Source organism: Pseudooceanicola nanhaiensis, assembly GCF_020171315.1.
Taxonomy (GTDB): domain Bacteria; phylum Pseudomonadota; class Alphaproteobacteria; order Rhodobacterales; family Rhodobacteraceae; genus Pseudooceanicola; species Pseudooceanicola nanhaiensis_A.
In genome coordinates, this window is sequence record NZ_JAIUZP010000020.1 from 1 (window position 1) to 44,279 (window position 44,279).

A 44,279-nucleotide genomic window follows, 5' to 3' on the forward strand; every position below is an offset into this window, starting at 1 on the left:
GGACGTAAGAGCTGGGTACTATAGCTTTGATTCGCGCGAAACCGCCCCCGTGCGCTTTTGGCTGCTCGCGCCGCACGGCGCCGGTCATCCCTGGAGTTCCCGCGCGCGTGCAGCACCCTACCAAGGCCAACCGACAGGGCCACTTGATCAGCGGTCAGACCGAAAGCTGTTCTCTTAGATACGCGGTTTCCAGTTGGATTTCAGGGCAAGGCGCCTCCCAGACGGTCTGGCCCGAACCTATGCGCCCATCCACGCGGCGCCGGGGCGCAGACGACACCACCACAGCAGCGCGAGGCAGCCCCCCTGCACGACAAAGAAAGTCGCCATGGCCGGCACAAGGCCCAGGCTGTCCGCCAAGGCCCCGGCGGCGATCACAGGCACCGAGAAGCCGCAGTAGGCATAGACGAAAAGACCCGCCGTCGCCCTTGCACGGTTGTCTGCCGCTCGCAGGGCCACTTCGCTGAGCGCGGCGAGATAGGTGAACCCGTAGCTCGAGGCGCTCGTCAGGGCCGTTCCCAACAGGATCAGCGGGATCGAGCCAAGGACCGCCCCTGCAAGCAACCCGGAGCAGCCAAGCGGGATCAGCGTGGCCCCGACCGCCAGCGCCCGCCCCGTACTGAGGCGTCGCGCCAGAGGCTGGCACAGGAAGCCCACGAAGAGCGCAAGGAAGATCACCGCCCCCGACCAGCCACCACGCCCCTGCCCTGCCAGCAGGAGTGGCACCACGGCGATCGTCAGCCCCGTCGAGGCCCAGCTGAGCGCCATTGCGATCCCGAAGGCGCCGGTGCCGGGGACGAAGACCGGCAGGCGCAGCAGCGAGAGACCGCCCTGCCCCGCTCGTGATCCCCGGCTGCGCGGCAGGGCCCAACAGGCAAGGATCAGGACCGGCGCCGCCAGCACCATGGCCCAGAAGCTCGCCGGGGCCATGGTGGGGCCCTGTGCGCTCAGGCTCAGCCCCGTGGCAAGGGCCCCGCCCCCGAACCCCAGCGTCGTGACCGATGTCACCACCAGCGCCGCCTGCTTCACCCGCGCCTCGCCCATGAGGTCGGCCATGTAGGCCGTGCCCGAAGTGGTGGCGAGGCCGGTCCCTGCCCCGAGCAGCACCCGCGCCATCACCAGCTGCGGCCAGCCCGGCGACAGGGCCAGCAGCAGCGTCGCACCACCGCTCAGCCCAAGGGCCAGCGCCAGCGGCCCCCGGCGCCCGACACGATCCGACAGACCGCCGAGGCAGATCAGCGTCGGCATCAGCCCCGCCACATAGGCCGCGAAGGCCACCGTTGCCGCCGTCGCCCCCAAACCGCTCGCCGCGGTATAGGCCGGGTAGAGCGGTGCCTGAAGGTTGACGGCGAAGGTGACGCTGAACAGGCAGAGCGCAAGAAGCGGCACGGCGAGACGGGGGATGAACGGACGGGACGGGCGCAAACGGGGCATGGCATCCTCTTGGGGTGAAAGCCCCCTACCCTCTCGCCGATGGGCTGGCCCGGACAGGCACACTCCGGTACAGTTCGGGCAAACTGTACTGAACACATGGGCAGAACACATGGCCACCTCTCCCCTTGCGCCCAAGGCCGATACCACGCTCGTCGCGCAGGTCATGGCGCATCTCCAGACCCGTATCGCCGGGCGGCAGGCCGCGCCGGGCACCCGCCTGCCCTCGATCCGTCTGCTGGCGGACCAGCTGGGCGTCTCGCGCTCGACCGTGGTCGAGGCCTATGACCGCCTCGTTGCGGAGGGCACGGTGCAAGCGCGCCGCGGCTCGGGCTTCTATGTCGCGAGCCCCCTGCCGCCCTTCTCGATCCGGGACAACGGCCCGGCCCTCGCCCGCGAGATCGACCCGTTGCGCATCACCCGGCAGGCGCTGGACGCCGGGCGCATCCGCGCCAATCCCGGCTGTGGCTGGCTGCCGCAATCATGGATGCCGCAGGAGGAGATCCGCCGTGCCCTGCGCAGCCTCGCCCGGACGGCGGAGGCCGGTCTGACCGACTACGGAACGCCCCTCGGCCTGCCGGAGCTGCGCGCGCTGCTGGCCGTCAGCATGGCCGATACCGGGGTCGAGGCGCATCCCGATCAGGTGCTGCTGACCGAAAGCGGGACGCAGGCGCTGGACCTTGTCTGCCGGTTCCTGCTGGAGCCCGGCGACAGCGTGCTGATCGACGATCCCTGCTACTTCAACTTCCTCGCGCTCTTCCGGGCGCATCGGGTGCAGCCGGTGGGCGTGCCGCGCACCGCCTCCGGCCCGGACCTTGAGGCCTTCGAGGCCGCGCTGAAGACGCACCGGCCACGGCTCTACATCACCAATTCGGGTCCGCATAATCCGACCGGGACCGCGCTATCGCCGGTCAATTGTCATCGCATCCTGCGGATGGCGGAGGCGCATGATCTTCTCATCGTCGAGGATGACATCTTTGCCGATTTCGAGGACAGGCCGTCCCCCCGGCTGACGGCCTTCGACGGGTTGGATCGCGTGATCCAGATCGGCAGTTTTTCGAAGACGCTCTCGGCCTCGATCCGCTGCGGCTATATCGCCGCCCGGCCGGACTGGATCGATGCGCTGGTGGACCTCAAGCTGGCCACCTCCTTTGGCGGCGTTGCCCTGTCGGCGGAGGTGCTGCTGTTCCTGCTGAAGGAAGGCAGCTACCGCCGCCATGTTCAAGGCGTGCGCACCCGGCTGGCCAATGCGATGACCACGCTTGCGCCGCAACTCGCCGCTCTGGGGCTGCGCCCCGCCCACGTGCCCGAGGCGGGGCTCTTCCTGTGGTGTCACCTGCCCGAGGGGCTGGACGGGGCCGCGCTGACCCGCAGGGCCTGGGACGAAGGGATCGTGCTTGCGCCGGGTGATGCCTTCAGCGTCTCGGGGAGCTGCGGCGGGTTCATGCGGTTCAACGTGGCGCAGATGGTCGAGACGCCGGTGATCGAAGCCTTGGAAGGGTTGCTGGCCGCGCGGTAGAGACGGGACTGTGGCGATCCGAGGGAGCGGGCGGGCGGCCTCGATGGTGGCAGAACTGACCGTGCCGTGTCGGCCGGGGAGAAAATTGTCAGCTGACAATTTAGTCTCCCGGGGCGCTGCACGGGTCCTGATCTCAGGCCGGTTGCCGGGTGTGTCCTTCATCCTGCCCGGCCCGAAATTGTCAGCTGACAATAATCGCCGCCGAGGCCAGAAGCCGCCTGAGATCGACACTCCCTGCCCGTCCTTGTCGCGCCAGATGGCGCAGGAAACCGCCCGGATTCGTGAGCGTCTCGAAGCGTTCGAGCATGCAGAGCACCGCGATTGGCGCGATCTGTCGGCCCAGATACCGCTCTGCCTCGTCATAGACTTGCAGGTCCACACCCATCATCGGGATGATCTGCCGGGCTTGCTCTCTCAGCGTCGTCCAACTGTGCGCCCCCTCCGGGAACAGCCGCCGGTATTCTTGGAACTGCGCAGAGAGATCCTCCGGGCGGGCGCTCTCGGTGAGAGGAGCATTGCTCTCGTCAGACGTCGTCGCCTCGCAGGTCTCTTCAGAAGTGTTATTGGTTTCTCTATGTTGGTGCCGCTCATTTTCGCTGTTGCTGGCGGTCATTTCGATTGTCGAGGCCGCTGTCTCGTATTCGGCCAGCAGGGCGCGCAGCTCGTCGTGATTGTCCTTCCGGCGCAGCATCAGCCGTGTGCGGGCGAGGAGGGGAGAGACGCTGGCATCCTCCGGATCGATGCCAAGCATTGCCAGCCGGTCGAAAAGGGCGTGCCGTGCCGCGAGGACTGCACAGCGCAGCGTGGCGTGCTCTTCCGCACGCGCGCGCGCCGCACCAGCATTCCGGGCGATTTCACCGGCCCGGGCGGCCAGCGGGGCAAGATCGAAGCCGAAGGCGAGGGCAAGGCTGTCGCCACGACGGCGGGCAAAACGCTTGCGGTTCGGGCTGTCCTGTCGGGCGATCACACCGGACGCGACGAGGGCGGCCAAGTGCCGCCGGAGCGTGCTTTCCGGCATCCCGCCGAGGCGTTCTGACAGCGTGGCGTTGGAGGCGAAGACGATCGCGCGACCGGGCAGGGGAGAGAGGCTCCGCTCGGGGATGAAGCTGAGCATGCTGCGCAGCACGGTGATGGCGCGATGCGACAGCCCATAGGCCTCGGCGGCCCGGGTCAGGTCGTCGAGCAGGCGCCACTTGTCATGGGACGTCACGGCACCGTCGGAGGCAGCCACAACGGGCTGACCGACGAAACGGGTCGAATGTTGGGTCATGATGATTCACGCAGGCCGTAAAAAATCATCCCCTGTCCAAGCGACGGAGTTGACTGATTCGAGGAGGCGAGGTATCCCGTAGGTGCTAACGACGAGAAGGGCCTTCCATATTGCTTGGGGGGCTTTTCTTATTTCAGGGTCCGGCGTTTTGCCTCCTTGTTGCTGCTCGGTTTGTTAGGCGTCGTTCTCGGTGGCCTGCTCGGATTGCCAGCGGGCAAACCATTCGTTCAGCAGGTCTTCGGCATTTTCCTCGATCCACCGATTGAACCCGGCCTCGGGTTTTCCTGGCTTCACGGTCAGGCTCACGCTGCGGTCGGTGGCCTTCATCTCGGCCAGGGGCGCGCCTGCGGGCGTACTCAGGCTGCTCTTGCGGGCCGTGGGTTTGGGGGCAGGGGCCGCGGTCTTCTGCGCGGCTCGCAGCACGGCCTCGAACCGTTCGTTCGTGGACAGCTGGACGAATTCAGGGCGTCTGAGGAAGTTCGACGCGCGGGCATGGGCCGCGGGGTCCTGAAACAGGGTGACCAGTGTCATCCAGCGTTCGCGCCCGATCGCAGGGGCCCGGCCGACCTGACGGAGGAAGTCCAGATCGAAGGCCTGGCCGACCTTCAGCAGGCGGCTGACCATGGGCAGGTCGATGGAGAGCGCCGCGGCGATCGTCGGGCGATCGTAGCCTGCGTCCTGCAACTGTGCGGCAAAGCTCGCCTTCTCGATGAAGGAAAGATCGGTGCGGGCGTTGTTTTCCTGCCCCTGCGCCATGACCAGCGCGTGATCGTCGAGCTGGCGCACCATGGCCTTGACCGGCAGGCCCAGTTTCCGCAGCGCGGCCAGCCTCCGGCGACCATAGACGATCTCGTACCGGCCGCGGACCTTGGGATGAGGCCGCAGCAGCACCGGCACCTGTTGTCCGTAGGTCTGCAGGCTCTCGATCAGCCGCGCCTGGTCGGCGGCGTCCAGCCCCAGCCGGTCTTCCATCCCGGCGTTGTCGATGAGCGCGGTGTCGATATCCTGCACCGCGCTTTCCTGGAGCTTCGTCAGGCTGCTTTGCAGCGCCCCGACCGCTCCCTGAGGGGCCGTGCGTTGCCGTGACGGCGCCTCGGACGGCGGTGTGATGTTGGAGGTCAGGATACCCTTGCGTGCCATGTCAACGTCCCCATGCTGATTGGATCAGGGATTCAATTTCGTCATTGACGCCATTGAGTGAATCCACCGCACGGTCGTAGGTGTTGCGGTTGAACTGGCCGCGTTCCACCTCGTAGATCGTCTGGTGGGTCAGCCCCGCGTCCGAGATCGCGGTGGATTTCAGCATGGCGTTGGTCATGACCTCTTTGCCGAAGAGGTTGCGCAGGAAGGCCACGACCTGCTGTTGCGGGCCGTCGTTCGGCTCCAGCCGGTTGATGAGGAAGCGCAGGAAGTCATAGTCCATCTCCGCCCCCGCCTGGCTGACCACGTCGAGCAGGTCTGCGCTCATCTGCAGGAACTGCGACATGGAGGCGACGTCGAGCATGTTCGGCACGACGGTGATGAAGAGACCGGTCGAGGCGCAGAGCGCCGACATCGTCAGGTAGCCCAGTTGCGGCGGGCAATCGAAGAGGATCAGGTCATAATCGGCTTCGACCTCGGAGAGGGCGGTGGCCATCCGGGAATAGAACGGCGGCTGGATGTTGTTCATCAGCGCGCGCGGGGTCTCGTGCTCGAACTCCTGCAGGATCAGCCCGGCCGGGGCCAGGTCGATCCCGTGGAAGAAGGTCTTCTGGATGACCTGCGACAGCGGCACCGGGTCGGAATAGCTGATCGCGTCGTAGATCGTGCCGGTATCGAGGAAATCCACCTCGGGGCGATAGCCGAAGAGCGTGGTCAGCGAGGCCTGCGGGTCGATGTCGACGCAGAGGATGCGGTAGCCCTTGAGCGCCAGCCGCTGCGCGGCGTGGATCGTGCTGGTGGTCTTGCCGGATCCGCCCTTGAAGTTGAGGAACGACAGGACCTGCACCTTGTCCCCGGGACGGCGGCCCCGGCGGTAGGTGCCGGGCTGCTTGGCCGCACGGTCGAGGTGATCCCGGATCGCGGCGAGATCGGCCGCGCTGTAGTAGCGGCGCCCGCCCGACGAGGTGTGCACGTCGTCGATCTTGTTCTCGAAATGCAGCTTTCTGAGGAAGGACGCCGATATGCCGAGGATCTCCGCTGCTTCGCCGGCAGAGAACATGCGCAGTTCCTTGCGGGCGTCGGGGGCGAAGGCGGACAGCATGTGGTTTTCGAGAGCCGTGGCGATATGTTCGGCATTGAGACGAATCCGCTCGTTGATCCGAATGCTGCCACCGGCCACACTGTCACTCATGGGTCACCTGTCCTCGGTCCGGCCCGGGTCTTGGGCGGGCTGGCCGGGTCCTTGCTCTGTCCTCTCAGGCGGGGTGTCCTTGCGGAGCCTGCCTTGGTAACGCTCTTTTGCGCCATGCTCATTTTTATCGTTTCTATAGCGGAGATCCGGAGCGTCGCGCAAATCTTTTCTCGGCGCGCCATCTGCCTGCAAACTACCACATCTTGTGGGTGACTTTGCGTCAGGCAAAAGGTTTCTCTTAAGGCGCTGAAAAATATCGGTTTCCGAGGCCGGCGTGTTGCGATGCGCGAGAGTTCGGCCAGAACCGGCGGGGCAGGGGAGAGGGCAGTCGATAAATTTGCCATATGGCATATTGCACACTATAATGTGCAATATGGCAGATACGCCGGAGGACCCATGGCACTGCAACGTGTGGAATCACCCAGATTTGACTCGGGCCCGCGCCCGCTGCCCCATGACGCGTCGGCCCTGACCGAGGAAGAGGGCGGGGCGATGCTCCGTGCGCTGATCAATCTCTTTGACCGCTGGGGGCTGGAGGATCGCGAGGCGGCGACCCTGCTGGGCCAGCTGCCGCGCACCTATGTGCGCTGGAAACAGGGGTCCACCGGCCGGTTCGGCCCTGACGTGCTGGCGCGGATGTCGAACCTGCTGGGCATCCACAAGGCCCTGCGGCTGATCTTCGTCGAGCCGTCGCGCGGCTATGCCTGGATCAAGGCCCCGAACGAGGCCTTCGGGGGCCGGTCGGCGCTGGAGGTCATGATGGGCGGCGCCCTGACGGACCTGATGCGGGTGCGCCGTTACCTCGATGCGGAACGGGGCGGCTGGTAACCCGTCCCGATGACCGAGTTTCAGACAGACCCGGCGGCAATCCCCGTGACTCGCACCGACTGGCCTGCGGCGCGGCGCATCATCCGCAGCCTCTACCCGCCGATCGACCTGTTCGAGGACATCGCGGATCCGGAGGACTGGCCGCTGCTGATGTCGGCCGAGCAGAAGACCAATCCGCGCCTCGCCCAGACCATCGGCAACCTCGACCTCGTGCCGCCGGCGCGCCGCGTGGGCGGGGAGGGGGCCAGCTATCTCATGGCGCCCTTCACCCACACCAGCACGGACCGGCCCAGCCGGTTTTCCGATGGCCGCCTCGGGGTTCTCTACATCGCGGAAGATTTCGAGACGGCGGTGCAAGAGACTGCCCACCACCACGCGCGGTTCATGGCGGCGACTGACGAGGTGCCGGGCTGGACCAGCCAGTTCCGGGAACTGGTGCTGAGGGTTGGCGCCGATCTACACGACATCCGCGGATCCGGCGACACGGCGCTGCTGGGGGAGGACTATGCCGCGCCGCAGGCCCTTGCGGCGGTGCTGCGGGGGCACGGGGCCGATGGCATCCTCTATCCATCCGTCCGGGGGGAGGGGGCCTGTGTCGGGCTCTTCTACCCCGACCTCGCCCATGATCCGCGGCAGGGGCGCCATCTGGACTACCACTGGAACGGCGACCGGGTGGACATGATCCGGGACACGGCCAGTGGCGATATCTTCCGTCTGATCCCGCCCGAGCGGTGAGCAAACCGCCCGAGGGTGACGCCGGGCGGCGGGGCGGCTGGCTGATGGGCGATTTGTGCGGGCTGGCCTCCACAGAGAGGTGACGGGGCGAGAGGCGCGCACGTCACCTTCCTGCGGCATGAGACCCCGGCGCGAGGGGGCGCCGGAGGCGCTCGGGCCCGCGCGGGACAGGCGTCAGCGCCTGTGACCCCGATAGCGCTGCGGGGTTTTGCCAGAGAAATCGCCTCAAATTTTTCTTCATATTGAAAATGAGATCAGGGCAGCGCGTGCCGCTCACTTTTCTTAAGGTCTCTTATCCTGCTGGTTGACTGAATTCCGGCATCGTGTGCGTAATCTCTTATCAACAGGGAATGTAGTTCCATAATATGAAAAATGAGAGGAAATCTTGTGAAGCGCACCTTACTCACCCTCGCCGCCGCGGCGTTCTCGCTGCAGGCTCCGACGCTCCACGCAGGACCGGATGACGACAGCCTCGTCTGGGTCACCAACCGCGAGGCCAACGTGCCCCTCGTCTGGTGGGAAAACCTCGTCGACATCGCGGCGATGCAGCACCATTTCTTCGACACGCTGGTCTATCGGAACCCCGAGACGATGGAATACGAGCCGCTGCTGGCCACCAGCTGGGAGCGGATCGATGACCTGACGCTGGAATTCAAGTTGCGCGAGGGCGTCACCTTCCACGACGGATCCGCCTTCGATGCCGATGACGTGGTGGTGAGCTATTCCAAGCTGATCGATCCGGCGACGCAGGTGATGAACGCCAGCCTCGTGAAGTGGATCTCCTCGGTCGAGAAGATCGACGACATGACCGTGCGCCTTCACACTGCCAAGCCCTTCCCGGCGGCGTTCGAATTCCTCTCGGGCACCCGCATGGGGATCATGCCCTCCGAGGTCTGGGAAAACCCGCCCAAGGCTGCTGATGGCTCGCCCGATTATGCCAACATGCCGGTGATCGGGACCGGCCCCTACAAGATGATCAGCTTCGAGCCGGGCGGCGACATGGTGCTGGAGCGGAACGACGCGTACTTCGACGGGCCGAAGGGGCACCCGGCGATCAAGACCGTGACCATGAAGACCGTGTTGGACAGCGAGACGGCGATTGCCGAGCTGATGGTGGGGCAGGTGGACTGGGTCACCTCGCTGACGCAGGATGCCGTGGACAGCCTGCGCGGCATGCCGGGGATCGAGGTGCTGGACGGGCCGGACATGCGGATTTCCTACCTCATGCTCGACGCCACGGGCCGGTCGGGCGAGACGCCGGTGGCCGATATCCGGGTGCGCAAGGCCATTGCCCACGCCATCGACAAGCCCAGCATCGCCAAGAACCTCGTCGGCCCGGCCGCGCAGGTGCTGAACGCGGGCTGTTACCCGACGCAGGTGGGCTGTTCGCAGGAGGTGGAACCCTATGCCTATGATCCGGCCCTCTCCAAGGAGCTGCTGGCCGAAGCGGGCTATGGCGAGGGGCTGCACATCACCATCGACGCCTACCGCGACCGCTATTTGCTGGAGGCCATCCTCGGCAACCTCGCGGAAGTCGGCATCGATGCCGATATCAACATGCTGCAATGGGCCGGCCTGCGTTCCAAGATGAACGACAGCAAGGTCGAGGTTGCGCAGACCGGCTGGGCGTCTTCGGGGCTCAACGATATCTCGGGCATCGCCTCGGTGCTGCTGAAGATGACGCCTGATGACTATTGCCAGAACCCGGAGGTGAAGGCGCTGCTCGACACGGCCGATACGACCATCGACGTGGCCGAGCGCGCGGCGACCTACAAGCAGGCGCTGGAGAAGGTGAACGAGGAGCTGTGCTGGATCCCGCTCTACAGTCACTCGAAACCCTATGCCTACAATGAACAGCTGGATTTCCACGCCACGGCCGACGGCTTCCCGCTGTTCTTCCTCGCAAGCTGGAAGTGACACCGCGCGTTGCGGACCTGACGGGGTGCCCGGGCGGGCGCCCCGTTCTGTGATGAAGAAAGGAATGACATGACGAAGACGCTTGTGAAGGGCGGAGAGATCCTCTCGATGGATGACGAGATCGGGCGGATCACGGGCGATGTGCTGATCGAGGGAGACCGGATCATCGCCGTCGGCCCCGATCTGGAGGCCGAGGGCGCGGAGGTCATCGACGCCGCGGGCTCCATCGTGATGCCGGGCTTCGTGAATGCGCATCTGCACACCTGGCAGGGGTCGATCCGGGCGATCGCGGCGGACTGGCCCTCGGGCGGGTATTTCCAGCATGTGCATGCGGGCATCTCGCCCATGTACACGCCGGAGGATACGCGCATCGGCACGCTCATGGGGGCACTCGCGCAGATCGAGGCCGGGACCACGACGCTCTTCGACTGGTGCCACAACAACGCGACGCCCGCCCATACCGATGCGGCCATCGACGCGTTGCAGGAAAGCGGCCTTCGGGCGGTCTTCGGCCATGGCACCGTCAAGCCGCGCCCCAAGGAGGGGGAGCCGCATTTCTCGACCGTGCCGCACCCGGTGGGAGAGATCGACCGGCTCCGCAAGGGGCGGCTTTCGTCCGATACGGCGCTGGTGACGCTGGCGGCCTGCATCCTCGGGCCGGACTATTCCGGGATCGAGGTCTGTCGCCATGATTTCCGCATGGCGCGGGAGTACGATCTGCTGTCGAGCGCCCATATCTGGGGGCTGAACCGGCTGGTGCCCGATGGCTACATCACCATCGCCAAGGAGGGCCTGCTGGGGCCGGATCACAACATCGTCCACGCGAACTACATCGGGGACGAGGAACTGAAGGTGATCCTCGACCACGGCGCCACGATCACCTCCACCCCGCCGGTGGAACTGGGCGGACACCCGGTGGAGCCAATGGTGTCCCGCGTGCTGCGCATGGGCGGGCGGCCCTCCATCGGGCCCGACATCGAAGTGGACGTGACCGGTGGCATGCTCGAGACGATCCGTGCCTCGCTGATGGGCGCGCGGCTCTGGAACACTGTCCATGCCGACAGCCTGCTGGGGGACGAGGACACCACGGTGCGCGAGGTGGCCGTGCCGACCGCGCGGGTCAGGACGCCCCCGGTGCCCTCGCTGGATGCGCTGAAATGGGCCACCATCGACAATGCCCGGGCGCTGCGGCTGGATCATCGGATCGGCTCGCTGACCCCCGGCAAGCAGGCAGACCTTCTGGTGATCCGGCGTGACTCGCTGTGCATGATGGGCACGGTCGATCCGGCGCAGGCGGTGGTGCATTTCGCGCAGAACGCGGACATCGACATCGTGATGATCGCGGGCGAGGTGAAGAAGCGCGGCGGCAAGGTGCTGGGGCTCGACCTGCCGAAGCTGGCGGCGGAGCAGGCGGCCTCGAAGGAGCGGCTCTTCGCGGCCTATCCTGTCGAGATCTGATCGCGCCACTGGTCCTGTCCGGGCACGGACGCGAAACCCCCGCCGGAACGCATTCGGCGGGGGTTTCGTTTGGCGCGCCGGGGCGCGGGCGTCAGCCCTTCAGCTCGACCTCGATGAAGGACAGAGGGCCGGGGCCGGGGTTCCGGACGTCGTGCTGCACGCCCTTGGGGCGCTGATAGGTGTCGCCCAGCTTCACCTCGGTCTCGATCACCTCGTCGCCCGAGGTAAAGGCCATGTGTCCGTCGCACATCATGATGACAACGAAATCCATCTCGTGTTCATGCCAGCCGGTGGTGGTGCCGGGGGCGAAATCCCAGCGGGTGACCTTGGTCTTGTCGTCCTCGGCCAACAGCGTGGCGGTGGCGGAACCGGTGGAGGGCAGGCACATGGCGGCGTCCTTTGTGATGGGTCGGGCGCAGCCTAGCGGCTGGTGCGGGCGGTGCCAGAGGTCAGGGCGCCGGCGCTGCGTTGCGCAGTGCGCATGGGGGGCGCGTGCAGCATTGTTGTGCGTGTCGGGCGGACGGTTGAGGGCTCAGGAGCTAACGAGTACGGCGTGCCGCGGTTTCCGGCAAAGCGCGAAGGGCAGAATAGACCCGCGGGGTGGCGCGACAGCGCCGCCCCATGGGGGCGGGTCGGCGCTGCCCGGCCTGCGACCGGGCGGGACTTGCCGTGAGGCCGGGCGCTGTTGATGCGGTGAGGGTCGCAGGTGCCGCCCAAGCGTATCACAGGCCGGATCAGCCAAGTCCCAAACGAAAAGGGGCGCCCGAAGGCGCCCCCGTTAAGTCCATGAGCAGGATCACTCAGCCCATTTGGCGAGGTAGAACAGCGGGAAGCCGTCGGCGGTGGGGAAGAACTCCAGCGCCTCGTTCACGCCGTAGGTCTTGGAGTAGGAGAAGAGCGGGATCCAGCAGACCTCCTCCGCGACCATGGTCAGGGCCTCCTTGTAGGCGGCCTTGCGCGCTTCCGGGTCCACCGTCGTGTCGCCCTTGGCGAGCGCGGCCTGGATCTCCGGCGACTGGCAGATGTCATCCGGCGCGCCCGAGAGTTGCACCGAGGCGATGGCCGAGATGTCGTTGAGCCCCGAAGACGCCCATGTCCGCACCGCCATGTCGATGTCGCCCGCCGTCAGCCGCTCGCGCAGACCGGACCACTGCAGGTAGGTCAGCTTGGTGTCGATGCCCGCCTGCGCGAGGTAGCCCATGATCGCCTCGGAATGGGGGCGTTCGCGGTAGGCGCCCATCTCGACGGTGATCCCCTCCGGGTAGCCGGCCTCGGCCAGCAGGGCCTTGGCCTTCTCGGGGTCGTAGTCGTAATGCGGGATGTCATCGGTGCAGCCAACCTGCGTGGGATAGCAGGCGGCGTTCACCACCTCTGCCGCCGGGCCGACGATCTGCTTGGCGATGGCCTCGCGGTCGATGGCATGGGCGATGGCCTTGCGCACCCGGACGTCGGCCACCGGTGTGTCACCGGATTTGCCCAGCCGGTCGAGCACGAGGTAGGCAATCCGCATGTCGGGGCCGTTGATCACCTTCACGCCGGGCATGGCGCCCAGCTGGGCGATCATGTCCGAGGGCAGGTCCGTGATCCAGTCGAGCCCGCCGACCATGAGTTCCGCAACGCGGGTCTCCTGATCGGGGATGGTGCGGAAGGTGATGGTCTCGATCTCGGGCTGGCCCTTGGGGCCTTCGAAATACGCGGGATTGCGGGTCAGCACCGCCTCTTCACCGGGGGTGAAGCTGGCCAGCTTGTAGGGGCCGGTCCCGATCGAGGGCATCTGCGAGAAGTCGGTGGTGCCGTCGGGCTTCTTGGGCAGGTCGTCCCAAACCTCGGCCGCGGGCACGGCCATGCGGGTGCCGGCGAGGAATTCGAGCGCGGCGGGGAAGGGCTTCTCGAGGTTCAGACGCACGGTGTAGTCGTCGATCTTCTCGACCGCGCCCATCCAGCTGACGAAGGAGGCGTTGCGCACGCCCGTCGCCGGGTCCAGCAGCATGGAGTAGCTCTTGACCACGTCATCGGCGGTGAAGTCGGAGCCGTCGTGGTACTTGACGCCTTCGCGCAGCTTGAACTCCAGCGTGGTGTCGTCGATCCACTCCCAGCTGGTGGCGAGCAGCGGCTCGTATTCCATCGTCTCGGGGTTCCGATACACCAGCGTGTCGTAGATGTGGTACATCATCGCGCCCATCTCGGTCACGGTGTCCCACCAGACGAAGGGCACGCTGATCTCGCGGTCGGTGGACCAGATGAGCGCGTTGTCATCAGGCCCGGCCACGGCGGGTGTGCTCAGGCAAAGGGGCATCAGGGCCGCGCCCGCGAGCGCGACTTTCTTGAAGGATTTCATGTGTCTCTCCTGTTGGTCTGGCGCCTGTCAGGCGTCGGTCAGTGCAATCTCCGGCAGGCCCTTGCCGGGTTCCGGTGTGAGGATCGAGTCGAGCAGCATCTGCGTGTAGGCAGAGCCGGGACGGGCGAAGAGCTCCGCCGTCGGGCGGTGCTCGACCACTTCGCCGTGGTTCATCACCATGACCTCAGTCGCGATATGTTCGACCACGGCGAGGTTGTGGGAGATGAGGACATAGGTGAGGCCCAGCTCGCGCCGCAGGTCCTGCAGCAGGTTCAGGATCTGCGCCTGGATCGAGACGTCGAGCGCCGAGGTCGGCTCGTCGCAGACCACCAGTTCCGGGCGCGAGATCAGGGCGCGCGCGATGGCGACGCGCTGCCGCTGGCCGCCCGACATCTGGCTGGGGAAGGTGCCCGCCAGCCGCAGGGGCAGGCCGGTCAGCTCCATCATCTCGGCCACACGGGTGCGAATGTCGCGCTCCGGCACGCCGGCGACACGCAGCGGCAGGCCGATGATCGTGTCCACCCGCTTGCGCGGGTTCAACGAGAGGTAGGGATCCTGAAAGATCGGCTGGATATGGCGGGCCCGCGTCTTGCGGTTCATGCCGGCCATGGTCTTGCCCTGGAACAGAACCTCGCCGCTGGTGGCCTCGTCGAGGCCCAGCAGGATCTTCGCCAGTGTGGATTTCCCGCAGCCGGATTCCCCCACGATCCCCAGCACGCCGCCCTTCTTCACGTCGAGGCTGACGCCCCGCACGGCAGAAACGGTGCGCGCGCGCTTGCCGAAACCTGCGGAGACGCGGAAGTCGCGGCGGATGTCGCGGGCGCTCAGAAGGATGTCATCGCTCATGCCGCGGTCTCCTCGGGGGTGTAGTGGCACTCATAGACATGGGCAGCGCCGTCCCGCTTGCGCTCCAGCGTCTTGGCGCAGAGCGGCGTGGCATGGGCGCAGCGGTCGCGGAAGGCGCAGCCCGACTGCGGCCCGATGAGCGAGGGCACGACACCAGGAATGGCGCCAAGCGGCTCGCCCGGCCGGGTCTTGCCCGGCACCGGAATGCAGTTGATCAGCGCGCGGGTGTAGGGGTGGCAGGGGTTGGCAAAGAGCTCTGCCACCGGCGCCGTTTCGACGATCCGGCCCGCGTACATCACCGCCACCCGGTCCGCGAAACGCGCCACAAGGCCGAGGTCATGGGTCACGAAGATGATGCCCAGGCCCATTTCCTCCTTCAGCTGCTGCATCAGGCGCAGGATCTGAAGCTGGATGTTCACGTCGAGCGCCGTCGTCGGTTCGTCCGCGATCAGCAGGTCGGGGCCGCAGATCAGCCCCATGGCGATCATTACCCGCTGGCGCAGCCCGCCCGAGAGTTGGTGCGGATACTGGTGCAGCCGCTCTTCGGCGTTGCTCATACCTACCTTCTTGAGGATCTCGATGGCCCGCGCCCGCGCGGCGGAGCGGCCACCGGGATGGTGGCGCATATAGACCTCCTCCAGCAGCGACCCGATGGTGAAGCTGGGATTGAGCGAGGTCATCGGGTCCTGGAAGATCATCGACATCTTCAGCCCGCGCAGCTTCTGCCACTGGCGCTCCTTCAGGCGGCGCAGGTCGGTGCCGTCGAAGGACAGCGCCCCGGCCTCGACCTTGGCCACCCGGGGCGACAGCCCCAGCAGCGCGTGCGAGGTCAGCGACTTGCCGCAGCCACTTTCCCCCACGATGCAGAGCGTTTCGCCCTTTTCCACGTGGAAGGAGACACCGCGCACCGCGTGCAGGGTGCCGCGCGGATGGGCGATGTCGATGGTCAGGTTCTCGACGGTCAGCAGGCTCATGTCCGGCCCTCCGGTGCGGTGACGTCACGGATGCCGTCGCCCAGAAGGTTGATGGCCAGCACGAGGATGAAGAGCGCGGCGCCGGGCAGCGCGATCACCCAGGGGCGGAAGAACATGTGGCTTTTCCCTTCGGAAATCATCAGGCCCCAGGAGGGGGTGGGCGGCTGCACGCCAAGCCCGAGGAAGGAGAGCGCGGCCTCGAAGAGGATCGCCTGGGCGATCTCCAGCGTGGCCACGACGATGAGGGCACCCAGGACGTTGGGCATCACCTCGGTCAGCAGGATGCGCCCGACGGAGGCCCCCGCCGCACGCGCGGCCGAGAGGTAGTCGAGCGAGCGGATTTGTTGGGTCGCGGCCCGCATGACCACGGCGAAGCGGTCCCAGACGAGGAAGCCCAGCGTCCAGATCACCACGTTGAGCGAGCCGCCCACCAGCGCGACCACCACCAGCGCCACCAGCATGGCGGGCAGGGCAAGGCGCACGTTGACGATGAAGCTGACGATGAAGTCGATCCTGCCGCCGAAGTAGCCGGCCAGCACGCCCATGGTGGTGCCGATGACGCCGGCAATCACCGTGGCGCCAAAGCCGATCAGCAGCGAGATGCGCGCGCCGTAGAGCAGCCGCGAGAGGTAATCGCGGCCAAGCGCATCGGTGCCGAGCGGATGGGTCCAGCTGCCGCCCTCGCCCCAGATCGGCGAGACGAGGCGGTTGTTGAGGTCCTGCAGGTAGGGATCGTGGGGTGCCAGCACCGGGGCCAGCAGCGCGATCAGCACGATCATCAGCACCAGCCCGCCACCGATGAGCAGCCCGGTGTGACGGCGCCCGCGGCGCCAGATGTCCGAGGCGGGGCGCGGGGCGGCCTCGATGGCCGGAGCGGCCTGTGGGGAAATGTCGGTTGCAGTCATGTCTTGGGTCTCCGTCCGGTCACTGCACCCGCAGGCGCGGGTCGAGCAGACCGTTCAGCAGGTCAGCCATGTAGTTGAGGGCGAGGTAGATCACCGAGATGATCAGGACGAGCGCCTGCATCACCTCGAGGTCGGTCCGCTGGATGCTCTGCCAACCCAGACGGCCGATGCCGTTCATGGAGAAGACGGATTCGACGATGATCGACCCCGAGAGCATGAAGCCCAGCTGAACCGCAGTCAGCGACACAACGGGGATCAGCGCATTGCGCAGCGCGTGTTTCATCACCACCCGGCTGCGGGGCAGGCCCATGGCGCGGGCGGTGCGGATGTAGTCGCTGTCCAGCACCTCGATCATGCCGGCCCGGGTCAGGCGCATGATCGCGGGCGTCGCGAAATAACCCAGTGCGATGGCGGGCATGATGTAATGCAGGAAGGTCTTGTCCCCCGAGATCGGCAGCCAGCGGAGCCCGACGCCGAGGACGAGGATCAGTACCAGTGCGAAGAAGAAGTTCGGCAGCGCCTGTCCCACCACCGCGATTGAGAGCGCCAGCCGGTCGACGATCGTGTTGCGCTTGGCCGCGGCCACGACACCAAGCGGGATGGCAACGATCAGCGCGAAGAGCACCGACAGCCCCGCCAGCTTGGCGGTGACCGGCAGGCGCTCCATCACCACCTCTAGCACCGGGCGTTGCAGGATGTTCGAGAAGCCGAGGTCCCCCTTCAGCACATCACCCAGCCAGGTGGCATATTGCGCGGGCAGGGGGCGATCGAAGCCATAGGCGGCGCGCACCGCCTCCACTTCCTCCGACGTGGCCTCGGGCCCGGCAAGCGCGATGGCCGGATCGCCCGCCAGCCGCACCAGCGAGAAGGTGATGATCGAGACGCTGACCAGAACGAGCAGGGTGAGGCCGAGACGTTTCAGCGCAAAAGCTAACACTGCATTTTTCCCATTGTGAAATTATATCTGAGTTCTTTTTCAGCATCTCTGGATGCAAACCCGCCTGTCAACGCGTTTCGTGAAAAAAATCACCGGATTTCCTCTTGTCTCTGAAAAATGACCGGGGAATAGTCAGGGTGAGTTTCGGAATTTGCTCCGATAATTTCAGATTGTGAAAAAGGTGCTGGAATGGCGGATTATGTGATTCGAGGGGCGGCCATCGTCTCGGTCGACCCGGAGGTCGGGAACCTGTCGCGCGGGGACATCCTCGTGAAGGGGGACCGGATCGCGGCCATCGGCCCCGATCTCGCGGTCGAGGACGCGGAGGTGATCGAGGCGGACCGCATGATCGCCATTCCCGGGCTGGTGAACGCGCACAACCACCTCTGGCAGACGGTGATCCGCGGCATCGGCTCGAACTTTGGCGGGGCGGATTACTACAATTACCTGCATGCGGGCGCCGCCCCGCGCTACACGCCCGATGACCTGCTCTGGTCCGAGACGGCGGGCGGCTATTCGATGATCGACGCGGGCACGACGACCGTCTTCGACTGGTGTCACAACAACCCGACGCCGGAGCACAGCGACGCCGCCATCGACGGGCTCATGGCCTCTGGCGTGCGGGCGCTCTTCGGTCATGGCACCGTGAAGCCGAAGCCCAAGCCGGGCGAGCCGCACTTCTCGGAAATCCCCCATCCGCGCGAGCATATCGAGCGGCTGCGCAAGGGGCGGCTGGCCTCGGACGATGCGCTCGTCACGCTGGCCATGTGCGTGCTGGGGCCGGATTATTCCACCATCGACGTCTGCCGGAAGGACTTCGCCCTCGCGAAGGAACTGGGGCTGATCTCCTCCGCCCATGTCTGGGGCCGGCGCAACCGGCTGAACCCCGGTGGCTACCTCGACCTCGCCAAGGAGGGCCTGCTGCCCGAGCGGCACAATGTCGTCCATGCCAACTATATCTCGGACGAGGAAATTCGCCTGCTGGTGGAGTCCGGTGGCACGATCACCGCGACGCCGCCGGTCGAGCTGCGCGGCCATGGCGTGCCCCCGCTGGTGGGGCGGGTCGCGGCGCAGGGCGGACGGCCCTCGGTGGCCAATGACAGTGAGGTCGGCGTGGGGGGCGACATGTTCTCGACCCTGCGGATCTCGCTTCAGGCGGATCGCTTCTATCGCAACGTCCAGACCCAGCGAGAGCTGGAAGAGGGCACCAACCCCGAAGCCGCGGCCTTCGAGGCGGAGAACCTCAAGACCATCGGGACCGGCGGCGGCGTCTACCAGAAAGAGAAGATCACCACCGGCGAGGCGTTGAAATGGGCGACCCTCAACAACGCCGCCGTCATGGGGATGGAGGACAAGATCGGTTCGCTCACCGTGGGCAAGAAGGCCGATATCGTGCTGCTGCGCCGGGACGACTGGAACATGACTCCCGCGCTGAACCCGGAAAACGCCGTGGCGATGTTTGCCCATCCCGGCAACGTCGACACGGTTCTGATCGACGGCGAGATCCGCAAGCGGGGCGGCAGGCTGGTGGACGCGAGCGGCGCCGCAAAGGCACTGGCCGAAATTCGCGAACGCGGGCCGCGCCTGATGGCCGATGCGGGATACCCCGACATTGCCTGGTGATCGCGCGGAGAGCGCAGGCCCGGCGTTCCAGCGCCTCGTCTGGCTGATGGCGGTCACGGCCGGTCTGGTCGTGGCCAACAACTACTACAATCAGCCGCTGCTGGCCGAGATCGCCGAGGATTTCTCCACCTCCGAGCGGGCCGCGGCGCTGATCGCCACGCTGACGCAGGTCGGCTATGCGGCGGGGCTGCTGTTGCTGCTGCCGCTCGGCGACATGATCGAGCGGCGGCGGATCATTTCCGTGCTGCTAGTAGCTTCCAGCGGGATGCTGGTGGCCTTTGCCCTGATGCCCGCACTGCACCCGCTGATGCTGGTGGGTTTCCTCGTGGGCTTCTCCTCGGTCGTGCCGCAGTTCCTGCCGCCGATCGCCTCGAAGCTTGCGCCCAAGGGGCAGGCTGGGCGGGCCGTGGGCCTTGTGATGGGTGGGCTTCTGCTCGGCATCATCCTGTCGCGTTTCGTCGGCGGAGTCGTGGGCGGCACGATTGGCTGGCGGACACTCTACCTCGTCGCGGCGGGGCTGATGCTGGTGCTTCTGGTGCTGCTGCGCCGGGCCTTGCCTGTGATGGAGCCCACGTTCACGGGCAGCTATCGCGGGCTGCTGTCCAGTCTCGGCGTGCTGTTCCTGCGCCATTCGCGGCTGCGGGTGCTGGCCTGTGTCGCGGCCCTGCAGTTCGGGGCCTTCTCGCTTTTCTGGACCACGATCATTTTCCACGTCGAGCGCTCCATCGAGGGCGAGGCCACCGTGGTCGTCGGGTTGCTGGCCTTGATCGGGGCGGTTGGCGTGCTGGCCGCGCCGATGGCGGGGCGGCTGTCGGAACGGCTCAGCTCCGACACGATCCTCGCGGTGAGCGGCGCGCTCATGGTCGCGGCCTTCGTGCTGATGGGGCTGGGAGGCGGGCCGCTCTACTGGGTCATTCCGGCGGTCGTGCTGCTTGATCTGGGGATGCAGGTTTCGCATGTCACCTCCATGTCGGAGGTTCTGCAACTGGAGCCGCAGGCGGGCAACCGCATGAACACGATCTACATGGTGATCCGCTTCGCGGGTGCGGCCATGGGGACCTTCGCGGGCAGTCAGGCGTGGCACTTCTTCGGCTGGACCGGGGTTACCCTGCTGGGCGTCGGTATCACCGCGGCCGCCCTCGTGGTTGCGCGCAGCAATCGGTTTGCCTTGACGGCGGCGACGCCCCATGATGGCGGGAGCAGCCGGGAAACCTGAGGACAGGCATGGCACAAGACATTGAAATCGCCTCCGCGCACCGGCTGGAACCCGCGGACATCACCGCTGACCGCACCAAGGTCTCGATGGAGGATGCCCATGCGCCTGCCGCCCCCGGCTGGGAGGCCGCGGCCGAGAAGTCCGGCGACCAGACCACGGTGCAGGCGGTGGACCGGGCCATCAACCTGATCGAGGTGCTGGCCGAGGCCAAGCAGGAACTGCGGCTGCAGGACATCGCGCGGATGACCGGGCTCAAGGTGTCTACCTGTCACCACCTGCTCAACACGCTCCTGCGGCGCGGCTATGTCGCCAAGCTGGACAAGCCGCGCGCCTATTTCCTCGGCCCCCGCCTGTCCGAGGTCGCCTCGATGCGCGGTGCGCGCTTCGACCTCGTGCGCGCGGCGCGGCCCTTCCTCGAAAAGCTGGCGGAAGAGACCGGCGCCACCGTGCGCCTTGCGGCCTTCGAGGATACCGATCTGGCTGTGCTGTGCGAGGTGACGGGCAGCTCTGCCCTGCGCCCAGAACGCTCCGAGATCGTGTCCGCCGCCCATGCCACCGCGCTCGGCAAGGCGATCCTCGCATGGCTGCCCGAGCCGGAGATCGCGCGCGTCGTGGCGGATCACGGCCTGCCCGGGTTCACCGAACGCACGATCACCTCGCTGGGGGAGCTTGTGGAAAGCCTGCGCCAGATCCGGCGCCATGGTTTCGCGGTCGAAGACCGGGAGTTTCGGGAGCGGGAAGTCGCAGTGGCCTGCGTGATCCGCGAGAAGGCCGGTGCGGTCATCGGGTCTGTCGGCGTCGCGCTCTCTGCCACCGATGACGACGCGCCGCAGCTTCAGCGCCTGCAATTGCAGGTGAACAAGGCGGCGCGGGAAATCTCGTCGGTCTGTCGTTAAGCGATCCGCAGAGCGCCGGCGCCTTAGATCAGGCCCAGAATTGCAATGGACCGCATGGCGAGCGGGCCGAAGCTGGCGACATCAGGCCCCATTTGATCGACGACTGAGGGCGCAGCGGGCATCACTCGTAAGACATATTATGTTTAACACTCAGTGCACACCGCGCCCGATGCGGGCCCGGTGTGCACCGACAGGTCAGAACCCGAAGAGCGCCGCGGGCGTGTCGCGGACAGTGCGGATCATCGTCTCTTCGTCCAGCCAGCCCAGAACCGTGTCGGTCAGGGCCCCGTCATCGGGATAGTCGGCGGCGGTCTTGGCCAGATTGTGCGGCCAGTTAGTGCCCCAGATCAGCCGGTCGGGCGCATGGGCGGCCATGGCACGGGTCATGGCGGCGATGTCTGCAAAGTCCGGCCCGCCGGTCAGAGAGCTTTCGTAGCAGCCCGCCAGCTTGTACCAGCAGCGCCCCCCGTCCAGCAGGCGGCGCACGGCGTCGGCCTGCGCGCTGTCGGGCGTGACACCCTTGAAGAACTTGCCGTGGTGATCGAGGATCCAGCGGCTCTTCAGCCCCGCAAGGCGCTGCTCGTGCTCCAGAATGTCAGACCCGTCGAATTGCACCGCCAGCACCCAGTCGCGTGCGGCGGCCTTGGCGTCGACCTCCTCCAGTTGCGACAGGCCGACGGCGCCGCCGGGCAGGTCCATGATCCGTGCGCCCACGATGCCTGCGGCCGACAGGCGGTCCAGCTCGGCCTCAGAGGTGTCGCGGTCGATCACGGCGACGCCGCGCGCCCGGTCCCCCAGCTGCGCGAGGCAGGCCAGCAGGCAGGAATTGTCACCCTGCTGCGCGTTGCCTTGGGTGACAACGACGCGGGAAATGCCGATCCACTCGGCCATCTGCAGGTACATGTCCGGCGTCGGCAGCGGATCGGGCGGGTTGCCGGGGCCGCCGGGCAAGGCCGGGAAGCCGGGCAGATACATGTGGCACTGCGTGTCGATGGCGCCTTCGGGCAGGCGGATGGCGGGCGGGGTGCCGGTCAGCTTGCGGTCCATGCTCAGGCCTCCTTGGGCGCGAAGTCGCGCAGGGCGTCGCGGTTGATCTCGATCCCCAGGCCGGGGCCGTCGGGAATCGTGACCACGCCGCTGTCATGCTCAATGGGACGGGTCAGCACCGCCTGCCGGAAGGGATTGTCGGTCCGGTCGAATTCGAGGATCGGCTCGATCGGGTTGACGCGCACGGGGTTGGGCACCATCGCCGCCATGAACTGAAGCGAGGCCGCGATCTGCACCCCCGTCCCCCAGACATGGGGCACCACGCGGATATTGTGCAGCGCGGCCAGATCAGCGATGCGCTTCATCTCGGTAAAGCCGCCGCAGCCGCAGAGGTCGGGCTGCAGGATGTCGACGCAGCGCGTCTCGACCGGCTCACGCATGCCCCAGCGGCTGTGCCAGGTTTCACCGCCCGCCACCGGGATCGGCTGCTTGTCCCGGATCTCGCGGTAGGCGGCCAGATGCTCGGGCGTCACCGGTTCCTCGAACCAGTCGATGCCATAGTCGGCGGCGGCGCGCCCGACGCGGATCGCCTCGATCGTGTCATAGCCGTGGTTGCCGTCGATCATCAGCCGCATGTCCGGGCCCATCGCCTCGCGCACCGCGCGGATCACGGCCATGTCCTCGTCAAAGCCGAAGCCGATCTTGATCTTCATGGCGTGGAAGCCCGCGGCCCGATGGCGCGTGGCCTCCTCGGCGTTGTCGGCCACCCGGTCGACCCCGTCCCGCTTGAAGGCGCCGGTGGCATAGGCGCGCACCGTATCGCGGAACCGCCCGCCCAGCAGGGTCGAGACGGGCACGCCAAAGCGCTTGCCCTTGATGTCCCACAGCGCGACGTCGATCCCCGACAGGGCGGTCACGGTCAGCCCGCGCTGCCCCTGATCGCGCAGCGCATTATAGAGCGTGGCCCAGATCTTCTCGGTCTCAAGCGGGTCCATGCCGACCAGCCAATTGGCATAGGTCTCGACCACCGCGCGGTTGGCCTTGGCGGGGCCGAGGCATTCGCCCCAGCCCACGGTGCCGTCATCGCAGAGGATCTCGACCAGCAGGTGCTGGCGGCGGTCGAAGCGCATCGAGGCGCTTTCGAACGCCGTCTCGAGCTTGTGTTCCAGAAGGTGGGTGCGAACGGCCTCGATCTTCATTTTTTGTACGGGGCAATCAGGTCTGCCATCATGCCCATCTCCTCCTCGTTCAGATCCGTCAGCGGCGAGCGTACCGGCCCGACGTCAAAGCCCTGCAGGCGGACGCCGGCCTTGATCGCGGACACGGCATAGCCCTTGGAGCGGTTGCGGATCTCCATGAAGGGATAGAAGAACCCGTTCAGGATTTCTTCGCAACGGGCGCGGTTGCCTGCGCGCAACGCATCGTAGAATTCGATCGCGAGACCGGGGACAAAGTTGAACACGGCCGAGGAATAGGTGGTGAACCCGGCGCCGAGGTAGGCCTCGGCAAAGAGCTCCGCCGTCGGCATCCCGCCGAGGTACATCAGCCGGTCGCCCATCTTGGCGGTGACCTGACGGACCAGCCCGATATCGCCCGATCCGTCCTTGAAGCCGATCAGGTTCGGGCAGGCATCGCAGAGGCGCGCCAGCGTGTCGGGCTGCAGGATGGAATTGTCGCGGTTGTAGACCATGACTCCGATCCCGATGGAGTCGCAGACCTTCTTGACGTGATCGTAGAGCCCCTGCTGCGGGGCGTCGATCAGGTAGTGCGGGATCAGCAGGATGCCGTCCGCCCCGGCCTTCTCGGCCGCCTGCGCGATCTCGACCGCGATCTCGGTGCCATAGCCGCAGCCCGCGACGATGGGCACGTTGCCCGCACTGGCCTTGGCGGCCTGCACGATCTCGGGGATCTCGGAGGGTTTCAGCGAGAAGAATTCCCCGGTGCCGCCAGCGGCAAAGAGCGTGGCTGCGGGATAGCTCGACAGCCAGCCGACATGCGCCTCGTAGACGGGGCGGTTGAAGGCGCCATCCGTGCCGAAGGGCGTCACAGGGAAGGACAGAAGCCCTGAGCCCAGAGATGTCTTGAGGTCTTGCGGGTCCATGATGTCCTCCGATGTCTGTTCCTGCACAGAGCTACCCGAGGCACCAAATAAGTGTCAACAACTTGTATGATGAATTTCAGGAATTCCGCAGCAAGTCCCTGTAACGCTGCTGGCTGCCCTTCAGGTGATCCCGCATCGCGTCGCGCGCCGCGTCGGCATCGCCTGCTGCAATAGCATCAGCAATCGCGCGGTGTTCGGTCGAGATCATGTTGATATAGGCATCGGGGCTGCGCGGCCCGTTCGCGGTCTGCAGGGCCGAGCGCGGGATCACCGATTGCCCCATGACATCGAGGAATTCCGCGAATCGCGGGTTGTTGGCCGCGACCGCAATCGCGCGGTGCAGGCGGAAGTCGGCCTCGGTCGTGGGTTGGCCCTGTTGGGCAAGGCGGCGGATCTCGGCCTCGGCCTCGTAGATCTCGTCTTCCTGCGCGGGGGACCGGCGGACCGCGGCAAGGGCCGCCGCCTCCATTTCGACCGCTGTGCGCAGCTCAAGCACCTCGATTATCGAGGAAATCTTGCCCACATCCACCACGGTGAAAGGCCGCTGCACGCTGGTCGGGGGCTCCAGAACGAAGACCCCTGCCCCCTGGCGAGGTTCCACCAGCCCATCCGCCCGCAGGGCGGCGACGGCCTCGCGGACAACGGTGCGCGAGACAGAGAAGGCCTCGGTCAGCTGGGCTTCGGACGGCAGGCGATCCCCGACGGCGAAGTCACCGTTTTCGATACGCTCCCGCAGCTTCGCGGCCACTTCGGATACCAGATTGCGCCTGCCGCGCGCCGAGGGTCGTTTCTGGGGGCTCTCTGCCATGGGGATCATCCTTCTGTCAGCGAGCATAAGCTCAATCCGGGCCAATTTGTCAAACACACCCCAAATACATCATATGTGTTGACAAGTCATCGTATGATTATCCATACCATGCCCATCGGCGGGCAAACCGCCAGATGTATGGGAGGAAGACCATGACTATCACCCGGATCGCCCTGTGCGGCGCCATCGCGGCCCTGACGGCCGCTCCTGCCTTTGCCGACACCTGGCGCGGCTGGAACATTCACCCCGAGGATTACCCGAACTCCATCGCGCTTGAGAGCTTTGCGAAGGAAGTGGCCGAGAAGACCGAGGGCCGGATCGAGCCGCAGGTCTATCACAACGCGGTTCTGGGCGATCAGCCCGACGCCATCGAACAGGTCCGCAACGGCGGGCTGGACTTCGCGAACTTCAACATGGGCCCCATGGGTCAGATCGTGCCGGCGACCAACGTGCTGTCGCTGCCGTTCATCTTCCGGGACGTGGACCAGATGCACGTCGTCATGGACGGCGAGATCGGTCAGCGGTTCTCGGACGCGCTGTCCGAGGAAGGCCTCGTGGCGCTGTCCTGGTTCGACAGCGGGTCGCGGTCCTTCTACAACACCAAGCACGCGATCGAGACGCCCGATGACGTCAAGGGCATGAAGTTCCGCGTCATGAACAACGACCTCTACGTGCAGATGGTCGACCAGCTGGGCGGCAACGCGACGCCGATGGCCTATGGCGAGGTCTACCAGTCGCTGAAGACCGGCGTGATCGACGGGGCGGAAAACAACTATCCCTCCTACGACAGCTCGAACCACTACGAAGTGGCCAAGTACTACTCGATCACCAACCACCTGATCATCCCCGAGTGCCTCTGCGTGTCCACCGCGACCTGGGACGGCCTGTCGGACGCGGACAAGGCCATCGTGAAGGAGGCCGCCGTCCACGCCGCCGAAGAGCAGCGCGAGCTCTGGGCCGACCGCGAGATGAAGAGCCGCGAGAAGGTCGAAGCCGCCGGTTCGATGGTCAACGAGGTCAAGGACCCGGCCGCGTTCCAGAACGCCATGGCCCCGGTCTACGAAGGCTTCATCAAGGCCAACCCGGACCTTGAGAGCCTGATCAAGGACATCCAGTCCAGCAAGTGATCCCATCCAGATGCCCCGGCCAGCCCATGGCCGGGGCATTTCTGTTCGGAGACCCGGATGAATTCTGATATTTCCCCCGCGCCCCGCGACCCCGTGTTCCGGGCGCTCGACCTGACCGCGCGGCTGTGCATCACCGTCGCCGGGGTCCAGCTGGTCACGCTGATCGCCATGTTCGGCTGGCTGGTCTTCGGACGCTATATCCTGAACGACACGCCCACCTGGGTGGAGCAGGCCGCGCTTTTGCTTGTGGTCTGGATCACCTTCCTTGGCGGGGCGGCCGGCGTCTGGAACAAGGCGCATCTCTCGATCGATTTCGTCCGCGAGATGATGCCGCCCGCCGTTCGCATCCCCCTGCGCTGGCTGGCCGTGATCGGGGTTCTGATCTTTGCCGCCTACCTCGCCTGGTACGGCGTCGAGCTGGCCGAGAAGACCTGGCGCCGCCGTATCCCGATGCTGAACATCGCAGAGGGCTGGCGCGCGGTGCCGATGGCGATCTGCGGCGCGCTCAGCTTCCTCTATTCCCTCTACCACCTCGCCATGCTGCTGCGTGGCCAAGACCCGACGGAGCACTGAATGGGCCTGTCCATCCTTTTCGGCATCTTCGGCCTCGGCCTGATCTCGGGCATGCCGGTTGCCTTCGCCCTTGGCCTCGCCACCGTGGCAGGCTTCCTCTACGAGGGCCTGCCGCTCTTCATCGGGTTCCAGCGGATCATGTCCGGCATCTCGGTCTTCTCGCTGCTGGCAATCCCCTTCTTTATCTTCGCGGGCGAACTGATGATGCAGGGCGGCATCGCGGGCCGTCTGGTGCGCCTTGCGGCCTCGGCCGTGGGCAAATCCCGCGGCGGCCTCGGCGTGGTGAACGTGGCCTCCTCGATGCTCTTCGGCGGCATCTCGGGCTCGGCCGTGGCCGATACCTCGGCGCTCGGTTCGATCCTGATGCCGGTGATGAAGGAGAAGGGCTATGACGCGGATTACGCCGTCAACGTGACCGTGACCTCCTCGGTCGCCGGTGTCGTCATCCCGCCGTCGCACAACATGATCCTCTATGCGGTGGCGGCGGGCGGCGTGTCCGTGTCGCAGCTCTTCCTCGCGGGGATCGTGCCCGGCATCCTGATGTGCCTCTGCCTCGGCGTCGTCGCCTGGTACATCGCGGTCCGGCGCGGCTACCCGGCCGAGGAGTTTCCCGGCTGGCACGCCCTGGCGATCAGCTTTGCCGTGGCCATCCCGGGCCTGCTGACGGCGGTCATCATCGTCGGCGGCGTGCTGTCGGGCGTCATGACGGTGACGGAATCCGGGGCCTTCGGCGCGATCTGGGCCATCCTGGTCACGACCTTCGTCTACCGCGAACTCACCTGGCCCCGGTTCAAGCTGGCGGTCCGCTCGGCCGTGCGCACCACCGCGCTCGTCATGATCCTGGTGGCCACCGCCTCGTCCTTTGCCTACCTGCTGGCGCTCTACCGGGTGCCGGACAACCTGGCCTCCTTCGTCACCTCGATCTCGTCGAACCCCTTCGTCATCCTGCTGCTGCTGAACCTGACGCTGCTGGTTCTGGGGATGATCATGGACATGGCGGCGCTGATCCTGATCTGCACGCCCATCTTCCTGCCCGTGGTGGTGGGGATCGGCATGGACCCCGCCCAGTTCGGCGTCATCATGATGATGAACCTCGGCCTTGGCCTGTGCACCCCGCCGGTGGGGGCCTGCCTCTTCGTGGGCTGCGTCGTCGGCGGCATCCGCATCGAACAGGCCGTGCGGACGATCTGGCCCTTCTACGCTGCGATCTTCGTCGCGCTGATGCTGGTGACCTATGTCCCGGCCTTCTCGATGACCCTTCCCAATCTGCTGAAATAGGAGCTGACCGTATGAAACGACTGCTCATCACCGGCGCGGCCGGAAACCTTGGACAACTGGCGCGGGCGCGCCTCACCCACATGGCCGATGTGCTGCGCCTGTCCGACATCGCCGATCTGGGCCCTGCCGGGCCCGGCGAGGAGGTCGTGACCTGCGATCTGGGGGACGAGGCCGCGGTGCACGATCTAGTCAAGGACTGCGACGGCATCCTGCACCTGGGGGGCGTCTCAGTCGAACGGCCCTGGGACCAGATCCAGCGCGGCAACATCACGGGTGTCTACAACCTCTACGAGGCCGCCCGCGCCCATGGCCTGCCGCGCATCTTCTTTGCCTCGTCCAACCACGCCATCGGCTACTATCGCCAGGACGAGGTGATCGACACCCGCGCCCCGCAGAAACCCGACGGTCTCTACGGCGTCTCCAAGTGTTTCGGGGAGGCGATGGCCTCGCTCTATCACTCCAAGTTCGGGCAGGAGACGGCGCTGATCCGCATCGGGTCGTGCTTCGAGAAGCCGCGCGACCGGCGGATGCTGGCGACCTGGATGTCGCCCGATGATTTCGTCAGCCTCGTGGAATGCGTCTTCCGCGCGCCGATGCTGGGCTGTCCGGTGATCTGGGGCGTGTCGGACAACGACGAGGGCTGGTGGAACACCGAGACCGCGCGCCTGATCGGCTGGCGGCCCAAGGATAACTCCGAGGCCTTCCGTGCCGAGGTCGAAGCCGCCGCCCCCTGCCCGCCTCGCGATGCGCCCGAAAGCGTCTATCAAGGCGGCAAGTTCACCTCGGAGCCGATTCACAAGGGCTGAGCCAGCCTCTGGCAAGCCCGAGGTGTCACCTTCACCCCGACACAGACATTGGCCGCGCTTTGCCGTGCGGCCAATCCACGCCCAAGAGCGTCGCGCTGCCCCTCACGTCGGACACAAGGCGCGCCCATGAGCGCCCGGCAGCCCGAAGCCTGCGCCGGCAGGAGCTGACGGCTCAACATGGCGGACGACCCTGCCCGCTCAAGAGCGGGCGCGGCCATCAACCCGCACCTCTACCCCGCGGCCCGCAATGCCTCCGGGGCCTCGAACACCTGTGGTTCGACAATCGACGCAATGCTGAACGACTTGAACCCGCCACATAGCGCCGAAACCGGCCCAAACCGGACCTTCGCTAGGTTCGGCCTCGCTGCCGCGCAGCTTCCCAAAACCGGCCATCGGTGGCATCGTGCAGCATGTTCTGGCACGCCAAGGTCAGCTGTGCGGACAATGCTGCCGAATGAAGCCCTCGTCTCAACGTCTGGTTCGCGAAGTGTTCAGCATTCCCAATTACTGTTCAGGTTTCCCAGACACGGCAAGCCGCAAAGCTAGGCCGATAAAGAACAGGCCCGCGATACCATCCATCCATTTCCCAAAACTGGTACGTGCCAGCCAACCGGAAGCCTTTCCCGCCGCAAGGCCAATGCAAATGAGGAACGTGATACCTATGACGTTGTGAATGCACCCTAGCAGAAAAATCTGAAGACCGACGTTGCCAAGTTCGATGCTGATGAATTGCGGCAAGAGCGCCAGGTAGAAAACAACCACTTTCGGGTTCAGAATGTTGGTAATCAATCCACGCCGAAAAACATTCCATGCGGATATCTCCACAACTGATTGATTTTGATCAAAAGTGTTCGAGTAATTACACCATGATCTGAGCGCTTGAACGCCGAGATAGGCGAGGTATGCCGCTCCTGCGTATCGCAGAATTTCAAAGGCAGTTGGTGATGCAGCGACCATTGCCGAAATGCCCAGGGCAGCGGCAAGCGCATGAAGAACGGACCCTGCTCCGATCCCCAAGGCAGAAGTGATGGCACCTTTAACCCGATGTTGCATTCCGTTTGCGACCACGAAAAGTACATCTGGGCCAGGGGCTACCGCAAGGGCTGTCGCAAGGAGCACATAGGCAACGGTTAGTGTCGGATCGAGTATCAAAGGGCGGCCTCTCTCAGAGCATTTCCGGCAAGTCGACCTTCGCCGCTAAGTAGAAATTTGACAAGATGGGCTCTGAACGACCGATCGCTGCGCTCCGAGTGATAGGCCGCTTTCGGGAAATGGTCGCTGCTTAGCCAAGGGTGCTTCCCCGCGCACTGCTGCCGTTCATGACTTGCGCGGCGAACGGCGGCTCTCCGCCCTTTGGGCGTGTGCCCCTTGCGGCTGAAGCAGGGGGCACACGCCGGCCCCCTTGGGTTATCTACGGTCAGAGCCCCTCTCTTACGCGGGGTCTCATGCCACCCTTCGGCGGCGGCCGATCAGGTGGGCGACCAGTTCGATGGCGAGCAGAAGCAGCATCGATAGCCCGACAAGCGGAAAGAAGATCCCCGCCACGATAGCCATCCGGAGCAATGTCCGTGGAATGCGCCAGTCGGTCGGCACGGATGGAATACCCAGGGCGCCAGAGGGGCGGCGTTTCCACCACATGGTTGCGGCCGACACGCACAGGATGACCATCGCGAGACAGGCGAAGAGCAGGACCACCTGATTGAGAAGCCCCCACTCCTGCCCCATGTGGACCGAGATGCCCCACTCCGCCCAGCGACCCAGCGTGCCCAGATCGTCGAGACCGGCATCGTAGAGAACCTCTCCCGAGTAGCGGTCAAGGTGGATGACCCGTTCATAGGTGATGTCGTCCGGGTAGACGGAGGCCGTGAACACCCCGGTTGGCGTGGTCGGCACAGTGACGGCGTAGCCCGGCACGAGGCCCAATCGCTCGACCGTCGCGACGACGGTATCGAGGATCGGAAGCACGGTGCCGTCCGGCCCAACATCCGGCGCAGCGAAGTGCATCGCGTGATCGCCGTGGCCTGCGTGCGCGCCACCCCCAGGGCTTTGCTCGGGGGCCTGCTCAGGGGCTTGCGAAGACGGGATCGGCTGGCGCTCCATGATCCAGGGGGCGCGGTCCACCACGTCTTGCGTCGGAACACTGGATTGCGGCGTCTTCGACCAGTAGCCATCGGGCATTCCCAGCCCGAGCGCATAGGCGGTGTCATAGAATTTCGCGCCCCAGACCCCGGACCAGGGCAGGCCCGTTATGGCAAGGAAGACGATGAAGACACCGGTGTAGATCCCGGTGACCGCATGCAGATCGCGCCACCAGGGACGGCCCCGCTTGGCCTTGATCTTCAGCGTTCCCACGGTCTTGCGGCCGCGCGGAAGCCACAGGTAGATGCCGCTGGCGACCAGCAGGACCATCCAGCCCGCTGCGGCTTCGATCAGGCGATTGCCGAACCATCCAACATACTCCAGCGAATGGAGCTTGCGCACGACGTACATCGCCGGGCTGCCAGCGGCACCGCCGTCCCAGAGCGTGCCCAGCACGCGCCCATCGTAGGGATCGACATAGACCGTGTTGCGCAGCCCGTCGTGGCCTACGATATCGACCTCTGCGCTGCGATCGGGCGCGGGGGGCGGCGTGTAGGCGCGCAGCGTGCCGGGGTGGACGGCCAGTGCGGCCTCGGTGATCTGCGATGGCGCAAGGGCCGCCTGCCCTGCCTCGACGAAGCGCAACGGACGGTGCGCGGCATTGTTGATCTCGTCCTTGAAGAGATAGATCCCACCGGTCACGGCCAGGATCAGGATGAAGGGCAGGACGACAAGCCCCGCAATGAAGTGCCAGCGCCAGACGGCGCGATAGAGTGCAGCGCCTGCTGCACGGTTCGTGGTGTCAGTCATTCGGACATTCCTTCGACCCGCCTCGCGGGCGGGCACAGGCATAGGTTGGACCCCGCGCCCAAGGCAGCGGGGCCGTCGAGTCTTTGCCGGTCAGGCGATCCGCGGAGGGGCCCGAGTGGAATGATTGATGTTGCGCGCCTGGGCTGCACGCCGCAGGGCCTCTACCTGCCGCCACAGTTCATGCGGCATGAACGCGATGCGCAGATCAGGTGCGATGAATTGCGGCGGGTCAGGAAGGGCATGACAGAACGGGCAATTGTGCTCGTGACCGTCATGCCCCGCGGGATGGCCACAGAAATCTGCCTCAGCGGGTCCGAAGGCCATCGCATGGACGGCCCGCGCCATGCTGGTTCTGTCGGGGGCCATGAGGGTTGCCGAGCCAACGCTGCTCACCGCGAGGCAAAAGCCCAGCACCAGAGCGAAGATGATCGAGGTCCGGACCGTCATGCGGCCCATATGCCAGCAACGCCCGGAAAGGGGAATGAACTTCTTGGCCGCGAAGCGCTCCTCAGAGAGCCGGACTCTTCGCCAAGCGCAGCGAAGATCAGCTGTCCGCCCTTGGTGTCGATGCCGGGCGTCATGCTGCGGCGAGCACAGAAATGGCTAGCGGCCGTTTGCTGCGGCTTGCAGGGACGGCCGCTGTGGGTCATGACCTCCGATCCCGCGGGCGGCGCAATTGGAAACGTGGCCGACCTGTCGCACGCTTCTCCGAAAATGCCTCTACCCGGTCGAAGACAGCAGGAAGGCTGCGATCAGAACCTGAACGGCAGCCAGCCAGGAGGCGGCGATGCGAAGACCGATCCGCATCCAATGCGCCCGGACTGTCTCGAGTGCAAAACGCGCAAGTCCGGCACCTGCGGCGATCGCGAAACTGGCTGCTGCGAAGATGCCGGCATAGATCGGCGCCCTCAGTTCCAACCACGCATGACCTTCAAGACTGACGAGCATCGTGAAGAGGGCCACAGTGCCGGAGATGACCAACGCCTCGACGCGACCATGGCGCGGCAGAAGAGCCGCGAGCGTCGCCGTGCCCATGCCGACGAGGACCAATGCGGGCATCACCCAGCTCTGACCCCATGGCGCCAGAAGGAAACCGACGACATGCGCGCCAAGGATGACGGGCCAGGCCCTTACCATGCCATCGACCTGCCACAGCGTCAGCAGCAACCCAAGCGAGAGGCAGGGCAACAACGATACGGGCGAGAATAGCACGGCATTCGAGCCTTCGACGAAAGCATCAAAGGCATTCGTTCCGGTTCCGAAGCTATGGGCACTTGCGGCGGTGGCCGAAAAGATCAAGGCGGCCGTGAGGGCCGCCCAAGTTTTCCTGAAGGGTCCAAACATGGATGTCAGGCGATGCCGACGAGGAAGGCCGCGCCGACCAGTGCCACAAGACCACCCGCAGCACGGACGACCATGGTGCCGACCTGTGACTGGGTCAGGAACCCTATTCCGATCCCAGCCAAGTGAAGCAAGCCCGTGCCGACCACGAAACCGACCGCATACCCGTAGGCGCTGAAAGCCTCGGGCAGTTCCGCGCCATGGGCGTGTCCGTGGAAAATTGCAAAGAGCCCCACGATCACCGCCGCGACCCAGATTGGCGCCCGAACGGCGAAGGCAACAAGCAGGCCCAGAACAACGCCTGACAGGGCAATACCGGTCTCCACCATGGGAATGGGCACGCCAATGATGCCGAGTGCACCACCGAAGGCCATGACCAGCGGGAAAACCACCGGCAAGATCCATATGGCAGGTGTGCCGAGGAAGGCGCCCCACATCCCGACGGCCACCATTGCGACGACGTGATCCCACCCCAGGATCGGATGCCAGAAGCCGGACGCGAAGCCTGTATTGATGCCCTCGCCGGTATGGGCGGACGCCTGCGCCGCGATCAAGGCGAGCGGAATCGCCAGACACAGGCGTCGAGCCCATCTTGCGGTGATCTTCATGGAATACTCCGTAGGATTGCTCGCTCACCTTATAGGCTTCGCGCGATGTCGCAACGCCGATGCGCTTCGTGCCAGACAAGGGCTTGTGCTGAGAACTCGCTCCGCATGGACGCGTAGGGAGTGGCAACTGGCGAAGAGGGCGGAGAGCGGACGTTCAGTTCGTCTTGGATGAACGGCAGCCTTGCGCACCGAACTGACGTTCGCCGGGTCCTAGACCAACTGTCGCCATTCATAGACCCGAACATGGAAGATGTCGCCCAACGGCCTTAGTTCTGCCGCTCACTCTCCGCGCGGCGAAGGCCCATTCACTACATCCCGGCGACATCTCATTCTTTTTGCGTGCAATCTAAGAATGCTGACTTTTGCCATATCTGTTTGCGAATCCATTGCGCGAACCGGCACAAACGCACAATACTCGCCAAATTGGAACAGGGGAGCTATAGTTGATTCATGATCTTCAACATTTTCAGCATCAGGTGAATCATTGAAGTACACGCTCAAAAGCCGCAAATCGCTATGGAATCTTATTTCTTTGTGCATATTTTTCGGTCTTGCGCCTCGGGTCGGATTGACCGAAGGGGCAAGCCTGAGCTGGGAGGTGGCGAACCGTTTTGGCCCGTTCGAGGCCTACCGGGATATCGGGAAAGACCCTGTCGCAATCTTCAACATTTGGAAAATGAATCCCAACAAGCGGTTTGAAGACTGGCACAGGGATCTATGGCAAAGTCACGAGGACAACGGTTCAGATACATTCGTCTCTCCCTACGCCGAGCTCATCAGAGCCGCACCAGACAACCGAAAAAATGCGCTTTGGGACTCGGTCAAGGATATGCACCGGGAAAGGATCGCGGCACTCGCCCGCGGCCGCGGTCCTATCAAGATCAGCGCGACGTCGGTCATCACCGCAGAAAGCTGCGTTTGGCAATTCGAAGGTCATGAAGCACAAACCGCGCCCTGCCAGAATCATATGTTCGAGGTCGATCTCAGCGATCCGGCCGGCATGCTCGTGGTAAAATCGCATGACGGCGTTCAATCGGCTGAAGCAAGGATCGAGGTGAAGCACCGTCTGATAGTCGGGCTTGGCGAAAGCTATTCGGCGGGTCAAGGCAACCCAGATATCCCCGCTCGCTGGGCGGCGTGGACGCCTGAGACGAGGCCTGAAACGCTGGATGTAAACTGGCTCAAGAAACCGAGAAAATTTCTCGAAAATGGTTCAGCCGAAGCGCGCTGGCTCGATGCTGAATGCTATCGGAGCTTTTTCAACTACGAGACGCTGACCGCCCTCAAAATCGCTTCTGACGAGCCCCACAGCTTTGTCAGCTTCCTGCATTACGCCTGCTCCGGGGCCGAGGTCTTTGACGGGCTATTGAATCCCCAAGGGATCCCGAAAGACTCGAACCGTGCGAACGATTTTGGTCAGAAGGAAAAGCCTTCCTGGTATCACGCGCGCTCTCAATTACACTCGATGATCATGGATCTCTGCTCGAACCCCGGTGACGTGCGCCCTTACCCTCGGGTCCTGCGGGACAAACTCATTCCGCGCAACCAGTCACACCTACGACATGCTTTTCTTCGTCATAACAATTTCACCGGTGAGGTGGAGCCAAGGCATATCGATGGTAGCTTCAAGACACGGACTTACGCCGCACACAGAAACTCTGATGAGTGGGGCGATAAGGTTGGCGAGGCCTATCCTACTGATGGGCTACCGGCATGCGACGGCCAGCTCGCGAAGCCAGACCTGGTGCTCCTGGGAATTGGAGGAAATGATGGAGGCTTTGAATCCATCGTTCGCTACTATGTCGTGCCAAACACATATAAGATGGGCATATTTAATTACATCGCCGCAGGCGAAATCTGCCCCCAATCTCGCAACTTGGGGATAAATAAGGTTGCTCGCCGGGCCTGCGGATTAAAACCCTACAATACCGGCGCACTCGTGCCCGGGACCAAGAATTGGCGATGTGCAAACAGTCGATGCCAGCCTCTGCAGGAAAGGCTCGTGATCGCTTACGAGGCCATCATAAATCTTACGGGGATCACTGCGGATCGCCTCGTCACGCCCGTCTATCCCGACCCGTTCCGGTCCAGCGATCTACCTTTGATCCCGCTCGATGAGGAATTGCCGAACTACGCGGGTCTTAGGGAGAAAGGACGTGGGCCCGTTCTACAGCACGGCAAGGACGGCGCAGCGGCTGGAGGGCAAGCCCCCAATCCGCTCAGTCAGTGGAATGCTGCAGCTCTCGGTTTAGGCAAGGCGCGCCCAATCGCACGGGAATGGAGCTTCGACATTACTCGTCAGGAAGCGGAGTTGATCTTGCGCGAGGCCGAGGGCATCCGCTCCCAACAACGCGACGCAGCGAAACGTACCGGGGTTTCGCTGGTACTCGGCACGCGTGACTCGTTCTTGTCATCCCCATGGACCGCCGGACAACACGGCCAGCTTGCGAATGCACCGCCACCGAACAACTGGGACCCTTCTGAATGGGAACCCTACGCTTACGAGGCCCGCGCGCGCGCCGCACGCACATACAATGACTCCGTTATGACGCAACAGGATTTGGACGAAGAGGTCGATTTCCGCGGCGCTGCCCACCCCAACTTGACCGGACACAGACTGCTAGCTCAAACCATATCACCTTGCGTCACCGCCATCCTCAATGAAAAAGGAACCGCGCCCTGTCGCGAAAGACACTAACATTGTCTAGCGCGCACCAGAACGGAAGCTCGGAGCTCAAACCGTGACGGTCGTACTTTCCGCGGCCCGGTGTTTCGGGCAGGGTCGCGAACCGCCGGAAGCGCTCGATAACATCGATAAGAGGCCCACTAAGTCTGGCCCAATGGGCAAACACTCAGCCTTTTCAATGCCGGGTTGTCATACTTGGCCCTTTTTGTCACCATGCCGAAACTGCTCCGTTTGCGGCCGTGGTGCCAAACGCGAATTGCACTTTTCGAAGCCTCCAAAGATTAAGTATGTATATTATCAAGTGGAAATCCGGACTTCCTCAGTTCTAAGAGAGACATGCACCCTTGAACAAAGTGCCTTCAGTGGTCGATAATTGGATTGTGAAATGGAACGAATTATTCTGGTTGCTGTAGGCATCGTAGCAGGCGTCCTCGGATACTTTGCGATCTTTGATCGAGGCCTTGGGCCAGCTCCCACTGTTGAAGGCGGTGTAACGATTTCACCTCCCACCTTCCGCTCCGTATTGACTGTAGCCACGCTGCATGCCGACAGTTTCGTGATTGCAAGAATGCCAGGTCCATCCGTCGGGGGGCGAGATTACACCGCCAACTACATGATATCCTGGAAAGACACCGTACAGCTGGGTGTGGACTTTGCAGGATACGATTGGGACGAGGAGATCAGTAAGGAAGAGCGAATAGACGGCATCCTAGAAGTGTCTGCCGTCCTACCTGACTTGAAGGTTCAATTTCCCAACACTGGAGCCGAACCTCACGGGAGGTTCCTTTCGAAAACCCTTGGCGATAGGGATGAAGAATTGCCTGAAATTGCTAAGAAATTCGTCCAGCAGGTACAGGACTGCGTGCGCCAATCGGTATGGGCCGACCCCGGCGTCGTTTCTCATGCTGTGGAGCAGATCGAAAACATGTTCCGAGTCGGTGCGCCGTCCGGTGTCACCGTTAAATTCAATCTAGCGTTCGCCAATGAAGCCTTCATAGATTCGAACGTTGCTACCGCTAGGGCGGCGGCGAGCAACGGCTGCTCTCATATTGAAGACTGGAATGACTGATGCGATCTTTGCATAACGCTGGATACAGAACCTCCCGTTGGCGCCGCATTCTTCGAGGTCATGAGAGGCCGTTGCAAATGATATTATTGGGGGCATTAATTGTAGTAGTGCTAGGGGTTTATTCCGGCGCTGCCTTCGCTGATCGATACCGCGTAGAAGGCAACGCGCCGAATTGGTGTGAGATGGCAGCAAAGTATCTTGAGCCTGTAGGGGGGCGCCCATCTTTCAAGTGCGCCGAAGATGGCACCATGATAGCGGGAAAGAAGTCCCTTTGCATCCGCCTGAACAACTACGCCTGCATATGGCAGCGCAGCTCAACGTGGCCAGGGTCAGATATAAGGCCGGGCAACACCGGGGCCCATGACGGAAAGGGGGGCGACAACGGACATTCCGTCTTCCGCTCCCCGATCTATTCTCTGGCAGCGAAATTTCACTGGTTTGCAAGCAAGAGCGACGCCAGCGCATTGGCAATGGCTGAAATCTACTTGCCGTGGTGTGACACGCTCGGCTCCGTCAAGCACCGAGGCAATTTTTTCAGGTCTTGCGATTTAAGGGCATCCGAGCGCAAGACGGGCCGATCATATTGTGAGAAACCATCTAGCGGCACGCCGAACCAAGGGCAGTGCGAAGCATGCAACTGCCCGTCTGTTCTCGCCCGCGAATGGGTCAAGGGGAGTGACGTCAAAGTCACGGACCAGCTTCCGTTGATTGATGCCAATGGACATCCGACTGATCTCTTGGTGGAAATCGCGCTCAGGAACTCGGTGAACGAAACTGGCGGGTATCGCCCAAATGCCCAGGCGGTCGCTGAGGCGAAAGCGTTATACGCCGAGTTATACAAGTAGTCTCATTTGCTAAGTAGGGAGAGAGCCTTCTGATGGGTGTTCAGCTCCCCATCTGCTGGCGCTGAGGTCCGCGTAGCGGACCTGCTGAGTGCATGGCTCGAATGTCAGCTACGGGCCGTGACCGGTCATCCGCTGCGCCTGGCACGAAGGTCGGCTTTGGGCCGCTAGTGACGACGGCCCTCTCAGTCAGATTTCAATGCTTTCGGAGATGGCGAGTGCGTCTTCTAGGTCCACTCCCAGATACCGTACCGTGCTGTCCATCTTGGTATGTCCGAGCAGCAGCTGAACGGCCCGAAGGTTCCCTGTCTTCCGATAGATCTCCGCGACTTTCGTTCGCAGCATGGAGTGTGTGCCGTAGGAGGTCGGTTCCAGACCGATGGAGCACACCCATTTGCGGACGAGACGGGCATATTGTCTGGTCGAGATGTGCAGGCGTTCATGCAGGCGACCGGGCCAGAGATATTCAGAGCCGACCATTATCGGTTCCTCCATCCAGCGCGACAGTGAGATCCGCGTGCCATCCGTGATCTCGAACCTGACCGGCCGCAGGGTCTTGCTTTGAATGATGGAGGCACGCTCCCGGACCTGGCCAGTCGCGTAGACGTCGGCCACTTTCAGTTTCACCAAGTCGCAGCCACGGAGCTTGCTGTCGATTGCGAGGTTAAAGAGGGCTAGGTCGCGATGGTTCCCGGCGATCTCCAGGCGAACACGGATGGCCCATACATGCTTAGGCAGAAGTGGGCGTTTCTGGCCGATCCGGCGCCCCTTGTTCCAAGCGGGGCGGCAAGCGCGAATGGCAGGCAAGTTGGCAATAGGCATGGTCGATTCTCCCGCCACCTCGCCCAGCCTCGACACCAACCCGATGTTGGTAACAGAGTGTACCACACGGAGCGAGCGCGCCACGCAGAGCCACTCCGAGCCCAAAGCCGACCCACACATCACCTGTTCAATCACATCAGCGGCAGTCCGTAAGACCATAGCGGTGATGTTCCGCATCCAGACGCTCGGTCCCGCAGCACTGGGCCGAGCCGTATTGGCGTCAGGCAGCCTCGGCAGCGGTGACGCCTTCTTCCCCCAGATGCGTCGTGAAAAACGGAACGATCTTCTCCATCGCCAGGGCGACCGGCTCTTCCCGATCGTAAAGGTCGTAGTGGGACCAATCCTGCAGTTCGACAAGCTGCCGGTCCTTTTAGGCCATCGCGCGGCCGTAGATGTCCAAAGCGTCCCGATAGGCCTCGAAGGCGCCGACCTTCTTGCCGATGACAACGATCATCGGCTGAGTCATCCCCGCCTCGCGTACCGTATCAAGGCTGCCGCAGGATCACGCCGGCCCATTCGGCCACAGACTTCGACCGTCTGAGGAAGCCAGCTTCATCGTCGCTCCGATCCACTCCCTGCCCTGCCTGAGCAGCGAGGTATCAGCTCGCGCAACGGGCCTCTAACCTCTGAAGCTCTCCCCGGCTCACCCCCACCCACTCTCTTGGCTCATCCGTTTCAATCGCCGCAACAAGTCGGCGAGTGACTTGGTCTCCAACGATCTGGCGCCGTGGACATATTGACCATGGTCGGGCCCTCTTGGGGCTCCGCCCCCTGCCCCGTGGATACGACACACGTTCCAACCTTTGACGGCCGGGGCACGGCAGGGCTGGCCGCTTCGCTTGCTTGTCGCGGAACAGCGCGGCGCGGCATGGGCCCTTTGCATGGGGTTAGCGCTCATCTGCTTTTGCCCCCCCTGCCCCGCCGACCGCACCAACGATCGCCTGACCTCCGTCATTGACGTGGACATGCTCGATCCGCACGGTCTGAGAGCCGCCACCGCGCATCCGGCGCAGCGCTTCAAGTTGCCGCAGGAACGTCGTCTGCGCCGAGAGCATCATCTTCATGTACGTCGGGTTTAGCGTCTTGCTCGAGTTCAGCGAAAAGGCCGCACGCGTCATCGCCGCGTGGGTTGTGACCATCTGAAGCTGCAACATCGCTTCGAACGCGCTCTGCGGCTTTTCCTCGATGCCGACGAACGTTGCCATCTCTCGATAAGGAGCACCTTCGGGCCCCAGGGCGAGGATCGAACTCTGGAAAAGCGCATGCGCCATTTCCGCCGTTTCGACCCCGTAAAGCTCCGCTAGCTCTTCGTCCGTCGGCATCTGAATATCGGTCGGGTTTTCCCCACTCGCAGTGATCTTGGGCGGCCTCGGGCGGCGTCGTTTTGATTTCAGAGCGTTCTTGTGATCACCGCTACGGCTAGGTGTCATCTGGTTTTCCTTGCTCAGACGATTGGCGGGAAAATTGTCATCGTGTGTGCGCTTGAGCGGGAGGCCCCCGCGAGCCATTCGCACCGCGCCCGCAACACCATGCGCCCTGAGCAGCATGGCGATGGGTAAGACCCCTGTCTTGGGCCGTCATCAGACATTCACGTGGATATCTCGGCATCAGCGATGCTTTCGCCGCCCGCGACCCGGTGCGATGACCCGTGGTTCCATGCGCCTGTGTCGGCGCGGTGGCGACACATTCGTCAGCCGGGACCACCGCTGCGGGTTCGGACGTTCCTGCGCAGGAGGAGAGTTCCTTCCATCGCATCTCAGGCCCGTAGGCGCTGGAGATGATTTCGGACAGATCGCCATCACGTAGAACGAGCGCCTTGCACCATCGGCCACGTTCTCCACTCGTCTTCAGCTCGACGACCCGACTATTCGCCCCCAAGCCGTCTATAGAGATATTACCGGTGTGAGGTGGAATTAGCGCCGCTCGACCACCATCCCGGTTCAGGAAGTTCTCTGCAGCTTTCTCCGACCGAAAAGTCTCTGGCGCATCTGTCGCCAAACCACGGGGCGACAGCCTCAGGATCCCCGTCTTGAGCCCGGCTTCATCCACCCCTCTTTGGGCTCGAGATGGTATCAAGTCATCCCACGTCGCGTGGCGGCTGACCTTCAGGCCAGGGATCGGGAGCTTCGAAACGAGAATGACCCGTTTCGGTGAGGTCGAAGTCGACAGGCGCAAACGTTCAACGGCCTGCAACGTGGCAAGTTCGCGGGTCTGCAGCTGGATTTCCCGAATGCGGGCATCTCGACGCGCGGGGGCCGTCACTGTGCCCGTCTCATCGCCGGCCATCTCGAGCTGAAGCTCCAACCGGGGAACTGGATTTGTCACAGAGCGGTCCGAGAAATCGAGCTCTTCGCCGCGATCACCAAAAACCGCGCGGGTCAGCCCTTCAAGCTCGGCATGAGGCAGTTCCTCGCGTCCAAGGACGATGACCGTGTCGTGCTCTCGAAAACAATTCAGCCCGCGTGGCAGGACCGAACCATGCCCAGTCGACACCGAACGCCCGATGGCCCAACTCCATGGAACGGCCTTCCAGCCCACCTGCTGCGCGCTCGCAGTAGCCGCGCGCGATGCTCTTGCTTGTGACCACGAGAACTCTCGGACGCCGACCTTGGGGCAGCGTTCTCAGGCGCTCCCTTCGCAGAAGCGCCAGGATATCCAAGCTTGTGTCAGGCCGGCCGAGGAATGTCTTGTTGCAGGTTCGGTCGTTCAACTGGATGACTTCAGCGTGGCGTGCGGCTTCGATCGAAGCGACCTTTGCATGTGGCGCAAACCGTTTTGTAATCAGATCCGAGCCGTCTGCATCCAAGAGCAGCAACGGCGCACCGGTCGGCAGCTCGTGGGATGTATCAAGGTGCAAGGTCGGAATGGGACCAGTGTCGCCAAGATGTATCCGTTGGCACACGCTGGCGCCACGTTCACGGCACTCCGCAAGGGTCGCGAAGACTAAGGCGAGAAAGCGAAGTGGCGCGCGCTTCTTGACCAGCTTATCCAGGCACAAGGGCAGATCGCCTTCGCCCAGCGCGGCGGGAGGCGCACCACGCGACAGCCTGAGGCAAATCCTATGAACAGCCGCGAGATCGATTTCATCCAGACACGCCATGTCGACAGAACCAGGTGCCTTCACCCCCTCGCCCAGCGCCCTCAACGCCGATTTGAGATCCGCCGACTTGGTGTAGGCAGAGACCGCCTTCTCCAGTGCAGTCCAGGACATCGCTTCGCGATGCACCAGCTCCTTATAGAAACTTTCATCGATAACCCGGAGGGCAACGCGGCGGCCGCGATCGTGCCCTGGCTGCCCTAGGGATTTGGTCACATGTATCCGGATGATTGGCTCAGCCGGTAGTCCCTGCCACTGATCTTCGTAGGCACATGTCGTTCGAAATGGGCAGTCCTGACAAAGATGAGTTGTGACCGAAAGGCCAGCTCGGACATAGCCGTCCGCGAGATCAGAGCGCGCACACATGGGGCTTCCCGAATTCGGGTTGATTGCGCCCCGACCCCGCATGACACAGGCCTCGACACCAAGGTGTCTTAGATGCGCACTGGCCTCCTCTGCCAACTTGTAGGTGGGCACATAGAGGACGACCTCTCCGTCCAATGAATGCGGCCCTCTGTTCGCCAGTTCCTCCCTGAGAATGCGGCTCTTTCCGAGCCCATGCCCGACCTTCAGCAACAGGGCACGATCCTTCGCTTCACCACTTTCAATATCTTGTAGGAAGCCATCAATTCGGCGGTGCAGTTCTGCCTGCGCTTCGCCAACGCCAAGACATTCGCCCTGATCCTGCCGATCGTGTCGCTTCCGAGCAAGCTCGAGAGGTGCGCCGGTAAATCGGCCGCGGCGATCGCGAGGCCGCGGGGTCAGTCTTGCCAGCTCTTGCGCAATGAAGTTCCTGACGAAGCTCGGCCCTTCACGGTGAAGAGTATCGTTAAAGTCGGCTTTCGAGCCTATCTGTTCCGGGCACCGCAGCACGAATAGCATCCCCCCCTTCGCACGCAGTGTCGAAACCGCCTTGTCGAATTGCTTGGCAGCCGGACTGTCGGGAGCATCTTGATCCGGGCAAAGCACAATTGGTCGATCCGCGGGAAAGGCTTGGTGCTGGAAGTTCCCCACGTCGATGACAGCCCAGGTTTCCAGACCTGTCGCCCACCAGATGGCGAGGGCCGTTTCGGGGCCCTCTGCGACCAGAATTGGGCCTCTCCCGGTCTCTTTACCCGGAAGCTTCAGGGCGCTCCCCTTCTTTCTCCCGGTCAACAGCTTGGGAGATACAACGCCCGATGCCTTGCGCCCCTCACGATCCAGAAGAACACGCTGAACCGCGGTCCGGTCGCCAGATGGATCTTCGAGAAAGAAGACGAGGCTCCCCTGTCGCGCGCAAGGAAGGCCGGCAACTCTACCGGCATCCAGCCAACGGATGTTCGGCTGCTCCTTCATATTGGCGATCCCGCGACGCTTTAGGTATGCCTCCACGGGAGTTCCCTTAAGGACTGCTGATAGCTCGGCCGCACTCAGGATGTTTAACCTGTCACGGCGAAGCTTGTCGTCGTTCGCAAGCCGCTCCTCACGGCGGGTGCGATCGGCCGGTTTGCGCCCGGGGATCTTTTCTCGGCCTCCGTCGGGCGAGATGTGCAGCGTCGACGCGAGCCCCGCGAGCACCTGGGGAAAGTTCTCTCTGGCGCGTTCCATGCCCAGCGCATGAACCGCGTAGAAATCAAAAACATCCCCACCCTGCCCCGATCTGTGATCGAACCACTGGCCCCTCTTGTTTCCCCTCATCATCATTGAGAAGGCTCGGTTTGTTTTGGGGCGCCAGTCTTGAGAACCTTTGCGGTCCGGCTCGCCCAAGAACTTTTGAAACAGGGCTTCCAGTCGCTCCAAGGCGCCGGCTTTGATCTCACCGCTCAAGTGGCGACCTGTATCGTTCCTGTTCCTCGGCGAGACAGCAGGCCGGGACTCACGGGACGGGATAGTTCTCAAGTACTACGCTCCGACGTCAGAATTCTGGACGTAAGAGCTGGGTACTATAGCTTTGATTCGCGCGAAACCGCCCCCGTGCGCTTTTGGCTGCTCGCGCCGCACGGCGCCGGTCATCCCTGGAGTTCCCGCGCGCGTGCAGCACCCT

Annotated in this window: 37 protein-coding genes; 15 read left to right on the forward strand and 22 right to left on the reverse strand. The window is 64.0% G+C overall.

Features of this window, described 5'->3' with window-relative positions:
* Positions 1 to 237: 237 nt before the first annotated feature.
* On the reverse strand, positions 238 to 1,431 hold the full coding sequence (locus LCM32_RS21370) for an MFS transporter (RefSeq protein WP_224823115.1): 1,194 nt from the start codon (positions 1,429 to 1,431) through the stop codon (positions 238 to 240).
* A 109-nt stretch (positions 1,432 to 1,540) separates the two neighbouring features.
* On the opposite strand from LCM32_RS21370, the gene LCM32_RS21375 reads away from it, so the two are divergent.
* The gene (locus LCM32_RS21375; RefSeq protein ID WP_224823116.1) at positions 1,541 to 2,947 is read left to right on the forward strand and encodes a PLP-dependent aminotransferase family protein; all 1,407 of its coding nucleotides are present in this window, start codon (positions 1,541 to 1,543) and stop codon (positions 2,945 to 2,947) included.
* 181 nt (positions 2,948 to 3,128) lie between these two features.
* Here the strand turns inward: LCM32_RS21375 and repC are convergent, their stop codons facing one another.
* From repC to repA, 3 genes are all read right to left on the reverse strand, one after another.
* A complete protein-coding gene (gene repC, locus LCM32_RS21380) occupies positions 3,129 to 4,217 on the reverse strand; it encodes a plasmid replication protein RepC (protein ID WP_224823117.1) in 1,089 nt (362 codons plus the stop codon).
* A 174-nt stretch (positions 4,218 to 4,391) separates the two neighbouring features.
* Complete coding sequence (gene repB / locus LCM32_RS21385) at positions 4,392 to 5,357, reverse strand: plasmid partitioning protein RepB (protein WP_224823118.1); 966 nt, start codon at positions 5,355 to 5,357, stop codon at positions 4,392 to 4,394.
* 1 nt (position 5,358) lies between these two features.
* A complete protein-coding gene (gene repA, locus LCM32_RS21390; protein WP_224823119.1) occupies positions 5,359 to 6,549 on the reverse strand; it encodes a plasmid partitioning protein RepA in 1,191 nt (396 codons plus the stop codon).
* Between the two features lie 396 nt (positions 6,550 to 6,945).
* On the opposite strand from repA, the gene LCM32_RS21395 reads away from it, so the two are divergent.
* The 4 genes from LCM32_RS21395 (at position 6,946) to LCM32_RS21410 (ending at position 11,487) form a co-directional block, all read left to right on the forward strand.
* On the forward strand, positions 6,946 to 7,377 hold the full coding sequence (locus tag LCM32_RS21395) for an MbcA/ParS/Xre antitoxin family protein (RefSeq protein WP_224823120.1): 432 nt from the start codon (positions 6,946 to 6,948) through the stop codon (positions 7,375 to 7,377).
* Between the two features lie 9 nt (positions 7,378 to 7,386).
* A complete protein-coding gene (locus LCM32_RS21400; protein WP_224823121.1) occupies positions 7,387 to 8,112 on the forward strand; it encodes an RES family NAD+ phosphorylase in 726 nt (241 codons plus the stop codon).
* A 387-nt stretch (positions 8,113 to 8,499) separates the two neighbouring features.
* A complete protein-coding gene (locus LCM32_RS21405) occupies positions 8,500 to 10,029 on the forward strand; it encodes an ABC transporter substrate-binding protein (protein ID WP_224823122.1) in 1,530 nt (509 codons plus the stop codon).
* Between the two features lie 69 nt (positions 10,030 to 10,098).
* Positions 10,099 to 11,487, forward strand: coding sequence for an amidohydrolase family protein (locus LCM32_RS21410; RefSeq protein ID WP_224823123.1), 1,389 nt, complete (start codon positions 10,099 to 10,101; stop codon positions 11,485 to 11,487).
* Positions 11,488 to 11,578: 91 nt separating this feature from the next.
* Here LCM32_RS21410 and LCM32_RS21415 read toward each other — a convergent pair whose 3' ends face one another.
* From LCM32_RS21415 to LCM32_RS21440, 6 genes are all read right to left on the reverse strand, one after another.
* The gene (locus LCM32_RS21415) at positions 11,579 to 11,875 is read right to left on the reverse strand and encodes a cupin domain-containing protein (RefSeq protein WP_224823124.1); all 297 of its coding nucleotides are present in this window, start codon (positions 11,873 to 11,875) and stop codon (positions 11,579 to 11,581) included.
* 408 nt (positions 11,876 to 12,283) lie between these two features.
* Positions 12,284 to 13,825: an ABC transporter substrate-binding protein gene (locus LCM32_RS21420; protein ID WP_224823125.1), complete on the reverse strand. Its 1,542-nt coding sequence runs from the start codon at positions 13,823 to 13,825 to the stop codon at positions 12,284 to 12,286.
* Positions 13,826 to 13,852: 27 nt separating this feature from the next.
* Positions 13,853 to 14,671 (reverse strand): ATP-binding cassette domain-containing protein, encoded by an 819-nt coding sequence (locus tag LCM32_RS21425; protein ID WP_224823126.1) that lies wholly within the window; start codon positions 14,669 to 14,671, stop codon positions 13,853 to 13,855.
* Positions 14,668 to 15,645: an ABC transporter ATP-binding protein gene (locus tag LCM32_RS21430; RefSeq protein WP_224823127.1), complete on the reverse strand. Its 978-nt coding sequence runs from the start codon at positions 15,643 to 15,645 to the stop codon at positions 14,668 to 14,670. Before LCM32_RS21430 ends, LCM32_RS21425 begins: the two co-directional genes overlap by 4 nt.
* Positions 15,642 to 16,550 carry an ABC transporter permease gene (locus LCM32_RS21435; protein ID WP_224823128.1) on the reverse strand — a complete coding sequence of 303 codons (909 nt, stop codon included), beginning with the start codon at positions 16,548 to 16,550 and terminating at the stop codon, positions 15,642 to 15,644. The genes LCM32_RS21430 and LCM32_RS21435 overlap by 4 nt, the downstream gene beginning before the upstream one ends.
* A 19-nt stretch (positions 16,551 to 16,569) precedes the next feature.
* A complete protein-coding gene (locus LCM32_RS21440; RefSeq protein WP_224823129.1) occupies positions 16,570 to 17,487 on the reverse strand; it encodes an ABC transporter permease in 918 nt (305 codons plus the stop codon).
* 189 nt (positions 17,488 to 17,676) lie between these two features.
* On the opposite strand from LCM32_RS21440, the gene LCM32_RS21445 reads away from it, so the two are divergent.
* The 3 genes from LCM32_RS21445 to LCM32_RS21455 are packed head-to-tail and all read left to right on the forward strand — an operon-like array spanning position 17,677 to position 21,222.
* Entirely contained in the window at positions 17,677 to 19,110 is a 1,434-nt protein-coding gene (locus LCM32_RS21445) for an amidohydrolase family protein (protein WP_224823130.1), read from the forward strand.
* Positions 19,100 to 20,326, forward strand: coding sequence for an MFS transporter (locus LCM32_RS21450; protein ID WP_224823131.1), 1,227 nt, complete (start codon positions 19,100 to 19,102; stop codon positions 20,324 to 20,326). The genes LCM32_RS21445 and LCM32_RS21450 overlap by 11 nt, the downstream gene beginning before the upstream one ends.
* Positions 20,327 to 20,334: 8 nt before the next feature.
* Complete coding sequence (locus LCM32_RS21455; RefSeq protein WP_224823132.1) at positions 20,335 to 21,222, forward strand: IclR family transcriptional regulator; 888 nt, start codon at positions 20,335 to 20,337, stop codon at positions 21,220 to 21,222.
* Between the two features lie 195 nt (positions 21,223 to 21,417).
* Here the strand turns inward: LCM32_RS21455 and LCM32_RS21460 are convergent, their stop codons facing one another.
* From LCM32_RS21460 to LCM32_RS21475, 4 genes are all read right to left on the reverse strand, one after another.
* A complete protein-coding gene (locus LCM32_RS21460) occupies positions 21,418 to 22,269 on the reverse strand; it encodes an amidohydrolase family protein (protein ID WP_224823133.1) in 852 nt (283 codons plus the stop codon).
* 2 nt (positions 22,270 to 22,271) lie between these two features.
* On the reverse strand, positions 22,272 to 23,408 hold the full coding sequence (locus LCM32_RS21465) for a mandelate racemase/muconate lactonizing enzyme family protein (RefSeq protein ID WP_224823134.1): 1,137 nt from the start codon (positions 23,406 to 23,408) through the stop codon (positions 22,272 to 22,274).
* On the reverse strand, positions 23,405 to 24,310 hold the full coding sequence (gene kdgD / locus LCM32_RS21470; RefSeq protein ID WP_224823135.1) for a 5-dehydro-4-deoxyglucarate dehydratase: 906 nt from the start codon (positions 24,308 to 24,310) through the stop codon (positions 23,405 to 23,407). Before kdgD ends, LCM32_RS21465 begins: the two co-directional genes overlap by 4 nt.
* Before the next feature lie 76 nt (positions 24,311 to 24,386).
* Positions 24,387 to 25,118 carry a FadR/GntR family transcriptional regulator gene (locus LCM32_RS21475; protein WP_224823136.1) on the reverse strand — a complete coding sequence of 244 codons (732 nt, stop codon included), beginning with the start codon at positions 25,116 to 25,118 and terminating at the stop codon, positions 24,387 to 24,389.
* 152 nt (positions 25,119 to 25,270) lie between these two features.
* Between LCM32_RS21475 and LCM32_RS21480 the strand changes: the two genes are divergently transcribed.
* Genes LCM32_RS21480 through LCM32_RS21495 form a run of 4 tightly spaced genes read left to right on the forward strand, consistent with a single transcriptional unit; the run spans position 25,271 to position 28,902 of the window.
* Entirely contained in the window at positions 25,271 to 26,245 is a 975-nt protein-coding gene (locus LCM32_RS21480; RefSeq protein WP_224823137.1) for a TRAP transporter substrate-binding protein, read from the forward strand.
* 57 nt (positions 26,246 to 26,302) lie between these two features.
* Entirely contained in the window at positions 26,303 to 26,818 is a 516-nt protein-coding gene (locus LCM32_RS21485) for a TRAP transporter small permease (RefSeq protein WP_224823138.1), read from the forward strand.
* On the forward strand, positions 26,819 to 28,096 hold the full coding sequence (locus LCM32_RS21490; RefSeq protein ID WP_224823139.1) for a TRAP transporter large permease: 1,278 nt from the start codon (positions 26,819 to 26,821) through the stop codon (positions 28,094 to 28,096).
* Between the two features lie 11 nt (positions 28,097 to 28,107).
* Positions 28,108 to 28,902: an NAD-dependent epimerase/dehydratase family protein gene (locus LCM32_RS21495; RefSeq protein ID WP_224823140.1), complete on the forward strand. Its 795-nt coding sequence runs from the start codon at positions 28,108 to 28,110 to the stop codon at positions 28,900 to 28,902.
* Between the two features lie 504 nt (positions 28,903 to 29,406).
* Here LCM32_RS21495 and LCM32_RS21500 read toward each other — a convergent pair.
* The 5 genes from LCM32_RS21500 to LCM32_RS21520 all read right to left on the reverse strand — a co-directional run bounded on the left by LCM32_RS21500 (position 29,407) and on the right by LCM32_RS21520 (position 33,740).
* Positions 29,407 to 30,054 carry a LysE family translocator gene (locus tag LCM32_RS21500; RefSeq protein WP_224823141.1) on the reverse strand — a complete coding sequence of 216 codons (648 nt, stop codon included), beginning with the start codon at positions 30,052 to 30,054 and terminating at the stop codon, positions 29,407 to 29,409.
* 291 nt (positions 30,055 to 30,345) lie between these two features.
* A complete protein-coding gene (locus tag LCM32_RS21505) occupies positions 30,346 to 31,791 on the reverse strand; it encodes a PepSY-associated TM helix domain-containing protein (protein WP_224823142.1) in 1,446 nt (481 codons plus the stop codon).
* A 90-nt stretch (positions 31,792 to 31,881) separates the two neighbouring features.
* Entirely contained in the window at positions 31,882 to 32,247 is a 366-nt protein-coding gene (locus LCM32_RS21510; RefSeq protein WP_224823143.1) for a hypothetical protein, read from the reverse strand.
* Between the two features lie 264 nt (positions 32,248 to 32,511).
* Positions 32,512 to 33,135 (reverse strand): hypothetical protein, encoded by a 624-nt coding sequence (locus LCM32_RS21515; RefSeq protein WP_224823144.1) that lies wholly within the window; start codon positions 33,133 to 33,135, stop codon positions 32,512 to 32,514.
* Positions 33,136 to 33,140: 5 nt separating this feature from the next.
* On the reverse strand, positions 33,141 to 33,740 hold the full coding sequence (locus LCM32_RS21520) for a HupE/UreJ family protein (RefSeq protein ID WP_224823145.1): 600 nt from the start codon (positions 33,738 to 33,740) through the stop codon (positions 33,141 to 33,143).
* Positions 33,741 to 34,224: 484 nt separating this feature from the next.
* Between LCM32_RS21520 and LCM32_RS21525 the strand changes: the two genes are divergently transcribed.
* Both LCM32_RS21525 and LCM32_RS21530 read left to right on the forward strand, forming a co-directional pair.
* Positions 34,225 to 36,438 carry a hypothetical protein gene (locus LCM32_RS21525; protein WP_224823146.1) on the forward strand — a complete coding sequence of 738 codons (2,214 nt, stop codon included), beginning with the start codon at positions 34,225 to 34,227 and terminating at the stop codon, positions 36,436 to 36,438.
* Positions 36,439 to 36,811: 373 nt separating this feature from the next.
* Positions 36,812 to 37,495, forward strand: a complete 684-nt coding sequence (locus LCM32_RS21530; RefSeq protein WP_224823147.1) for a hypothetical protein — start codon at positions 36,812 to 36,814, stop codon at positions 37,493 to 37,495.
* 1,031 nt (positions 37,496 to 38,526) lie between these two features.
* Here the strand turns inward: LCM32_RS21530 and LCM32_RS21535 are convergent.
* Positions 38,527 to 39,159: a tyrosine-type recombinase/integrase gene (locus LCM32_RS21535; protein WP_224823148.1), complete on the reverse strand. Its 633-nt coding sequence runs from the start codon at positions 39,157 to 39,159 to the stop codon at positions 38,527 to 38,529.
* Here LCM32_RS21535 and LCM32_RS21540 point away from each other — a divergent pair.
* Entirely contained in the window at positions 39,158 to 39,700 is a 543-nt protein-coding gene (locus tag LCM32_RS21540; protein ID WP_224823149.1) for a hypothetical protein, read from the forward strand. The genes LCM32_RS21535 and LCM32_RS21540 overlap by 2 nt on opposite strands.
* 346 nt (positions 39,701 to 40,046) lie before the next feature.
* Here the strand turns inward: LCM32_RS21540 and LCM32_RS21545 are convergent, their stop codons facing one another.
* Together LCM32_RS21545 and LCM32_RS21550 are read right to left on the reverse strand one after the other, a co-directional pair.
* Positions 40,047 to 40,589 carry a hypothetical protein gene (locus LCM32_RS21545; protein ID WP_224823150.1) on the reverse strand — a complete coding sequence of 181 codons (543 nt, stop codon included), beginning with the start codon at positions 40,587 to 40,589 and terminating at the stop codon, positions 40,047 to 40,049.
* 956 nt (positions 40,590 to 41,545) lie between these two features.
* Complete coding sequence (locus LCM32_RS21550; protein WP_224823151.1) at positions 41,546 to 44,062, reverse strand: toprim domain-containing protein; 2,517 nt, start codon at positions 44,060 to 44,062, stop codon at positions 41,546 to 41,548.
* Positions 44,063 to 44,279 lie beyond the last annotated feature (217 nt).

Coding starts and splice junctions, on each gene's coding strand:
- LCM32_RS21370 (WP_224823115.1), bottom strand. CDS start 1,431: ATGCCCCGTTTGCGCCCGTCCCGTCCGTTCATCCCCCGTCTCGCCGTG.
- LCM32_RS21375 (WP_224823116.1), top strand. CDS start 1,541: ATGGCCACCTCTCCCCTTGCGCCCAAGGCCGATACCACGCTCGTCGCG.
- repC (WP_224823117.1), bottom strand. CDS start 4,217: ATGACCCAACATTCGACCCGTTTCGTCGGTCAGCCCGTTGTGGCTGCC.
- repB (WP_224823118.1), bottom strand. CDS start 5,357: ATGGCACGCAAGGGTATCCTGACCTCCAACATCACACCGCCGTCCGAG.
- repA (WP_224823119.1), bottom strand. CDS start 6,549: ATGAGTGACAGTGTGGCCGGTGGCAGCATTCGGATCAACGAGCGGATT.
- LCM32_RS21395 (WP_224823120.1), top strand. CDS start 6,946: ATGGCACTGCAACGTGTGGAATCACCCAGATTTGACTCGGGCCCGCGC.
- LCM32_RS21400 (WP_224823121.1), top strand. CDS start 7,387: ATGACCGAGTTTCAGACAGACCCGGCGGCAATCCCCGTGACTCGCACC.
- LCM32_RS21410 (WP_224823123.1), top strand. CDS start 10,099: ATGACGAAGACGCTTGTGAAGGGCGGAGAGATCCTCTCGATGGATGAC.
- LCM32_RS21415 (WP_224823124.1), bottom strand. CDS start 11,875: ATGTGCCTGCCCTCCACCGGTTCCGCCACCGCCACGCTGTTGGCCGAG.
- LCM32_RS21420 (WP_224823125.1), bottom strand. CDS start 13,825: ATGAAATCCTTCAAGAAAGTCGCGCTCGCGGGCGCGGCCCTGATGCCC.
- LCM32_RS21425 (WP_224823126.1), bottom strand. CDS start 14,671: ATGAGCGATGACATCCTTCTGAGCGCCCGCGACATCCGCCGCGACTTC.
- LCM32_RS21430 (WP_224823127.1), bottom strand. CDS start 15,645: ATGAGCCTGCTGACCGTCGAGAACCTGACCATCGACATCGCCCATCCG.
- LCM32_RS21435 (WP_224823128.1), bottom strand. CDS start 16,550: ATGACTGCAACCGACATTTCCCCACAGGCCGCTCCGGCCATCGAGGCC.
- LCM32_RS21445 (WP_224823130.1), top strand. CDS start 17,677: ATGGCGGATTATGTGATTCGAGGGGCGGCCATCGTCTCGGTCGACCCG.
- LCM32_RS21455 (WP_224823132.1), top strand. CDS start 20,335: ATGGCACAAGACATTGAAATCGCCTCCGCGCACCGGCTGGAACCCGCG.
- LCM32_RS21460 (WP_224823133.1), bottom strand. CDS start 22,269: ATGGACCGCAAGCTGACCGGCACCCCGCCCGCCATCCGCCTGCCCGAA.
- LCM32_RS21465 (WP_224823134.1), bottom strand. CDS start 23,408: ATGAAGATCGAGGCCGTTCGCACCCACCTTCTGGAACACAAGCTCGAG.
- kdgD (WP_224823135.1), bottom strand. CDS start 24,310: ATGGACCCGCAAGACCTCAAGACATCTCTGGGCTCAGGGCTTCTGTCC.
- LCM32_RS21475 (WP_224823136.1), bottom strand. CDS start 25,118: ATGGCAGAGAGCCCCCAGAAACGACCCTCGGCGCGCGGCAGGCGCAAT.
- LCM32_RS21480 (WP_224823137.1), top strand. CDS start 25,271: ATGACTATCACCCGGATCGCCCTGTGCGGCGCCATCGCGGCCCTGACG.
- LCM32_RS21485 (WP_224823138.1), top strand. CDS start 26,303: ATGAATTCTGATATTTCCCCCGCGCCCCGCGACCCCGTGTTCCGGGCG.
- LCM32_RS21490 (WP_224823139.1), top strand. CDS start 26,819: ATGGGCCTGTCCATCCTTTTCGGCATCTTCGGCCTCGGCCTGATCTCG.
- LCM32_RS21495 (WP_224823140.1), top strand. CDS start 28,108: ATGAAACGACTGCTCATCACCGGCGCGGCCGGAAACCTTGGACAACTG.
- LCM32_RS21505 (WP_224823142.1), bottom strand. CDS start 31,791: ATGACTGACACCACGAACCGTGCAGCAGGCGCTGCACTCTATCGCGCC.
- LCM32_RS21510 (WP_224823143.1), bottom strand. CDS start 32,247: ATGGGCCGCATGACGGTCCGGACCTCGATCATCTTCGCTCTGGTGCTG.
- LCM32_RS21515 (WP_224823144.1), bottom strand. CDS start 33,135: ATGTTTGGACCCTTCAGGAAAACTTGGGCGGCCCTCACGGCCGCCTTG.
- LCM32_RS21520 (WP_224823145.1), bottom strand. CDS start 33,740: ATGAAGATCACCGCAAGATGGGCTCGACGCCTGTGTCTGGCGATTCCG.
- LCM32_RS21530 (WP_224823147.1), top strand. CDS start 36,812: ATGGAACGAATTATTCTGGTTGCTGTAGGCATCGTAGCAGGCGTCCTC.
- LCM32_RS21540 (WP_224823149.1), top strand. CDS start 39,158: ATGGTCGATTCTCCCGCCACCTCGCCCAGCCTCGACACCAACCCGATG.
- LCM32_RS21535 (WP_224823148.1), bottom strand. CDS start 39,159: ATGCCTATTGCCAACTTGCCTGCCATTCGCGCTTGCCGCCCCGCTTGG.
- LCM32_RS21545 (WP_224823150.1), bottom strand. CDS start 40,589: ATGACACCTAGCCGTAGCGGTGATCACAAGAACGCTCTGAAATCAAAA.